Annotated in this window: 53 protein-coding genes, 1 tRNA gene and 1 pseudogene (2 of these 55 running past the window's edge); 34 read left to right on the forward strand and 21 right to left on the reverse strand. The window is 68.2% G+C overall.

The window, feature by feature from the left end; all coding sequences use genetic code 11:
* Positions 1–90 carry the 5' end (the start) of a MarR family transcriptional regulator gene (locus tag AB0L70_RS07640; protein WP_363681156.1) on the reverse strand. It extends 387 nt beyond the left edge of the window, so the window shows 90 of its 477 coding nt (coding positions 1–90); the start codon lies at positions 88–90; the stop codon falls past the left edge of the window.
* Positions 91–231: 141 nt separating this feature from the next.
* Here AB0L70_RS07640 and AB0L70_RS07645 point away from each other — a divergent pair, with 141 nt between their 5' ends.
* The 3 genes from AB0L70_RS07645 to AB0L70_RS07655 all read left to right on the forward strand — a co-directional run bounded on the left by AB0L70_RS07645 (position 232) and on the right by AB0L70_RS07655 (position 3,519).
* Positions 232–1,857 carry a long-chain fatty acid--CoA ligase gene (locus tag AB0L70_RS07645; RefSeq protein WP_363681158.1) on the forward strand — a complete coding sequence of 542 codons (1,626 nt, stop codon included), beginning with the start codon at positions 232–234 and terminating at the stop codon, positions 1,855–1,857.
* 394 nt (positions 1,858–2,251) lie between these two features.
* Positions 2,252–2,419 carry a hypothetical protein gene (locus AB0L70_RS07650; protein ID WP_363681160.1) on the forward strand — a complete coding sequence of 56 codons (168 nt, stop codon included), beginning with the start codon at positions 2,252–2,254 and terminating at the stop codon, positions 2,417–2,419.
* A 542-nt stretch (positions 2,420–2,961) separates the two neighbouring features.
* The gene (locus tag AB0L70_RS07655; RefSeq protein ID WP_363681162.1) at positions 2,962–3,519 is read left to right on the forward strand and encodes a hypothetical protein; all 558 of its coding nucleotides are present in this window, start codon (positions 2,962–2,964) and stop codon (positions 3,517–3,519) included.
* 67 nt (positions 3,520–3,586) lie between these two features.
* On the opposite strand, the gene AB0L70_RS07660 is transcribed toward AB0L70_RS07655, so the two are convergent.
* Positions 3,587–4,549 (reverse strand): hypothetical protein, encoded by a 963-nt coding sequence (locus AB0L70_RS07660; protein WP_363681164.1) that lies wholly within the window; start codon positions 4,547–4,549, stop codon positions 3,587–3,589.
* Positions 4,550–4,661: 112 nt separating this feature from the next.
* Here AB0L70_RS07660 and AB0L70_RS07665 point away from each other — a divergent pair, with 112 nt between their 5' ends.
* From AB0L70_RS07665 to AB0L70_RS07700, 8 genes and pseudogenes are all read left to right on the forward strand, one after another.
* Complete coding sequence (locus AB0L70_RS07665; protein ID WP_363681166.1) at positions 4,662–7,541, forward strand: DNA polymerase III subunit gamma and tau; 2,880 nt, start codon at positions 4,662–4,664, stop codon at positions 7,539–7,541.
* Positions 7,542–7,829: 288 nt separating this feature from the next.
* Positions 7,830–8,111 (forward strand): annotated as a pseudogene (locus tag AB0L70_RS07670) (YbaB/EbfC family nucleoid-associated protein); the annotation flags it as partial.
* Positions 8,112–8,403: 292 nt separating this feature from the next.
* Positions 8,404–9,003: a recombination mediator RecR gene (gene recR, locus AB0L70_RS07675; RefSeq protein WP_363681168.1), complete on the forward strand. Its 600-nt coding sequence runs from the start codon at positions 8,404–8,406 to the stop codon at positions 9,001–9,003.
* Positions 8,996–9,640 (forward strand): DUF5063 domain-containing protein, encoded by a 645-nt coding sequence (locus tag AB0L70_RS07680; RefSeq protein ID WP_363681170.1) that lies wholly within the window; start codon positions 8,996–8,998, stop codon positions 9,638–9,640. Before recR ends, AB0L70_RS07680 begins: the two co-directional genes overlap by 8 nt.
* 88 nt (positions 9,641–9,728) lie before the next feature.
* Positions 9,729–10,289 (forward strand): hypothetical protein, encoded by a 561-nt coding sequence (locus AB0L70_RS07685; RefSeq protein ID WP_363681172.1) that lies wholly within the window; start codon positions 9,729–9,731, stop codon positions 10,287–10,289.
* 19 nt (positions 10,290–10,308) lie between these two features.
* On the forward strand, positions 10,309–10,959 hold the full coding sequence (locus tag AB0L70_RS07690; RefSeq protein ID WP_363681174.1) for a hypothetical protein: 651 nt from the start codon (positions 10,309–10,311) through the stop codon (positions 10,957–10,959).
* A 21-nt stretch (positions 10,960–10,980) separates the two neighbouring features.
* On the forward strand, positions 10,981–12,603 hold the full coding sequence (locus AB0L70_RS07695) for a serine/threonine-protein kinase (RefSeq protein WP_363681176.1): 1,623 nt from the start codon (positions 10,981–10,983) through the stop codon (positions 12,601–12,603).
* A 10-nt stretch (positions 12,604–12,613) separates the two neighbouring features.
* Complete coding sequence (locus AB0L70_RS07700; RefSeq protein WP_363681178.1) at positions 12,614–13,087, forward strand: GNAT family N-acetyltransferase; 474 nt, start codon at positions 12,614–12,616, stop codon at positions 13,085–13,087.
* Here AB0L70_RS07700 and AB0L70_RS07705 read toward each other — a convergent pair.
* Positions 13,084–13,308: a hypothetical protein gene (locus AB0L70_RS07705; protein ID WP_363681180.1), complete on the reverse strand. Its 225-nt coding sequence runs from the start codon at positions 13,306–13,308 to the stop codon at positions 13,084–13,086. The two genes, AB0L70_RS07700 and AB0L70_RS07705, sit on opposite strands and share 4 nt — an antisense overlap.
* Before the next feature lie 472 nt (positions 13,309–13,780).
* On the reverse strand, positions 13,781–14,983 hold the full coding sequence (gene dinB, locus AB0L70_RS07710) for a DNA polymerase IV (RefSeq protein ID WP_363681182.1): 1,203 nt from the start codon (positions 14,981–14,983) through the stop codon (positions 13,781–13,783).
* An 80-nt stretch (positions 14,984–15,063) separates the two neighbouring features.
* Between dinB and AB0L70_RS07715 the strand changes: the two genes are divergently transcribed.
* Positions 15,064–16,275 (forward strand): MFS transporter, encoded by a 1,212-nt coding sequence (locus AB0L70_RS07715; RefSeq protein ID WP_363681184.1) that lies wholly within the window; start codon positions 15,064–15,066, stop codon positions 16,273–16,275.
* Here AB0L70_RS07715 and AB0L70_RS07720 read toward each other — a convergent pair.
* Complete coding sequence (locus AB0L70_RS07720; RefSeq protein ID WP_363681186.1) at positions 16,158–16,751, reverse strand: dihydrofolate reductase family protein; 594 nt, start codon at positions 16,749–16,751, stop codon at positions 16,158–16,160. The genes AB0L70_RS07715 and AB0L70_RS07720 overlap by 118 nt on opposite strands.
* 54 nt (positions 16,752–16,805) lie before the next feature.
* Entirely contained in the window at positions 16,806–17,132 is a 327-nt protein-coding gene (locus AB0L70_RS07725; protein ID WP_363681188.1) for a metalloregulator ArsR/SmtB family transcription factor, read from the reverse strand.
* A gap of 242 nt (positions 17,133–17,374) precedes the next feature.
* Between AB0L70_RS07725 and AB0L70_RS07730 the strand changes: the two genes are divergently transcribed.
* Together AB0L70_RS07730 and AB0L70_RS07735 are read left to right on the forward strand one after the other, a co-directional pair.
* Positions 17,375–18,643 carry an aspartate kinase gene (locus tag AB0L70_RS07730; protein ID WP_363681190.1) on the forward strand — a complete coding sequence of 423 codons (1,269 nt, stop codon included), beginning with the start codon at positions 17,375–17,377 and terminating at the stop codon, positions 18,641–18,643.
* Positions 18,640–19,746, forward strand: a complete 1,107-nt coding sequence (locus AB0L70_RS07735; RefSeq protein WP_363681193.1) for an aspartate-semialdehyde dehydrogenase — start codon at positions 18,640–18,642, stop codon at positions 19,744–19,746. The genes AB0L70_RS07730 and AB0L70_RS07735 overlap by 4 nt, the downstream gene beginning before the upstream one ends.
* 112 nt (positions 19,747–19,858) lie before the next feature.
* Here the strand turns inward: AB0L70_RS07735 and AB0L70_RS07740 are convergent, their stop codons facing one another.
* Positions 19,859–20,848: a helix-turn-helix domain-containing protein gene (locus AB0L70_RS07740; protein ID WP_363681195.1), complete on the reverse strand. Its 990-nt coding sequence runs from the start codon at positions 20,846–20,848 to the stop codon at positions 19,859–19,861.
* Between the two features lie 1,211 nt (positions 20,849–22,059).
* Here AB0L70_RS07740 and AB0L70_RS07745 point away from each other — a divergent pair.
* The 16 genes from AB0L70_RS07745 to AB0L70_RS07820 all read left to right on the forward strand — a co-directional run bounded on the left by AB0L70_RS07745 (position 22,060) and on the right by AB0L70_RS07820 (position 40,183).
* A complete protein-coding gene (locus tag AB0L70_RS07745; RefSeq protein WP_363681197.1) occupies positions 22,060–22,926 on the forward strand; it encodes an ABC transporter permease in 867 nt (288 codons plus the stop codon).
* Positions 22,913–23,731: an ABC transporter ATP-binding protein gene (locus AB0L70_RS07750; protein WP_363681199.1), complete on the forward strand. Its 819-nt coding sequence runs from the start codon at positions 22,913–22,915 to the stop codon at positions 23,729–23,731. Before AB0L70_RS07745 ends, AB0L70_RS07750 begins: the two co-directional genes overlap by 14 nt.
* Positions 23,732–23,733: 2 nt before the next feature.
* Complete coding sequence (locus AB0L70_RS07755) at positions 23,734–24,834, forward strand: glycosyltransferase (protein WP_363681201.1); 1,101 nt, start codon at positions 23,734–23,736, stop codon at positions 24,832–24,834.
* 19 nt (positions 24,835–24,853) lie between these two features.
* On the forward strand, positions 24,854–26,176 hold the full coding sequence (locus tag AB0L70_RS07760; RefSeq protein WP_363681203.1) for a glycosyltransferase: 1,323 nt from the start codon (positions 24,854–24,856) through the stop codon (positions 26,174–26,176).
* Positions 26,173–26,946 (forward strand): hypothetical protein, encoded by a 774-nt coding sequence (locus AB0L70_RS07765; protein WP_363681205.1) that lies wholly within the window; start codon positions 26,173–26,175, stop codon positions 26,944–26,946. The genes AB0L70_RS07760 and AB0L70_RS07765 overlap by 4 nt, the downstream gene beginning before the upstream one ends.
* 4 nt (positions 26,947–26,950) lie before the next feature.
* Positions 26,951–28,138 (forward strand): hypothetical protein, encoded by a 1,188-nt coding sequence (locus AB0L70_RS07770; RefSeq protein WP_363681207.1) that lies wholly within the window; start codon positions 26,951–26,953, stop codon positions 28,136–28,138.
* Positions 28,111–28,746 carry an acyltransferase gene (locus AB0L70_RS07775; RefSeq protein ID WP_363681209.1) on the forward strand — a complete coding sequence of 212 codons (636 nt, stop codon included), beginning with the start codon at positions 28,111–28,113 and terminating at the stop codon, positions 28,744–28,746. The genes AB0L70_RS07770 and AB0L70_RS07775 overlap by 28 nt, the downstream gene beginning before the upstream one ends.
* Entirely contained in the window at positions 28,743–29,834 is a 1,092-nt protein-coding gene (locus tag AB0L70_RS07780) for a DegT/DnrJ/EryC1/StrS family aminotransferase (RefSeq protein ID WP_363681805.1), read from the forward strand. Before AB0L70_RS07775 ends, AB0L70_RS07780 begins: the two co-directional genes overlap by 4 nt.
* Position 29,835: 1 nt before the next feature.
* On the forward strand, positions 29,836–30,837 hold the full coding sequence (locus AB0L70_RS07785) for a Gfo/Idh/MocA family oxidoreductase (protein ID WP_363681211.1): 1,002 nt from the start codon (positions 29,836–29,838) through the stop codon (positions 30,835–30,837).
* Between the two features lie 2 nt (positions 30,838–30,839).
* Positions 30,840–31,904, forward strand: a complete 1,065-nt coding sequence (gene wecB / locus AB0L70_RS07790; protein ID WP_363681213.1) for a UDP-N-acetylglucosamine 2-epimerase (non-hydrolyzing) — start codon at positions 30,840–30,842, stop codon at positions 31,902–31,904.
* Positions 31,905–31,908: 4 nt separating this feature from the next.
* Positions 31,909–33,120, forward strand: coding sequence for an acyltransferase (locus tag AB0L70_RS07795; protein WP_363681215.1), 1,212 nt, complete (start codon positions 31,909–31,911; stop codon positions 33,118–33,120).
* A 25-nt stretch (positions 33,121–33,145) separates the two neighbouring features.
* Positions 33,146–34,447, forward strand: coding sequence for a nucleotide sugar dehydrogenase (locus AB0L70_RS07800; protein ID WP_363681217.1), 1,302 nt, complete (start codon positions 33,146–33,148; stop codon positions 34,445–34,447).
* On the forward strand, positions 34,444–37,062 hold the full coding sequence (locus AB0L70_RS07805) for a glycosyltransferase (RefSeq protein ID WP_363681219.1): 2,619 nt from the start codon (positions 34,444–34,446) through the stop codon (positions 37,060–37,062). Before AB0L70_RS07800 ends, AB0L70_RS07805 begins: the two co-directional genes overlap by 4 nt.
* A gap of 12 nt (positions 37,063–37,074) precedes the next feature.
* On the forward strand, positions 37,075–38,214 hold the full coding sequence (locus tag AB0L70_RS07810) for a glycosyltransferase (protein WP_363681221.1): 1,140 nt from the start codon (positions 37,075–37,077) through the stop codon (positions 38,212–38,214).
* 76 nt (positions 38,215–38,290) lie between these two features.
* Entirely contained in the window at positions 38,291–39,229 is a 939-nt protein-coding gene (locus tag AB0L70_RS07815) for a hypothetical protein (protein ID WP_363681223.1), read from the forward strand.
* Between the two features lie 21 nt (positions 39,230–39,250).
* A complete protein-coding gene (locus AB0L70_RS07820; RefSeq protein ID WP_363681225.1) occupies positions 39,251–40,183 on the forward strand; it encodes a hypothetical protein in 933 nt (310 codons plus the stop codon).
* Here AB0L70_RS07820 and AB0L70_RS07825 read toward each other — a convergent pair whose 3' ends face one another.
* The gene (locus AB0L70_RS07825; protein ID WP_363681228.1) at positions 40,184–41,059 is read right to left on the reverse strand and encodes a hypothetical protein; all 876 of its coding nucleotides are present in this window, start codon (positions 41,057–41,059) and stop codon (positions 40,184–40,186) included. It abuts the gene before it with no gap.
* Positions 41,056–42,042 (reverse strand): SPFH domain-containing protein, encoded by a 987-nt coding sequence (locus tag AB0L70_RS07830; protein ID WP_363681230.1) that lies wholly within the window; start codon positions 42,040–42,042, stop codon positions 41,056–41,058. Before AB0L70_RS07830 ends, AB0L70_RS07825 begins: the two co-directional genes overlap by 4 nt.
* A 78-nt stretch (positions 42,043–42,120) precedes the next feature.
* Here AB0L70_RS07830 and AB0L70_RS07835 point away from each other — a divergent pair, with 78 nt between their 5' ends.
* The gene (locus tag AB0L70_RS07835; protein ID WP_363681232.1) at positions 42,121–42,804 is read left to right on the forward strand and encodes an NUDIX domain-containing protein; all 684 of its coding nucleotides are present in this window, start codon (positions 42,121–42,123) and stop codon (positions 42,802–42,804) included.
* Here the strand turns inward: AB0L70_RS07835 and AB0L70_RS07840 are convergent.
* A complete protein-coding gene (locus tag AB0L70_RS07840; protein ID WP_363681234.1) occupies positions 42,801–43,694 on the reverse strand; it encodes a carbohydrate kinase family protein in 894 nt (297 codons plus the stop codon). The genes AB0L70_RS07835 and AB0L70_RS07840 overlap by 4 nt on opposite strands.
* 29 nt (positions 43,695–43,723) lie before the next feature.
* Here AB0L70_RS07840 and AB0L70_RS07845 point away from each other — a divergent pair, with 29 nt between their 5' ends.
* Complete coding sequence (locus tag AB0L70_RS07845; protein WP_363681236.1) at positions 43,724–44,815, forward strand: hypothetical protein; 1,092 nt, start codon at positions 43,724–43,726, stop codon at positions 44,813–44,815.
* Between the two features lie 213 nt (positions 44,816–45,028).
* On the opposite strand, the gene AB0L70_RS07850 is transcribed toward AB0L70_RS07845, so the two are convergent.
* The 7 genes from AB0L70_RS07850 to lipB form a co-directional block, all read right to left on the reverse strand.
* Entirely contained in the window at positions 45,029–47,818 is a 2,790-nt protein-coding gene (locus AB0L70_RS07850) for an AAA family ATPase (RefSeq protein WP_363681238.1), read from the reverse strand.
* A 2-nt stretch (positions 47,819–47,820) separates the two neighbouring features.
* Positions 47,821–48,450, reverse strand: coding sequence for a 3-oxoacid CoA-transferase subunit B (locus AB0L70_RS07855; protein ID WP_363681240.1), 630 nt, complete (start codon positions 48,448–48,450; stop codon positions 47,821–47,823).
* Positions 48,451–48,453: 3 nt separating this feature from the next.
* Positions 48,454–49,209, reverse strand: coding sequence for a CoA transferase subunit A (locus AB0L70_RS07860; protein ID WP_363681242.1), 756 nt, complete (start codon positions 49,207–49,209; stop codon positions 48,454–48,456).
* Positions 49,210–49,306: 97 nt separating this feature from the next.
* Positions 49,307–50,230 carry a hypothetical protein gene (locus AB0L70_RS07865; RefSeq protein ID WP_363681244.1) on the reverse strand — a complete coding sequence of 308 codons (924 nt, stop codon included), beginning with the start codon at positions 50,228–50,230 and terminating at the stop codon, positions 49,307–49,309.
* 79 nt (positions 50,231–50,309) lie between these two features.
* Positions 50,310–51,008, reverse strand: coding sequence for a carbohydrate-binding family 9-like protein (locus AB0L70_RS07870; RefSeq protein ID WP_363681246.1), 699 nt, complete (start codon positions 51,006–51,008; stop codon positions 50,310–50,312).
* Positions 51,001–51,399, reverse strand: a complete 399-nt coding sequence (locus tag AB0L70_RS07875; RefSeq protein ID WP_363681248.1) for a hypothetical protein — start codon at positions 51,397–51,399, stop codon at positions 51,001–51,003. Before AB0L70_RS07875 ends, AB0L70_RS07870 begins: the two co-directional genes overlap by 8 nt.
* Positions 51,400–51,408: 9 nt before the next feature.
* Complete coding sequence (gene lipB, locus AB0L70_RS07880) at positions 51,409–52,038, reverse strand: lipoyl(octanoyl) transferase LipB (protein WP_363681250.1); 630 nt, start codon at positions 52,036–52,038, stop codon at positions 51,409–51,411.
* A 24-nt stretch (positions 52,039–52,062) separates the two neighbouring features.
* On the opposite strand from lipB, the gene AB0L70_RS07885 reads away from it, so the two are divergent.
* Positions 52,063–52,419 (forward strand): YciI family protein, encoded by a 357-nt coding sequence (locus AB0L70_RS07885; RefSeq protein ID WP_363681252.1) that lies wholly within the window; start codon positions 52,063–52,065, stop codon positions 52,417–52,419.
* A gap of 47 nt (positions 52,420–52,466) precedes the next feature.
* On the opposite strand, the gene AB0L70_RS07890 is transcribed toward AB0L70_RS07885, so the two are convergent.
* Positions 52,467–52,543, reverse strand: a tRNA-Pro gene (locus AB0L70_RS07890).
* 9 nt (positions 52,544–52,552) lie between these two features.
* Positions 52,553–53,512 (reverse strand): metallophosphoesterase, encoded by a 960-nt coding sequence (locus AB0L70_RS07895; RefSeq protein ID WP_363681254.1) that lies wholly within the window; start codon positions 53,510–53,512, stop codon positions 52,553–52,555.
* 26 nt (positions 53,513–53,538) lie between these two features.
* On the opposite strand from AB0L70_RS07895, the gene AB0L70_RS07900 reads away from it, so the two are divergent.
* Entirely contained in the window at positions 53,539–54,006 is a 468-nt protein-coding gene (locus AB0L70_RS07900) for a GatB/YqeY domain-containing protein (RefSeq protein ID WP_363681256.1), read from the forward strand.
* A gap of 52 nt (positions 54,007–54,058) precedes the next feature.
* Here the strand turns inward: AB0L70_RS07900 and AB0L70_RS07905 are convergent, their stop codons facing one another.
* Both AB0L70_RS07905 and lon read right to left on the reverse strand, forming a co-directional pair.
* A complete protein-coding gene (locus tag AB0L70_RS07905) occupies positions 54,059–56,461 on the reverse strand; it encodes a penicillin-binding protein (RefSeq protein WP_363681258.1) in 2,403 nt (800 codons plus the stop codon).
* A 133-nt stretch (positions 56,462–56,594) separates the two neighbouring features.
* Positions 56,595–57,671: the 3' end of an endopeptidase La gene (lon, locus tag AB0L70_RS07910; protein WP_363681260.1), read on the reverse strand. It continues 1,275 nt past the right edge of the window; the window shows 1,077 of its 2,352 coding nt (coding positions 1,276–2,352); the start codon falls outside the window, past its right edge — the gene reads right to left on this strand; it ends in the stop codon at positions 56,595–56,597.

Consider the following 57,671-nt stretch of genomic DNA (forward strand, 5'->3'; position numbering starts at 1 on the left):
TCCCAGCGGGCGCAGCTCGGCGGCGAGCAGCCGGTTGCCCTCGCGCTGGATCGCCAGCACGAGATATCGCAGCTCCTCGACAACCTTCATGACCGATACATTACACGACACGTATGTCATGTCATCTGTTTTCGACAGATTCACCGAAGCCGATCGAGTGCGGGAAGAGTGCCGGAGAAAGTCCGGCTGAGGTCGTAGTCAAGGTGACGCCGCGACTGGCACAGTGTTGGCATGAAGGGTCTGATGCAGAACTACCAGCTGTCCCTGGACACGATCTTCCGCCGGGCCGAGCAGTTCTATCCGGACAAGACCGTCTACACCGGCGGTCCGGCGCCGACGAAGATGACGTACGCCGAGTGGGCTGCGCGGACCAGACGCCTGGGCGGCGTGCTGGACACGCTCGGGATCAGCCCGGACGGTCGGGTTGGGACCTTCGCCTGGAACTCAGGCCGTCACCTCGAGCTGTATTTCGGTGCCCCATGCACCGGCCGGGTTCTGCACACCCTCAACATCAGGCTGTTCCCCGACCAGGTCGTCTATATCGCGAACCACGCCGAAGACGAGGTCGTGTTCGTCGACAAATCGCTACTCAAGCTGTTCCTGCCGCTGCTTGAGCGGCTGCCGTTGGTCCAGCATGTCGTCGTGATGGACGACCTGCCCGCGGGAGCGCCGGCCGCGGAGGTGCCGGACGATCCCAGGTTCCACGACTACGAGGAGTTGCTGGCCGCCGCGGAGCCGGTCGAGTTCCACGTCGAGGATGAGAACCAGGCCGCCGCGATGTGCTACACGAGCGGTACGACGGGGAATCCCAAGGGCGTCGTGTATTCGCATCGATCCACCTGGCTGCACTCGATCGGCGTACTGACGAACGCGGGGATCGGGCTGGACGAGACGGACACCGTGATGCCGGTCGTGCCGATGTTCCACGCGAACGCGTGGGGTCTGGCGCACGCGGCGCCGATGGCCGGCGCCTCGCTGGTGTTCCCCGGGCCGGACATGACTCCGCAAGGGATCCTCAAACTGCTGCAGGAGCAGGACGTCACGCTGAGCGCCGGAGTGCCGACGATCTGGCAGGGCTTGCTGCCGTTGCTGGACGGAGTTGACCTGCCCAAGCTTCGACGGATCCCGTGCGGGGGTTCCGCCGTACCGCTCGCGTTGTCGGAGGCGTTCCGGGAGAAGCTCGGCCGGCCGATTCTGCAGGCTTGGGGGATGACCGAGACCAGTCCGGTCGCAACCGCGTCGCACGTCGCGATGCGGGATCAGGATCTCCCCGAGGAGGAGAAGGCCCACCATCGTGCTCGCGCCGGGTTGCCGCTGCCCGGCGTCGAGGTGCGCATCGTCGAGCCCGGCTCGATCACACCCCTGCCGTGGGACGACGAAGCCACTGGCGAGCTCCAGGTGCGGGGGCCGTGGATCGCGGCTGAGTACTACCGGCCTGACGACCGGGTCCAGCTCAACACCGAGGACGGCTGGATGAAGACCGGCGACGTCGCCGCCATCGACCAGTACGGGTCGGTGCGCATCGTTGACCGCACCAAAGATCTGGTCAAGTCCGGCGGCGAATGGATCAGCTCGGTCGAGCTCGAGAACCTCTTGATGGCACACCCGGCCGTCAGGGAGGCCGCGGTCATCGGCGTACCGCACCCGAAGTGGGACGAGCGTCCGCTGGCCTGCATCGTCATCCAGGAAGGCACGGAGGTCACTGGCGACGAGATCCTCGAGTACCTTAGGCCACTCGTTGCCAAGTGGTGGCTCCCAGATGCGGTCGAGTTCATCGAGGAGGTCCCTAAGACCTCCGTCGGCAAGTTCTCGAAGAAGGATCTGCGCACCCGCTTCGCCAACTACCACCTGGAGTAGGCGCGCCCCGCGGACTACGGTCGGGATGTTGCCTTCGGCATCCGTCGGCTGGACAAGGTCCACCTCGAAGTGGTCGTGGAGGTCGGCGAGGGGGGCACGTCGTCGAACTCGCTCGACCACGGTTGTCCGGTTCGCGCGGCGAGTCCGGCCAGTACTCGCCCGGTCGACCGTCCGCCAAAGCGGCCCGTGTCGGCGACGGGCCCGCACTGGCCGCTTCCTGTCCTTCGACGAAGTGCTGGGCTCCGAGCCGCGATCGGGTCGTGCGAAAGGTGGGGGGAGCGTCACGCCACAATTGCTGTGAGCTATGCCGATGGTGACCCTACGCGTCGAGTATCGTCAATCGCAATGTTCCATCCCGACGACCACAAGTCTTTGCGAAAGGAAACGATCTGCAATGGCAAAGTTGACCCCGGAAGAGATCGCGAAGCTCCAGCAAATGAACAATCGGGAACACGCGAGGAGCGGGGGTAAACCGAACCCGCCCAAGGTGGAAGAGAACAAGAAGTGGGCGAGGGCGGGGACCACGGGGCATAAGGCGCCGAAGATCGAGAAGAAGAGGTAAGGCGAGTCGAAATGACCGCCGGGGCCTGCGTTCCGCAACACGCTTCCCTGCCACCAGTCCACTCGTGACCAAGTCTTCCTCCCGGCAGGAGCTGCTGGCGCGCATCCGCGCCGCCAACTTGTCGTGCTGACGGCGGGGCGACGGCGCCTTCGCTGGCCACCGGTTGCCGGCTTAAGGATTCCGTGAGTAAGTGTGGCGGGGTCAGTGATGTGATGCGGGCACCGTGTTCGTTTTGGCGCGGCTTGCCAGATTCGGCATTTGAAGTTCGCGGTGCTCGCCGAATAAGCGGTGCTCGCCGAATAACGTGGGTGACTAAGTCCTTGTGGGTCTAGTTCTAGGGCCTTCTGTCCCCGCCCATCGACTCACATCTGTGGTTGTCACGATCTCCGGGTCCCGGATCGGGTCGCGTTCGACAAACTCGACGCGAGGATCCCTTTCGGCGGCTCGAACGCCAAGCACGCGCATGAGTATTACTCGCGGAATCTCATACAGCCTGCCGATTGGCCTGGCATTTCCTTGCGGCGGAGACCTATCGTCCCAGGGTGACGAGCCGACAGGAGGTTCTGAAGCGTGTGGTCGGGGTGATCGCCGGCGCCGCTCGGGCTCGTCCGGTGCGGGTTGCCGTCGATGGACCGGACGCGGCCGGCAAGACGACCCTGGCTGATGAACTGGCCGTCGCGTTGGCCGGCGTCCGTCCGACGATGCGGGCCAGCGTCGACGACTACATCCGGGATCAGCGCCCGCACTCTCCCGGAGTCCCCGCAACGGGGTACTTCGACGACAACTTCGACCTGCCTGCACTGATCGACGGACTGCTGATCCCGCTCGGGCCGCGAGGCGATCGCAACTATCGAAGTGCGGACGGCGCCGCCGGGACAGCGCCGTACGACGTTGTGCTGGTTGTCGATGGAGTGTTTCTGCTGCAGTCGGCGCTGCGCCCGTACTGGGATGTCGGCATCCTCCTGCACGTCGATGAGGACGAGATGCTTCGGCGCGGCGTGCTCCGCGACGGCGACCCGGTGTGGCGGGGCGGACGCCGCCCGGAGACAGTTCGAGAGGCAGTTCGTCCCCGGATGGCGCGCGTACCAGGACCAGCATGATCTGGCCGCAGCCGCGACCATCGTCATCGATCACGACGATCCGGCTCACCCTCACCCTCTGATCCGGCTACTCCCCGAATAGTGGCGGTGCGTCGTACGGGGCCCAACGGAAGTCGACCGGATCAGCAAAGGTCCCAGGCACCTTCCCGAGGCTTTGGATTGCTGTAGCGGATCCGTTGGCGTGCCCAACGGCGTACAGGTATCCGAGCTTCGTGTCCTTGTCGATGCCGAGCACCAGCGTGCCGGACTGGCCGCAGGGACTGCCTATCAAGTTCTCGAACACCTGCCAGGTGGAGGTGCGCACCGTCTTTACCGCTAGCCGCGTCGGTGCGGTCACCGGGATGCGTACCGTCTGGAGTGCGCCGGCGCGCGTCGTCAACAACAAGGTGTCGTACGTCGACGTCCGGCTCAGCAACGTCATCGTCTTGATCGCACCGAACCCCGGATAGGCGGCGGCGCGGTACGTCGAGTTGGTGATGGTCCAGCGGTAGAGCGTGCCGTCGTCACGCAGGCCGTAGAGGCGATCCGTTGCGTTCGCCGACTCGGAGCTGACTCGTCGCGAAGTGGTGAGAGTGACGAACGGACCCCAGCCGCCGCCGATGCGGTCGACGATGACTTCCCACGGTCGGGTCGCGCCGTTCTCGATCGGATAGGTGATGCGGTAGAGCACGGAGCCGATGACCACGTGACCGGTCATCACCTGGTAGCCCTGGGCCGGGCGTACCTCGAACTGTGTACTGAGTCTGACCTGGTTAGGTTCGAAAATCCTGAGCGCCCGGTTCAGGTCGTGGGCTCGGGTCGCCGGCGACGTGCCAACGAACTCCTGCGATCGATGGTCCCCGGTGGAGCGCACGGCTCCGGCGTCGATGCGGCACGCGGCCGAAGCCGCTGCGGTCGTGGTGGTTGTCGCCGTACTGGTGCTTGCCGGTACGGCGGTGAGGAGTAGCGCTGCCGCGGTTGCCGCCAGGGCGAGGTTCCGCCGTGTGGTGCCGCGCCACCCGTCGTAGCGTCCGATTTCCTGTCCTTTCATCGGCCACCCCCGGTTGTGCGATTGTGATCGTTGGACGCGGGGAGTTGCGCCGAAGTTGGGGCCGCCGTGCGCGCGCGAGGAATTGTCCGGCGGCAGCGCTAGGGTTGCGGTCGTGGAAGCACCCCTTGCGTTGTACCGCCGGTATCGCCCGGAGACCTTTTCCGAGGTGATCGGGCAGGACCATGTCACGGCGCCGCTGCGGAACGCGCTGAGCAACAACCGGGTGAACCATGCCTATCTGTTCTCCGGTCCGCGCGGGTGTGGGAAGACCACCAGTGCGCGGATCCTGGCCCGCGCGATCAACTGCGAGAAGGGCCCGATCGCCGAGCCGTGCGGGGTGTGCAAGTCGTGCACAGACCTGGCCCGCGGCGGTCCCGGCAGCATCGACGTGATCGAGATCGACGCCGCGTCGCACGGTGGTGTGGACGACGCGCGGGATCTGCGCGAGCGGGCGTTCTTCGCGCCGGTCGAGAGCCGCTACAAGATCTACATCATCGACGAGGCGCACATGGTGACCACGCAGGGCTTCAATGCCCTGCTGAAGCTGGTCGAGGAACCGCCTCCGCACCTCAAGTTCATTTTCGCCACCACCGAGCCCGACAAGGTGATCGGGACGATCCGGTCCCGGACCCACCACTACCCGTTCCGCCTGGTGCCGCCGAAGGTGCTCGGCGATTACATGGCTTCGCTCTGCGAGTCCGAGGGCGTGTCGATCGAGTCGGCCGCGCTGCCGCTGGTGGTGCGCGCGGGTGCTGGGTCGGTGCGTGACTCGTTGAGTGTGCTCGACCAGTTGATCGGTGGGGCCGGGCCGGCTGGGGTGACGTACGAGCTGGCGGTTGCGCTGCTCGGGTTCACGCCGGACTCGCTGCTCGACGCTTGTGTGGATGGGTTTGCCGCCCATGACAGTGCGGCCGTGTTCGAGACGATCGAGAAGGTCATCGAGACAGGGCAGGATCCGAAGCGGTTCGCCGAGGACTTGCTGCGGCGACTGCGTGATCTTGTCGTGCTGTCCGCCGTACCGAATGCTGTTGCGTCCGGTTTGATTGAGGCCGCTGAGGATCAGGGCGAGCGGCTGCAGACGCAGGCCGCTGGGATCGGTCCGGCGGAGCTCACCCGGGCGGCCGACATCGTTGCCGCTGGGTTGCTGGAGATGCGGGGGGCTACGGCTCCTCGGCTTCAGTTGGAGCTGATCTGCGCGAAGGTTTTGTTGCCTGGTGCGGACGATTCGACCAATGGGATTCAGGCACGGCTGGATCGGATGGAGCGGCGGCTGACGATCGGCGTGCCTGCTGCCGGTGCGTCGGATGCTGCGCCGTCGGGTCCTCCTGCGGGGGACTTCGCGGGGACGGGTCAGGACGCAGCCAGCAGCCGAGCCGCAGCTCGAGTAGCTGCCGGGGGTACGCCGACTCGCGCCGACGCGCAGGCTGCCGTCGGGGATGGAGCCTCTGGCGATGCGGCAGGGAGCGATGCCGGTGGGAGCGACACTGCAAGCGAGGCTGCTGGAGGTGCCGTTCGTGCTGATGGCCCGCCCGCAGGTGGTGCGGCGACAGATGGGGGCACGGCGAGCCATGCATCGGCACCTGCGGAAGTAGGACCCGGGCGTGGATCCGCTGATGGGGCTTCTGGTGGCGGGTCCGCTGCGGCGGCTGGTACTGGGCGTACTGGAGCCTGGGGTGATGACTCCACACCGGCCGCGCCGTCCGTACCGTCTGTGAGTGATCCTGTGGGAGAGGCTGCGGCTGGGGTTCCCGCTTCGGGGGGCGTCGGTGGGTCTGTGGGGCTCGCTGACATTCGGCGGTTGTGGCCCGAGGTGCTCGAGGCGGTGAAGAGCAAGCGGCGGTTCGCATGGATCATGCTGAGTCAGAACGCGCAGGTCATCGCCATCGACGACCAGACGCTCACGCTCGGCCTGGTGAACGCCGGCGCACGCGAAAGCTTTGCCCGCTCCGGCAGCGAAGACATCCTCCGCCAGGCCATGATCGACACCATCGGACTGAACCGCCGCATCGAGGCCGTAGTAGACCCATCAACAGACCCAGGCGGAGGCGGACAGCCCGCCGGCCGGCCGAGCGGCCCCCCATCCGGTGGCTCCAGCGGCTCACACGGCGGCGCCCCTGCGGGCCCCCCGAGTGCAGGTCCGAGCGGTGCATCAGGCAGTCCCGAGCCCAGCGGTTCCAGCAGTTCGCAAGCCGCAGCCCTGGGCGGGGTACCAGGCGGCCCGCGAGCCGACGGCGCGGGTGGTGTGTCAGTTGGAGGTCCCGGTGGTGCGCCGGCCGAGCTATCGGGTGGTTCGCCTGCCGGAGGCGCCGGCGGGCAGCCGGCTGGTGGTTCCGGAGCCGGAAACGCATCTGGTGGGTCGCAAGGTGATGCGGCCGGAGCCGGCGGGCCGGGTGCGAGTGTCGACGGTTCGGGTGCGACTGGTGCGGGCGTGAGCGGGTCGGGCGTGAGTGGGGCCGGCGTGAGTGCGGCGGGTGGTGCCCAGGGTCGAACTGGTAGTTGGGGGTCTGAGGGCGGATCCGGGGCGGGCGGAGGTGCTCGTGGGGTCGCGGGCGAAACCTCGAGTTCAGCGGTGAACGCGGTTCAGGCCGGCCAGTGGGGTGATGGCGCGGGTACGGCGGTCGCCGTACAGGAGCCGCCGCCGGATCCGGAGTACGACGTACCGCCTGAGGATCCGTGGGAGGACGGGCCGGGGGCGCGGCAGGCGCCCGGTGGGGGTCAGGCCCAGGCGCTTGGTCGGGGTGAGGGGCAGGCTGCCGCGGGTGGGCGGGAGCAGGCTGCTAGTAAGCGGCGGGCGGCGGAGGCTGCTGTTGCCGCCGAGCAGGCGCGGAAGGCAGCTGCTGCACCGTCGAGGCCGGCAACACCGCTGACGCCAGAGGAAGAAGCCGACGCGATCGGCGAGGACGACATGGTCCTGGAAGAGAACTCGCAGTCCCAAACAGACCTCCTCCGAGAGACCCTGGGCGCCCAAATCATCACCGAAGAACCCAACTGACACCTTCACGGGTTGGAAGCGCTCGGCTGTTGGTGGGCGAGGCCCGGCTCCTGCTGTCCACAGGGCTGGGGAGTGGGGTGTGGGTGGTTGCGGTGGGTGTGCACAGGGTTCACAGGGTGTGGATGGGGGATTTCCACAGGGGTGTGGACAAGTTGGGGAGAATGGTCGGTTTCTGGGGGAGCGTGGGGTTGTCGGGGGGACCGGCTAGTGTTGAGGCTCGGGCTAGACGTGGAGCGGCTGGACGAGGAGATCGCGGTGTTCGACGGTGGCGGTGCTGGGGGCTTCGACATGTCCAACCTGCTTGCGCAGGCACAGGAGATGCAGAGCCAGTTGATGGCGGCTCAAGCCGATCTCGAGAGCCAGGAGATCGAGGGCTCGGCCGGCGGTGGGCTCGTGACGGCGCTTGTGTCCGGCACGGGTGAGTTGCTGAGCCTGAACATCAAGCCAGAAGCTGTTGACCCGAGTGACACCGAGACGCTCGCCGATCTGATCGTCGCCGCTGTGCGGGACGCGTCGGAGAACGCGAAGCAGGCCGCGACCGCCGCGATGGGTCCGCTGGCCGGCGGGCTGCCTGGGTTCGGCGGTCCTGACGTTCCTGACTTCGGTGGATCCGGTGCTCCGGCCGGCTTCGCCCTCCCCGGTACGACGACCCCCGCGGTCGGCACCGGCGACGCGCCAACACCCACGCAAGAGCAGAAGCCAGGCGAGCCCACCCGCCCAGCCGACGACAACCCCACCAACAGCAGCACCACGCACGACGCCAGCAGCAGCACGCGTGCGGACGATGGGAGTGCGGCTGGTGGGGTTGGGTTTGTTAATCCGGGTAGTGGGGCCGGGTTGTCCGGTCAGAACCCGGGCTGACGTGTACGAGGGGGCCGTTCAAGACCTGATCGACGAGCTCGGCCGGTTGCCCGGTGTCGGTCCGAAGTCCGCTCAGCGGATCGCGTTCCACCTGCTCGCGGCGGACGAGACCGACGTACGACGGCTCGCGCATGTGCTCGTGCAGGTCAAGGAGCGGGTCAAGTTCTGCGAGATCTGCGCCAACGTCTCTGAGGAGACGCAGTGCCGGATCTGCCGTGACCCGCGCCGGGATCTGAGCCTGATCTGCGTGGTCGAAGAGGCCAAGGACGTGGTCGCGATCGAGCGGACCCGCGAGTTCCGCGGCCGGTATCACGTGCTCGGCGGGGCGATTTCGCCGATCGAGGGGATCGGGCCGGACGAGCTGCGGATCAAGGAACTGCTTCAGCGCCTGGCCGGCGGTGAGGTGAACGAGATCATTCTGGCCACCGACCCGAACCTCGAGGGTGAGGCGACTGCGACGTACCTGAGCCGCTTGCTGCGGCCCATGGGCTTGCGCGTGACCCGATTGGCTAGTGGACTTCCTGTAGGCGGTGACCTCGAGTATGCCGACGAGGTCACACTCGGACGGGCGTTTGAAGGGCGACGATCCATCGATGACTGAACCAACCGATATTGCAGAGCGCGCATTGGCGACGGACTCCGAAGACCTCACCGAGTTCGCCGAACAGATCGCCGACCAGGTCCGCAGCTTCCTGATCTCGGTGCGCGACATCGCGGCGCAGCCAGATGAGGACGGGGTCGACGAGGGTCTCGCTTCGCTGCCGTACCTGCTGCTCGAGGTGAGCCAGCTGCTGCTGGCCGGCGGCCGGCTCGGCGCGTTCGAGGACTTCGTCCCGGAGGAGCGCTTCGAGAGCGACGCCGGACCGGACCCGGATCTCGACACGATGCGGGACCGGCTCGCGATCCTGTTCGAGGGCCTCGATGAGTACGCCGAGGTCTTCGACCCGTACGCCGCACCGCCGGAGATCACCGTCAATCGGTTGTCCGACGACCTCACCGCGATCGCGACCGACCTCGTGCACGGACTCGCGCACTACGAGGAAGGCCGCGTTGTCGAGGCGCTGTGGTGGTGGCAGTTCTCTTACGTGTCCACCTGGGGTGCCGCGGCGAGCGCCGTACTGCGGGCGATCCAGTCGCTGATCGCTCACGACCGGCTGGAGCCGGCCCACGACCCCGAAACCGAGGCCACCGATCGCGAACTCGTCGAGGTAGCCGAGGAAGCAGTCCAGCGCCGCTGAAGTTATCCACAGGCCAACTCCGACCGGCCCCACGCGGGGGTCCTCAGCGACTACGTTGAGGACTCGTTCCCGGTCAGGAGGGCCTGCGGTGCAAGAACAACTACAGCAACAACAACTACAGCAGCAGCAACTGGATGTCGGCGCGACGTTCACCACCACCCGCACCCGCCCAGCCGTCCTGGCGGGGATCACGACCTTCTTCTTCCTGTGGATGGTGGCGACGGACAACTTCGCGTATGGCGATACGTGGACAGCCGAACGGACCGCCGAACTGTTCGTGAACCTGATCGAACTGCTGCTCCTGCTCGCAGCCGTCCGGCCCTGGATTCTCGTTCTGCGACGGCCGACCGAGCTGCGGCTGACCCCGGCTGCGTTGGCCATCAGGCGCGGTGGTCGTGAGCTGAGCATCCCGTGGGGGCTGGTGAATGAGATCCGGATGGGCGGCGGTCATCGGCGGCCGTGGGTAGTGGCTCAGGTGGATCCGTCGGTCGCCGGCATTCAGCTGCTGGGGTCTCGTCGACGGGATGGCAGCCACCGGATCTTTCCGATCGCGCACGGGCGTTCGGTGAAGAAGCGGAATGCGCAGATCGTGGCGGTTCGCGGCGCGATCATGGAGTTCGGGCGCCGGTGGATCGAGCACGACCTCTGATCCGCGATTGAATGTGCGGGTGTCTGTTTTCGAGGTGATTCAGCGGCTTCCGGACGTGCCCACCGTGAAGCGGGTGAGTCGTGCGCTGGCGGTGCTGGACCTGATCCTCAATGAGGACGAGGACATCCTGAACTTCTTCGCGTTCGATGCGCGGTGGTCGGAGACCGAAGAGACCGCGTTGATGCGGGACGGGTCGGGGAACGAGTACTCGATCGTGTTCTCGCCGGCGGGTGCGTTCGCGTACGGGTTCGATCACGAGTCGCCGATGTCGCCGTACGTGAACGGGATGCGGACCTGGCCGGGACTACTCGACGGTGTGCCGGAGGTCTTTCACGGAGCGCGGGACGAGCCGGCGTTCAGTGACGCCGTACCTCGGGCGACGGTGTGTTTCTGGCGTACGACGGATGACACGGCCTGGCGGTGTGGTCCGGTGCAGGACGTGGCCAAGGACGGCGCGGACTATCTGTTCGAGGTGATCGCGGACGGGCGGCCGGAGGCGTATCTCTCGTTCGCCGAGGACTACTACGAGGTCGCCCTCGACCTCGAGGCGGTTCGCCATGTTTACGCGCTGATGCCGTTGACCGAGTACGTCGTCACTTCACTCAATCGGCAGCGCCGTCTGACCGATCTGGCGGATGGGATCGCCGAGATCGGTTACCCGCGCTCCTGAAGCGCGTTAGCGTGACGCCCGATGACAGCATCGAATGGCGACAGCTCATCGCGTCGGGGTCACCCGCAGGATCCGGCGGTGATCGGGTCCTTCACGATCCAGGGCCGGCTCGGCCGTGGCGCGATGGGTGCTGTCTATCTGGCCCGCTCGCCCAGCGGCCGTCTGGTCGCGGTGAAGGTGGTTCGCGACGAACTGGCTGATGACTCGGCCTTCCGGGCCCGGTTCGCTCGGGAGATCGACGCTGCGCGGAGGGTCGGTGGGACGCATACGGCGGCGGTTGTCGATGCCGATCCGGATGCTGAGCGGCCCTGGTTGGCGACGGAGTACTTGCCGGGACCGACGCTGCAGAAGGCGGTTGAGACCTCGGGGCCGCTGGCCGCGGACGGGATGCGGGCGCTGACGCGTGGGCTGGCCGAGGCGTTGATAGCGATCCATGGGAGCGGAGTTGTCCATCGCGACCTGAAGCCGTCGAACATCGTGCTGACCGACGACGGTCCGCGGGTGATCGACTTCGGGATCGCTCGTGCGCTCGAAGAGGCGAGCCTGACGGCGACCGGGGTTGTGATCGGTACACCGGGATATCTGTCGCCGGAGCAGATCACGGGTGCGCCGGTTGGGCCGGCGAGCGATCTGTTCGCGCTGGGTGCGGTGCTGGTGTTCGCGGCCTCTGGTCGTGGTCCGTTCGCGTCCGGTAGTCCGGCGTCGTTGATGCATCGGATCATCAATGAGCAGCCGCAGCTTCCGGCGTTGCCGGAGGTGCTCGAGGACGTCGTACGCCGTTGTCTGGCAAGGGATCCCGGTCATCGCCCGACTCCGGCGGAGGTTCTGCGGTTGCTTGAGTCGCCGGCCGGTGCCGCTCTGCCGGCGGAGACGGTCGCGCTCATTCCGCCGACGAAGGTCCTCCCCAGCGAGCCACCGGCGCCCGAGCCGCAACCGCTCCCACCACCGGTAGGCCAGCCATATCCCGACCAGCCGCACTGGGTCCCTGTACTGCCGCAGCCGCAGTCCCAACCCCAGCCGCAGTCCCAACCCCAGCCGCAGTCGCAGCCCCACCTGCAGTCCCAGTCCCAACCCCAACTCCAGCCGCAGTCCCAGTTGCAGCCGCAGCCCCACCTGCAGTCCCAGTCCCCTCAGTCGCAGCCGACCGGGGCTATGTTTCGGACCTCGCGGATGCGGCCCGCGGTGCTGGCTGTGGTTTCGACGGTCTTGTTCTTCGGGATCTATCCGAACGATCCCGGGTTCCGGTACCTGCATCCGTCCATCACGTTTTTCCTCGGCGTCTTAGACCTATTTGTCCTCGGCTACGCCGTCCGGTGCTGGGTTCTCACGCTCCGCCGGCAGGTCGAGCTGCACCTGTCTCCGCATGGGCTGACGATCGTGCGCGGCGCGAAGCAGGCGACGGTGCCCTGGTCCGGGGTGACGCGGCTTCGGGTCGGCGGCCATCGGAAGCGGCCGTGGCTGATCGCGTGGCTGGAGCCGCCGTACCAGTTCGTGCTGCCGGTCCCGGTCCGGCCGCATCACGGCGGCCTGAAGATCTACCCGATCGCCCACGGCGCCACCGCCAACAGCCGCACCCGCCAGGTCGACGAACTCCGGGCAGCCCTCAACTGGTACGCCGGTTACCTGCACGACAACTCGTACTAGCGTTGCCATCGTGAACGTGCGACCCGCCACCGAAGCCGATCGCGAGGCCATCGGCGAACTCCTGCTCGTGTCCTGGGGCAGCCACATCGCGGTCGCCCACGGCACGGCGTACGACGCGACGACGCTTCCGGCTCTGATTGCGGAGCAGGACGACCGGATCGTCGGGCTGCTCACGTACACGATCGAGGACGACGCGTTGGAGGTCGTCACGCTCGATGCGCTGGAACGGCGGTCTGGCGTCGGGAGTGCATTGATGTCGGCAGCGGTTGACGTGGCTCGGCGGGCGGGGGTTCGCAGGCTTTGGTTGATTACTACGAACGACAACCTGGATGCGCTGCGGTTCTATCAGCGGCGTGGGTTGCGGATTGTCGGGGTTACGCCCGGCGGGGTGGACGCGAGCCGAGAGCTCAAACCGTCCATCCCGCCGACCGGTGCCTACGGCATCCCCCTCCACGACGAACTCACCCTCGAACTCACGCTCTAACGAGCGAGTACGCAGTTTGCGGTGACGGTGACTCGCAAGGTCTGGAGGCTGGTGTTGCGGAACCTGACTGACCAGGACCTGTCGCCCTGGGGGCCGTTGCTCCAGACCTGCAGGCTGGCCGGGTCGATCATTCCGTAGCCGCCACCCAGGACCACCTTGCCCTCCGGGCAGACCGCCAAGACCTGGATGAACGCCCCTTTGACGATGTCGTTCGTCGCCACCACCTGCTGGTACCCCGACACTCCGGGAGCCCCCGTGGCTCCCACAGCACCAACCGGCCCGACCGGACCAACAGGACCGACTGCGCCAGCAGGACCCACTGCACCAACAGGACCCACCGGCCCCACCGGACCAACAGCACCCACCGGACCAACGGGACCGCTAGGACCAGCCGGCCCACGAATCGCCCAGCTCAACGCATCCTCACCCGACGTACACGAACCGCCCGCCGCAACCACCCGGATCGTCCCCTTGCCGATCCCCAGCAACCCCCGGCTCACACAAGCGTGAACCTGTTCGTCCCCCACCGTAGAAACCGCCAAAGCGGTGCCCCCAGCAACGACCGACAGCACGGTCGCCCCGACGGCAATCCGCCGTCCTACCCGCCCAACTGATCCCATCTCGAACCCCTCCCAGAAATATGCGTCGAGCACATCCTGCGAGCACTCCTTCAGAGATTCTTCAGACCAGCTTCTAGTCCGGAAGCATCGGTACCGTCAGCCCCTGATCCCGGCCGAGCAGGATCCCGCGCGTGATCGCGTTCGTCCCGAACTTGTCCTTGACCTGGTCCATCGCACTGTCCAGCTCGTCGTTCGACGCCTTGTCGAACGGCAGCGCCAGTTGTAGTGCTGCCTCGTTCTCCAGGTTGCCGACCGAGATCCCGATCATCGTGATGCCCTGCGAGGTGATCAGCGGTCGCGCCGCGGTCAGCAACGCTCGCGCGGTGAGCAGGATCGCCCGCGTCTGGTCAGTTGCCTGAGGCAACGTATGTGATCGGGTCGCCCGGCTGAAGTCGTCGAACCGCAGCCGCAGCGTGACCGTCCGCCCGGATCGTCCCGCTGTCCGCATCCGCCGCGTGACCCGATCGACCAGCCCGGCCATTACGGCGTCCAGCGTGGCCGGCGACTTCGGCGAACGACCGAGTGCCCGCTGCGACCCGATCGATCGCCGGCGTCGCCCGACCTCGATCGGCCGGGGATCGCGGTTGTGCGCGAGCGCATGCAGATGCCGCCCGGACGCGCGCCCCAGCATCGCGACCAGCGCGGCCTCGGGCAGCATCGCGACATCGCCGACCTTGGTGAGCCCGCGGTTCCGCAGCTTCTCCGCGGTCACCTCACCCACACCCCAGAGCCGCTCGACCGCCAACGGATGAAGGAACTCCAGCTCCCGGTCCGGCGCGACCTCGAGCAGACCATCCGGCTTCGCGACCCCGCTCGCGACCTTCGCCAGGAACTTCGTCCGCGCGATCCCGACCGTGATCGGCAGCCCGACCCTCGACAGCACCTCTGCCCGCAGTCGTTGCGCGATCTCCAACGGCGTACCGCGAATCTTCCGCAGTCCGCCGACGTCGAGAAACGCCTCGTCGATCGACAACCCCTCGACCAGCGGCGTGGTGTCCTCGAACACCTTGAACACCGCCTTGCTGGCCTCCGAGTACGCCGACATCCGCGGGTCGACCACGATCGCGCCAGGGCAGCGGCGGAGCGCCTGCCCACCGTTCATCGCCGTACGGACGCCGTACGCCTTGGCCTCGTAGCTGCAAGCCAGGACGACGCCGGCGCCGACGATCACCGGGCGCCCGCGCAGGCGTGGGTCATCCCGCTGCTCGACCGACGCGTAGAACGCGTCCAGGTCGGCATGCAGGATATTCGCCGCGCCAATGTCCGACACGAACATATGTTCGCATAGGCCGCCGACAACAAGATAGGGAGAAATGCCGACGCGGCCGATGGGTTTGTCAGGACAGAATGCTGCCTATGGACCTGACGTCGTACCGCGATCTCTGGAAGACCCACGGCGTCATGGCGCTGCTGGCCTCAGCCCTGATCGCGCGGCTGCCGGTGATGGCGACGATGGTGCCGCTGTCGTTCCTCGCCAAGGATGCCGCCGGCAACTTCGGTTGGGCCGGTGTCGTCGCGGGTGCCTACTCCGTCGGTACGGCGATCGCGAGCGTGGTGTGGTCGCGGTTGGCGGACCGGCGTGGGGCGCGGCGGGTCCTGATCAGCACCGGGATGGCGTGGGGTGTGCTGATGGCGGTTGTCGCCGCACTGCCGGACAGCTGGTACCGGGTGCTGCCAGTGGCGGCGGCGCTGGCCGGTGTGTTCGTCGCACCGGTCACGTCGGCACTGCGGGCCAGCTGGCCGCGGCTGGTACAGGGTCCGCGGCTGCGGGCCATCTACGCGCTGGATGCGACCGCGCAGGAGCTGTTGTTCGTTGTCGGCCCGATGCTCGGTGCACTGGCGGTCAGCTTCGCCAGTCCACGAGCCGGTCTGCTGGCCTGTGCCGCGACGGCGGCCGCAGCGATCTGGTGGTTCGGTCTGAAGCAGCAGCCGGGGACCATGCACGACGAGGCCGACGGCGTCCGGCCGACCGTACGCGAGTTGCTGATCCACCGGCACCGGCTGCCGTTGCTGTTCGCTTTCGCCTGCATGGTCATGGGTTTCGCGTCGATGTCGCTCGGCATCGTCGCATTCGCCGACGAGCACGGCAACCGGCTGATCGCCGGTCTGATCGAGACCGTGGCCGCACTCGGCAGCCTGACCGGCGGCCTGGTCGGCGGTGCACTGCCCGGGAAACGCGAGTCCCATGTCTGGCGACGGATGCTCACGATGACGCTCCTGGTCGTCGGCTGCGTCTTCGCCACGTCGTCGGTCATCGCCCTGTCGGTGATGATGTTCGCGGCCGGCGCCCTGATCGCGCCGACGATCGGCGTGATCTACGAACGCCTGAGCGTGCTGACCCCGGCCTCGGCCCGCACGGAGATCTTCGGCTGGATGCTCAGCGGCGGCATGATCGGGTCAGCGGCCGGCTCCGCGATCGCTGGGGCCCTGGTCGAGGCGTACGGCGTCCGCTACGCGTGGGTCCTGATGGCCGGGCTCGCACTTCTCGGCACCCTGTCCGTGCTGCGCGTGCCACCCCACCGACCGGCCGACGTCAGCGACTTGGAAGGTGCCGCGGTCGGCGCGTAGTGCACGCGGTAGCTGGCCTCCAGTACGCCGCCATCGCGCGCACACATCGAGATCAGCCGGAGCGTACGGCGATCCAGCAGCAGACCACGCCCGCCAGCCACTGGGTGGATGAGCAGCGACACCTCATCGAGCAGCCGCCACCGCAACAGTGAACGGACCAGGGCGAGGCTGCCGACCACATGCAGGTCGTCACCCGGTACTTCCTTCAAAGCCGTCAGTACCCGGCGGGTGTCGCCCTGCAGCACCTCGGTGTGCGGGCGCGCGACCACTGGCCGGGATGCGATCACCAGTTTGCGGACGTGGTCCAGGCGCGGGACAGAACCGGCGTACTGGTCGAACGTCTTCCGTCCGAGCAGCACTGTCTCCGTTCCGGTCAGCAGCTCGTCGAGTGCCAGATCGGCGTCGGGAAGCCATTGCTCAGGCCGGTCCACGATGCCGTCTTCGGTCATGCTCAGGCGGGCGACGATGTTGCGCATCCGAAACTCCTCTGGGTGTCCTACCAACCCAGATGCACCGAATCGGCCGAAGGTTCAGGTGGGATTGCGGCGGCCGCGATGGATCTCGGTCTCGAGGGCGTCGAGGCGGTTGCTCCAGAACTTGCGGTAGCGGTCGAGCCAGGTGTCGATCTCGCGCAGCGGCCCGGGATCGACGGCGTACAGGCGGCGGGTGCCGTCGATGGTGACGGTGGCGAAGCCGTTGTCGCGCAGCACCCGCAGGTGCTGGGAGACGGCCGGCTGGCTGATGCCGAACTCGGCGCCGATCGAGGCGGCGATGCTGCCGGCCGGCAACTCGCCGTCGGCCAGCAGTTCCAGGATCCGGCGCCGGACCGGATCGCCGAGGATGTCGAACGCATGCACGCTCGCAGTATTTCAGTGATGACTTATATGAACAAGGGCCTCGTCCGGCCGGACGCCTTCCGGTCCGTCCCCACCCCGGCCGTGGAACCTTCCGGCCGCGTCCGGATCGGCCGGACGGGTCGACCAGGTCCTGGTCAGGCGGTAGGCAACGAGCAGGTCACGGCTAGAATGACCCCGAATCAACTACGCCTGGTGCAACGCCGCACGGCGTACCGCAACCAGTGGTTTGAGGAGACACAGCTGTGGGACGCGTCGTACACAAGTACGGCGGTTCTTCGGTCGCCGACGCCGATTGCATCAAGCGCGTGGCCCAACGGATCGTCGCGACGAAGAAGGCCGGGAACGACGTGGTGGTGGTCATCTCCGCCATGGGTGATACCACCGACGAATTGATGGACCTGGCCCAGCAGGTCTCCCCACTACCCCCGCCGCGTGAACTGGACATGCTGCTCACCTCGGGTGAGCGGATCTCCGCGGCGCTACTGGCGATGGCGATCGCCAACCTGGGCTACGAGGCACGCAGCTTCACCGGCTCGCAGGCCGGCGTGATCACCACCTCCCGGCACGGCAACGCGCGGATCATCGACATCACGCCGGGCCGGATCGAGGAGGCGCTGGGCCAGGGCCACATCGCGATCGTGGCCGGGTTCCAGGGCGTCGCCCAGGACACCAAGGACATCACCACGATGGGCCGCGGCGCCTCCGACACGACCGCGGTCGCACTGGCCGCGGCGCTGGAGGCGGACTACTGCGAGATCTACACCGACGTGGACGGCATCTTCACCGCGGACCCGCGGATCGTGTCGGCCGCCAAGCAGATCCCGAAGATCTCCTACGAGGAGATGCTCGAGATGGCCGCCTGTGGCGCCAAGGTGCTGCACCTGCGTTGCGTCGAGTACGCGCGGCGCTACAACGTCCCCGTCCACGTGCGTTCCTCCTTCTCGCAGAAGGAAGGCACCTGGGTCGTCGATGCGAAGGAACTGGATCAAATGGAACAGGCGATCATCTCCGGCGTGGTCCAGGACCGCAACGAGGCCAAGATCACGGTGGTCGGCGTCCCCGACAAGCCCGGTGAGGCGGCCCGGATCTTCGAGACGGTCGCCGGCGCCGAGACCAACATCGACATGATCGTGCAGAACGTGTCGGCCGTGGCGACCAACCGCACCGACATCTCTTTCACGCTCCCGCGCGCCGACGGCGCCCGGGCGATGTCCGCGCTGGCGCGGATGAAGGACGAAGTGGGCTACGAGCAGTTGCTCTATGACGACCAGATCGGCAAGGTGTCGGTGGTCGGTGTCGGAATGCGCTCACACCCGGGCGTATCCGCGAAATTCTTCTCCGCGCTCGCTGACGCAGGCGTGAACATCGAGATGATCTCCACCTCGGAGATCCGGATCTCGGTGGTCGTGGACGAGAACCTGGTGGACGCTGCCGTGACCGCGGCGCACACCGCATTCGACCTGGACGACGAGCACACCCAGGCTGTCGTGTACGGAGGAACGGGACGGTGACCCCTGTGAGCGCTGTGGAGAACACGATCGAGGACCGGACGGGTCTGCCCTCGCTGGCGGTGGTCGGTGCGACCGGCGCTGTCGGCTCGGTGATGCTGACCCTGCTCTCGACCCGGGAGAACGTCTGGGGAGAGATCCGCCTGATCGCATCCGAGCGCTCTGCGGGTAAACGCCTGAAGGTCCGCGGCGAGGAGGTCGAGGTCGTCGCGATCAGCGAAGAGGCCTTCGACGGCATCGACGTGGCGATGTTCGACGTACCCGATGCGGTGTCGGCGCACTGGGCGCCGATCGCGGCCGCCAAGGGCGCCGTGGTGGTGGACAACTCCGGCGCGTTCCGGATGGACCCGGACGTCCCGCTGGTGGTGCCCGAGGTGAACGCCGAGGCGGCCCGGAACCGGCCGAAGGGCATCATCTCCAACCCCAACTGCACGACGCTGTCGATGATCGTGGCGATGGGCGCACTGCACCACCGCTACGAGCTCGAGCAGCTCGTGGTGGCGTCGTACCAGGCCGCTTCCGGGGCCGGGCAGGAAGGGATCGACACGCTGTACGACCAGCTGGCGAAGGTGGCCGGCAATCGCGAGCTCGGCACCACGCCGGGTGACGTACGGCGGGTGATCGGCAACGGCCTCGGCCCGTTCCAGGCCCCGCTGGCGCTGAACGTCGTACCGTGGGCCGGCTCGCTCAAGGACGACGGCTGGTCGTCCGAGGAGCTGAAGGTCCGCAACGAGTCCCGCAAGATCCTCGGGCTGCCGAACCTCAAGGTCTCCGCGACCTGTGTGCGCGTCCCGGTCGTCACCACGCACTCGTTGTCGGTGCACGCGCGGTTCGTCCAGGAGGTCGACGCTGACGGCGCCCGGGAGGTACTGCGGGATGCGCCGGGCGTGCTGCTGTTCGACAACCCGGCCGAGGGTGAGTTCCCGACGCCGGCCGATGTCGTCGGCACCGACCCGACCTGGGTCGGCCGGATCCGCAAGTCCCTCGACGACCCGAACGCCCTCGAGCTGTTCGTCTGCGGCGACAACCTCCGCAAGGGCGCGGCCCTCAACACCGCGCAGATCGCCGAGGTCGTGGCCAAGGAGTTCACGCCCGCCGCTTCCTGAAACCAAAAGCAAACAACCCCGCCCCCGAGCTAAGCGAGGGGGCGGGGTTGTTTTGGAGCCGCAACCGGTGGGCTCGGTCGCCCCACGACGACAAGCAACCAGTGGACCTCGGTCAGAGCCAGTTCTCGCGGGCTGCGTGGAGGGCCAGCTGGAAGCGGGTGCTGGCGCCGGTGCGGTTCATCAGGCGCTCCAGGTAGCGGAAGAAGGTCCGGCGGCTGATGCCCAGCGTGCGGGCGATGGTGTCGTCGGCGGCACCGGTCGCCAGCAGCGCGAGCAGCCGGCGTTCGATCGGCTCGAGCCGATCGTCCTCAGCGCCGACCGAGGCGTGCAGCGGCAGCGCGTTGCGCCAGCAGAGCTCGAACATGCCGATCAGCGCGGTGAGCAGACTGCTCGGCCGGATGATCAGCAGCGACCGGTTCACGTCGGTGTCGCGCACCGACATCGACACGTACGCGATCGAGCCGTCGATGATGGTCAGCTTCGCGGGTACGTCGGGCAGCACCCGGGCCTGCTCGCCGGCCTCCACACACGGGAGGATGTTCTCGGTCAGGTACCCGGGCACCTCGACCGACTCGGGGGAGTAGACGACCCGGTACGCGACCCCGCGGCGGAGGTGGTCGATCTCCTCCTGGTTCGGGCCGCCGATGTAGTACGGCGGGGAGTCGATGGCCAGGATCTCCCGCTGCGCGCCGCCCTTGATCTGGTGGATCCGCTCGACGATCGCGCTGCCGGTGACCACCTCGAGCAGGTGCGTGGTCGACTCGTTGTTCACGGTCCGGCGGAACTCGTCGTACGCGTTCAGGACCTCGATCCGGGCCTGCTTCAGCTCGGACTCGCGGCGCAGTGTCATCGCCTCCAGGCCGGCGTCCGGGGGCACCGGCAGGAACCGGGAATGGTCCGAACCGGATCGCCGCGCCAGGCCCGCCTGGACCAGGCCACCGAGGATCGTGTCGATACTGGCCGCCCGGTCGGGAACCACCTCGTCCAGTTCGGTGATCGACGTCGGACCGGTCCGCAGCAGGTGCTGGTAGACCCTGATCTCGTCGTCGCTGAGCCCGAGCACCTTGAGATAATCAGCACGCTCCGTGTCCGTTGTGCTCACAACTCCACCCTCCCTTCCGAGTGCCGTCACCGACCGCTACCTTTCGATCCAGGGTAGAACGCCCGACGCAGCACTGTTCGCACTGTCCGTGTCGACCCGTTCGCGCCCAGCGATATTTGTTGTCCTGTCAGCATTATTGTGCCGTGTCACCATCTGGCCACCATTTTCGCGCAGTTGTGAGCGACAATTGAGGTCCAGCAGCCTGGCGACGGACCACCTGAGCGCCGCCAGGCTGCTGTTCCAATTCTGGCCCGAGTTGGCTGCCACGTCAGGCGAGCCCGTTTCGGTTGGGTCTCGATCCCGGCGCATCGGTGCCCTCGCACTCCCGTGCCATCACCGGCTGTGCTGGTGGGTGTACAAACTGTGCATCTCCATCGTGAGGCCGATGAGGAGGAGAGTCCGATGCGACCGGTTCCGCCGTGCGCCACCGCTCGTTTCGGTACTGCCGTCCCCACCGCCGCTGCCCGGGCATCTTTGCAGGGATCCCAAGCAGCGCAGCCTTCCCCCGGCCTCCGGCCCGTCCCCATGCCTGCTGCGCGCACCTGCCGGCGATCGCAGCACGTCTGGGGACGAGCCTACGAAGGTGCGATGACCGCCGCCCTGGTCATCGTGCCGCCCGATCCGGCGCGCGCCCGGCCTGCCACCGCCCGCGGCGGCCGCGCACCCGGATCACGAGTGAGGCCCCGGGAGATGCCGAGCGGAGCTCCGTGGATGGTGAGGCTGTCCATGGGGAGCGCGGACGACGCGTCCGCTGCCCGGCACGCCCCGGCCAGGACGCATCTTCTGGGGTCTCACCGGTAACAGCAGTACTCACCGCCCACCACCGTTACGCCCGCGGTGGGCCACGTCACGCCGCTGCCGCGAACTTTGCCGCCGGACGGCTCGTCTTACCGTCGAATTAACGTGCGCTGTAAGGCGTTTTGGCCGTCGATGGCTGTCAAATGTATATTCCGGATAACGATCGGCGAAAGACTGCCTCAAGTAAAAGGCTGGCGCGGTGGTGAAGCTGGCGCAGTCGGGTGCGAGGGTTGGTAGCCGTCTGTACGTCGTTGCTCACTATGGAGGACCACTGTGTCGTCGGCATTGACGCCGATCCGCTACTCTGCTTCCCGGTCTGCGTGGCCCGCCGTCGTACCGGGCGGCAGCTGTCGGCACCCAGGTGATCGGCCAACCCGTGGACACGACTTCCGGCAGAGAGAGGCGTCGCCTGAATGAACGCGACTAGCGTCGACGAGGAGTTCAACCCGTCGGTGCATGTGTACGAACCACACAAGGTCGGCCTGCCGGCGCTGCGTCCTTATTTCAAGGCACTGTGGCAGCGCCGGGAGTTCGCAGCCGAGATGTCCCGGACGAACATCCGGGCGGCCAACACCAACACCTTCTTCGGACAGGTGTGGCTGGTCCTCAACCCGCTGCTGCTGGCCCTGGTGTACTACCTGCTGACCGACATCATCGCCGGAGGTAGCGCGAAGGTCGGGGCAGCGGAGCGGTTCGCGCACATGTGCGGCGGCCTGTTCGCCTTCTACTACTTCTCCGGCGCGATGACCGCCGGGGCGGCCAGTGTGGTCGGCGGCGGCAAGCTGCTGATGAACCAGTCGTTCCCGCGGATGCTGCTGCCGCTGTCGGCGGTGCGGACGGCGTTCTTCCGCTTCCTGCCGACCCTGGTCGTGTACTTCGCGATCCACCTGGTGATGCGGCAGCCGCTGCACTGGGCGATGCTGCTGGCCCCGGCGTTCCTGATCATGCTGACGGTCTTCGCGGCCGGCATGGGCATGATCTTCGCCGCCCTGCAGGTGTACTTCCGCGACACCACCAGCTTCCTGCCGTACTTCGTCCGGATCTGGCTCTACATGTCCCCGGTGCTCTGGTTCGCCGAGCAGGCGCCGCCGAAGTTCAAGGGCTTCATCCAGTACAACCCGCTGTACTCGCTGCTCGGTGGCTGGACCGATCTCCTGGTCAAGGGCCACATCCCGGTTGCCAAGATGTGGCTGGGCGCCGGGTTCTGGGCCGTCCTCGCCTTCGTGGTCGGTTCCTTGTTCTTCATGTCGAGGGAGCGTGAGTTCGTTGTCCGTCTCTGAGACCGAGAAGAAGCCGATGCAGAAGACCACGTCGGACGTTCCGGCCGTCAAGGTGCAGGACGTATCCATCACCTACCGGACCACGTTCGAGCGGGTGCCGACCTTCAAGAGCGCGCTGGTCCGGTTCGGCCGCGGCGAGCGCGCGGTCCGCGAGGTCAAGGCCGTCCAGAACGTCTCCTTCGACGTCAACCACGGCACCACGATCGGCATCATCGGCGCGAACGGCGCCGGCAAGTCGACGCTGATGCGCGCGGTGGCCGGCATCCTGCCGCCGACCTCCGGCCGGATCGAGGTGCACGGCCGCGTCTCCACGCTGCTGTCGCTGGGTGTCGGCTTCAACGCCGCACTGTCCGGCCGGGAGAACGTCGTCCTCGGTGGACTCGCGGCCGGTCTGAGCCGCAAGGAGATCCAGGCCCGGTACGAGGAGATCGCCGAGTTCGCCGAGCTCGGTGACTTCATGGAGATGCCGATGCGGACGTACTCGTCCGGCATGTTCAGCCGGCTGGCGTTCTCCGTCGCCGTCCACATGGACCCGGACATCCTGCTGATCGACGAGGCGCTGTCCGCCGGTGACGCGTCGTTCAAGAGCAAGGCCGCGGCCAAGATGTCCGAGCTGGTCACGAACAGCCGGACCATGTTCCTGGTCAGCCACGCGATGAGCAGTGTCCGCGAGATGTGCAACGACTGCATCTGGCTCCACAAGGGCAAGCTGATGATGCGTGGCCAGCCGGACGAGGTGATCCAGGCCTACACGAAGTTCCTGCAGGTCGGCGAAGCGGAATCCGTCTCTCTCGAGGACCTCTGACCATGCCCAATCCCGGGTCACGCAGTGCGGCACCGGACGTGGGGATCATCACGACCGGCCACGACGTGGCCGACGCGCGCCTGCACAAGATCACCGCGGCCCTGCAGCACCGAGCCCTGAGCGTCGAGCTCTGGGGCCTCGGTGAGCCGGACGGCGGACCGGCCGGCGCCGTCATCCACGCCGGTCCGCGCGGCAACCTGGTCCAGCGGCTGGCGCGGACCGCGGTGCTGCCCTGGCGGACCAAGGCCAAGGTCGTGATGACGGTCGATCCGGACATGATCCCGATCACCCGCCTCGTCACCACCCTGCGGCGGCGCAAGATGGTCGCCGACATCCACGAGGACTACACCCGGTTGCTGGCCGACCGCGCCTGGGCCAAGGGCCCGGCCGGTCTGCCGGCCCGGCTGATCGTGCGGGCCAGTTCCAAGCTGGCCGCCGGCGCCGACCTCACCGTCGTCGCCGACTCGCACCTCGCCCCGCATGTGGCGAAACAGCGGCTGGTCGTGCAGAACTTCCCCTACATCCCGTTCCTCGCCCCGGCCCCGCCGTCCGGGACGCCGCGGGCGGTGTACGTCGGGGATCTGCGCGCCAGCCGTGGTCTGTTCGACATGGTCGAGACCGTCGCCGCGGCGCCGGACTGGTCTCTCGATCTGATCGGCCCGGTCGCACCGTCGGACCGGGACCGGCTGGAGGCCCGGATCGCGCAGTCCGACCTGGCCGGCCGGGTCCGCCTGCACGGGCGCCAGCCACCGGCCGACGCATGGCGGATCACCCAGGGTGCCTGGGCGAGCCTGGCCATGCTGCAGCCGACACCGGCGTTCGTGGAAGCGATGCCGTCGAAGATCTACGAGTACCTCGCCAGCGGATTTCCGGTCCTGTCCACCCGGCTGCCCCGGCAGTCCAAGGTGATCGAGGAGTCCGGTGGCGGAGTCCTGGTGGACTCGGTGACGGAGGCCTCCGAGACCCTGCGGCGCTGGTCCGCGGATCCCGGCGAACTGGAGAAACTGCGCGACCACGCGCTTCAGTGGGCGGCCGATCATCTGCCCGCGACCACGCCGTACGACGAACTGGCCGACGCGATTCTCAATCTCTTACGAGCCTGAACCTGCTGGAAGGAAGGGCATGACCGACCGCCCACACATGCTGTACGTCGCCTGGGGCTACCCGCCCTGTCGAGGCGGCGGCGTCTACCGGGCCCTGGCTACGGCCAACCGGTTCGCCGCGCTCGGCTGGAAGGTGACCGTGCTGACGGCCGACCGCGACACGTTCCACCGGTTCACCGGTGCGGACCTGACCCTGGAGGAACGGATCGACCCGGCCATCGAGGTCGTCCGGGTCCCGTTCGAATGGCCCATCCTCGAAGCCGACCTGCGCAAGTGGTCCAAGGCCCGGGCGTCCAACCCGAAGCTGTGGAGCAAGTGGCGCACGAAGCAGGACCAGATCCCGTTCCCGGAGACCGGGTACGGGCCGTGGCGCTCGGTCATCGAGAAGGCCGCGGAGAAGATCCACAACGAGCACAAGGTCGACCTCACGGTCGCCACCGCGAACCCGCACGTCGCGTTCACCGCGGCGTACCACCTGCACAAGAAGTCCGGCGTCCCGTACGTGATGGACTACCGCGACGCGTGGCTGCTGGACGTGTTCACCGGTGACCGGCTGCACGAGCCGAACAGCCGGGCCGCGAAGTGGGAGAAGAAGCTGGTCGAGTCCGCTCGCGAGGTCTGGTTCGTGAACGACCCGATCAAGGAGTGGCACGAGAAGCTCTACCCGGCGCAGGCGGCCAAGATGCATACGGTCGCCAACGGGTTCGACCCCGACCTGGTGCCGGACACGCACGACCGTGGTCCGGTGACGGACCGGCCGCTGGTCTTCGGGTACGTCGGGACCGTGTCGCCGAAGGTGCCGCTGGCCGAGTTCGTCGAGGGCTGGAAGCTCGCCAAGGACGAGTCCGAGGAGATGGCCGGCGCGAAGGCGAAGATCCACGGCTACCTCGGGTACTACGCGCAGCCGCGGGCGGACATGCTCGGGACGATCAACAACGCGTCCGAGGCCGGCGTCAGCTACGAGGGCCCGGTCGGCAAGGCGGAGATCGCCAAGGCGTACGACGAGTTCGACGTGCAGCTGCTGATGCTGGGCAAGGGCCGGTACGTGACGAGCGGCAAGGTGTTCGAGTACCTGGCGACCGGGTTGCCGGTCGTGTCGGTGCACGACCCGGAGAACGCGGCGTCCGACGTACTGCGCGGTCATCCGTTGTGGTTCCCGGTCTCCGAGGTCACGCCGGAGGCGATCGCCGCGGCACTGACCGAGGCGGCGCACGCGGCGCGGACCGCGGACGAGGGAATCCGGGCGAAGGCGCGCGAGTTCGGTGCGTCGTACCGGCGTGATCTGCAGCTGGATCCGCGGATCGAGTCGCTGGCTGCGTCCGTGCAGGGGGTGGCGGTGTGAAGAGCGTCGTATTGCTGAGCACGCGCCGGTTGCCGGTCGCGTACTTCGACACCGTGCGTGAGGACCTGGGTGACCCGAACGTCATCCTCGACGTCGTTGGTTGGGTCGCTCCCGCTGGTCCCGTCGCCGACAAGGTCAAGAGCTTCACCCTCATCGGCCCTGGTCGCATGCCGGTCGCACCTGCTCCCGAGCCGGTGCCTGACCCCACAGACGAAGCCCCCGACGCGGTCATCGCACCCGAGGCAGTTGCCGAGCCGGAGGCGGTGGTTGGTGAGGCCGAGGTTGCACCTGCTGCGGCTGAGGTGCCTGCGGCTGCGGCGGAGGAGGTTGCTGCCACAACCGCCGCTCCCGCCGATGGAAAGAACGCTGGTGCTTCTACCAGTTCTCCCACCACTCCGCCTGCTGCGGCGAAGCCGCGGCCTACTGGGGTTCGGCGGGTTAAGAAGGCGGTGGCTTGGCGGGCTCGGCGGGCTCGGAAGGTTGCCGGGCGGATGTTGCCTACGGCAATTAAGACGTCGGCGCCGGTGAAGTTCCTGCGTGGCAACCGGGCCAGCAAGGATCTGGGCAAGACCTACTGGGACCGGGTGCTGAGTCGTCGCGATGTGATGGCGACGATCGAGCAGGCCGATGTCGTGGTGGCGCTGGACGCCGGCGCGATCTGGGCCGGCTGGAACCTGGGACAGCGCCGGGCGAGCACCCCGGTGGTGCTGGGTATTCCGGCCGCCCGCCGGGAGCTGGACCAGTTGAAGGCCCCGGCAGGTAATGGGTGATTCGATGACGGTGTCGCGTTCGATCCGCGAGCACCTGCCGGCGCCGTTCGCCCGGACCGCGGGTGCGGTCCGGCGGCGCCTGCGCGGCTTGCGGTACTCGTACGCGCAGCTGCCGGCGTTCCCGCCGGCAGCCACGACCCCGGTCCGGATGCTGGTCGGCCCGACCAACTCCGCCGGTCAGGGCTACGCCTGGGCGCAGGCCGCCCGGACGATCCCGGAGGTCAGTGCCGTCTCGTTCGCCTTGCACCGCAAGGGTCAGTTCCACTCCACCGACGACTACGGTGTACCGCTCGCGTGGTTCGGTCAGCCCCGCTGGCAGCGCGCGCAGGAGCAGCACGTGCTGTCGTCGTACACCCATGTCATGGTCGAGTCGCTGCGGCCGATCTTCGGCGCCCGCGGCTACCCGGACGCCGAGGCCGACATCGCCACGATGCTCGAGCAGGGCATCAACGTTTCCCTGTTGTTCCACGGGTCCGACATCCGCCTGCCCAGCCGGCACGCGAAGCGCGAGCGCTGGTCGCCGTTCACCCCGGGTGACGACCTCACCGAGCGCCTGGAGAAGCAGGCCCGCCGGCACGCCGAGCTGGTCGAGAGCCTCGGGCTCCCGGTGTTCGTGTCCACGGTCGACCTGCTCGACGACGCACCGACGGCGCAGTGGCTGCCGGTCGCGATCGACCCGGCGCCGTGGCAGCAGGCCGCCCGGCCGCTGTTCAGCGGGGAACGTCCCGTGGTGGCGCACGCTCCGTCGAACGCGGCCCTCAAGGGCACCGCGGACATCGAACCGGTCCTGACCACTCTGCACGAGCGCGGACTGATCGAGTACCGGCGCATCACCGGCGTACCGAATCACCAGATGGCGAAGGTGATCGGCGACGCCGACATCGTTGTCGATCAGCTCCGGATCGGCCTGTACGGCGTGGCGGCCGCCGAAGCACTGGCCGCGGGGCGGATCGTCGTTTCGTACGTCGGTGACGCGGTGCGCCAGCGGGTGCGTAGTCTGACGGAGCGAGAGGTGCCGATCGTGGAGGCGGATCCCGACACCCTGGGTGACGTCGTCACCGGCCTGATCGCCGATCGTGACGCCGCCGCCGAGCGGGCGGCCGCCGGTCCCGCCTTCGTGGCGGAGCTGCACGACGGACGACGCTCGGCCGAAGTACTCACCAGTTGGCTCATTTCGAAGGAGACCTTGTGACGTCCCGCATCGCGCCGACCGCCGACGTCGACGACAGCGCCCAGATCGGCGCCGGTTCGTCGATCTGGCACCTGGCCCAGATCCGCGAGAACGCGGTCCTCGGCGAGAACTGCATCGTCGGCCGGGGTGCCTACGTCGGGACCGGGGTCCGGATGGGCAACAACTGCAAGATCCAGAACAACGCCCTGGTCTACGAGCCCGCGTCGCTCGAGGACGGGGTGTTCATCGGTCCGGCCGTGGTGCTGACCAACGACTACTTCCCGCGCGCGGTGAACCCGGACGGCTCGCTGAAGAGCGGGCACGACTGGGAGCCGGTCGGCGTCACGATGAAGGAAGGCTGCTCGCTGGGTGCGCGCAGCGTCTGCGTGGCACCGGTCACCATCGGTCGCTGGGCCACCGTCGCCGCGGGTGCGGTGGTGACCAAGGACGTGCCAGACTTCGCGCTGGTCGCCGGGGTTCCGGCCCGCCGGATCAAGTGGGTGGGCAAGGCCGGGGTTCCGCTGCTCGACGTCGGGAACGGCGAGTGGAAATGCCCGAACACGGGCGAGATGTACATCGAAACCGACGGGCGGCTGCGGCCGGCCGAAGACAGCATGGAGGAGAACTGATGGTGCAGCCGATTCCGGCCGCGAAGCCGATCATCGGGAAGGAGGAGCGCGAGGCCGTCGACCGTGTGATGCAGTCCGGCATGCTGGCCCAGGGCCCCGAGGTGGCGGCGTTCGAGCAGGAGTTCGGCGCAGCGCTGGTCTCCGGCCGGGCGTGCGTCGCGACCAACTCCGGTACGTCGGGCCTGCACCTCGGCCTGCTGGCCGCGGGAGTCGGTCCGGGTGACGAGGTCATCGTCCCGTCCTTCACCTTCGCCGCGACCGCGAACAGCGTCGCGCTGACCGGTGCGACCCCGGTGTTCGTCGACATCGAGCCGACGTACTTCTGCCTGGACCCGGCCGCGGTCGAGGCCGCGATCACCGAGAAGACCAAGGCCGTCATGCCGGTGCACCTGTTCGGTCACCCGGCCAACATCACCGCGCTGCAGGCGATCGCCGACAAGCACGGCATCCAGATCTACGAGGACGCCGCGCAGGCCCACGGCGCCACCTGGAACGGCGCCCCGGTCGGTAGCTTCGGCGAGTTCGCGATGTTCAGCCTCTACCCGACCAAGAACATGACGTCCGGTGAGGGCGGCATGAACTCGGTCGCGAACGCCGACCTCGAGCGCCGGATGCGGCTGTTCCGCAACCAGGGCATGCTCAAGCAGTACGAGAACGAGGTCGTCGGCCTGAACAACCGGATGACCGACCTGCACGCCGCCATCGGCCGCGTGCAGCTGACCAAGGTCGGCGGCTGGACCAAGCAGCGGCAGGAGAACGCGGCCTTCCTGGACGCGAACCTGGCCGGTGTCGGCGTCCCGGCGGTGGCCGACGAGGCGACCCACGTGTACCACCAGTACACGATCCGGGTGACCGAGGACCGCGACGGCTTCGCCAACGCGCTGCGGACCGAGTACGGCGTCGGCTGCGGCGTCTACTACCCGATCCCGAACCACCGGCTCCCGTCGTTCCAGCGTGAGCTCGACCTGCCGGAGACCGAGAAGGCCGCGGCCGAGGTGCTCTCGCTGCCGGTCCACCCCTCGCTGTCCGAGGACGACCTGAACCGGATCGTGGCCGCGGTCAACACCGTGGCGAAGGCTGGTGCGTGAGATGGCGAACCTGCGAGCCGGCCTGATCGGCCTGGGCATGATGGGGCGTCACCACGCCCGTGTACTCGGCTCCCTCGACGGCGTCGACCTGGTCGCCGTCGCCGACCCGGGTGGCGACAAGTTCGGCGTGGCCGGCGGTCGTCCGGTGCACGAGAGCATCGAGCAGCTGATCGCCGAGAAGCTTGACTACTGCATGGTCGCGGTCCCGACCCAGTACCACGCGGAGATCGCGAAGGCGCTGGCCGAGGCCGGCGTGCACGCGATGATCGAGAAGCCGCTGGCCGGTTCCTCGGCCGAGGCGACCGAGATCGCCAAGGCGTTCGAGGCGGCCGGTCTGGTCGGCGCGGTCGGTCACATCGAGCGGTACAACCCGGCGCTGCAGGCGCTGCGGGTGCGTCTCGAGGCGGGCGAGCTGGGCGACATCTACCAGATCACCACCCGTCGCCAGGGCCCGTTCCCGGCCCGGATCGCCGACGTCGGCGTGGTGCTGGACCTGGCCACCCACGACATCGACCTGACCGCCTGGGTGACGCAGTCGCCGTTCGTCACGGTGGCCGCGCAGAGCGCGCACAAGAGCGGCCGGCAGTACGAGGACCTGATCGCGGTGACCGGCAAGCTGGCCGACGGCACCGTGACCAGCCACCTGGTCAACTGGCTGTCCCCGATGAAGGAGCGGCTCACCGTCGTCACCGGTGAGAAGGGCGCGTTCATCGCCGACACCCTGCTGGCCGACCTGTCCTTCCACGCCAACGGCACGGTTGCCACCGCCTGGGACGACGTCGCGCACTTCCGCGGTGTCAGCGAGGGTGACATGATCCGCTACGCGATCAGCAAGCCGGAGCCGCTCCGCACCGAGCACGAGGCGTTCCGCGACGCCGTTCTCGGGAAGGACACCGACATCGTCACGCTGCAGCAGGGTCTGCGGACCGTTGCGGTCGCAGAAGCCGTGATCCAGTCGGCCGCCGAGGACCGCACCATCCAGATCGCCGGGGAGTCTGCGTAGTCATGAAGGTCCTGAGCGTCGTCGGAGCACGCCCGCAGTTCGTCAAGCTGGCACCGGTGGCGGAGGCGTTCGCCGCCGCCAAAGAGCAACATGGACACCAGCACGTGATCGTGCACACCGGGCAGCACTACGACAAGAACATGTCCGACGTGTTCTTCGCCGACCTCCGGATCCCGGATCCCGACGTCCACCTGGGCGTCGGATCCGGGAGCCACGGCGTCCAGACCGGTGCGATGCTGGCCGCGATGGACGCCGTACTGGACGAGCACAAGCCGGACTGGGTGCTTGTGTACGGCGACACCAACTCGACGCTGGCCGGAACGCTGTCGGCGGTGAAGATGCACCTGCCGGTGGCGCACCTGGAGGCCGGGCTGCGGTCGTTCAACCGGCGGATGCCGGAGGAGCACAACCGCGTCCTGACCGACCACGCGGCGGACCTGCTGCTGGCCCCGACCCAGGTGGCGATGGACCACCTGGCCAACGAGGGCCTGACGGACAAGTCCCGGCTGGTCGGCGACGTCATGACCGACGTGTGCTTCCGGGTCCGCGACGCGGTCAAGGACAAGCCGCTCGACCTGCCGTTCAAGCAGGGCGAGTACCTGGTCGCGACGATTCACCGGCCCGACAACACCGACGACCCGGAGCACCTCGCCGGAATCATCGAGGGCCTGGCGAACGCCGGGCGTCCGGTGGTCCTGCTGGCGCACCCGCGACTGGTCGCGAAGTGCGCGCAGCACGGGATCAAGCTGGAGCGTCCGGACGGTTCGCTGCACGTCCGTGAGCCGCTGGCCTACCCGGAGATGGTCGCGGCCGTGCTCGGCTCGGCCGGTGTGGTCACCGACTCCGGTGGTCTGCAGAAGGAAGCCTTCCTGCTCGGCCGGGTGTGCACCACGCTGCGCACCGAGACCGAGTGGGTCGAGACGCTCGACAACGGCTGGAACGTCCTCACCTCGGACGTCAGTAAGCTGCCCGAGCTGGCCGCCCGGCCGGCTCCCGCGGGGGACCGCCCGATGCCCTATGGCGATGGCCAGGCCGCCGGCCGTGTCGTCGCCGCCTTAGCGGAGTAACCACATGACAAAGGCCGCCGAAGAGGACCAGCAGCAACCGCCGACCCAGGAAGCCCCTGGGCCGGTTGACGTGGCGTCCCCGCCACCCGGCGCGCCTGTCAGTGCCTTCCCCGGGGAGTCCGGCCCACCGCCGACCCACCCGCGGGCACGGTTGCCGCGGGTGGAGTCGCTCACCGGTCTGCGCTGGTGGGCGGCGTTCTTCGTGTTCTGCCACCACATGACCAACCTGGCGCCGCTGCCGATCTTCGACTTCCTGAAGTACGGCACCTCCGGCGTCACGTTCTTCTTCGTGCTGTCCGGTTTCGTGCTGACCTGGTCGGCCCAGCCGGGCACGAAGATCCGCACCTTCTACCGGCGCCGGTTCGCCCGGATCTTCCCGCTGTACTTCCTCACCCTGGTCGCGGCGTTCTTCGTCTTCTACCGGGTCGACCCGCCGGCCGGGATGTCCTGGATCAAGCCGATCTCGGTCAGCGTCCTGGTGCTGTCGGCGTTCCTGCTGCACGGCTGGTCGAACAACCCGACCATCCTGTACGGCGGTAACCCGGCGGGCTGGACGCTCTCGGTGGAAGCGTTCTTCTACGCGTACTTCCCGTTCGTCTGGCGCGCCACCCAGCGGCTGAAGGTGGCCGGCGGCCTGATCATCTGTGTCGCGGTGATCGTGCTCGGCGGGGCGTACCGGCTGGCGTTGTTCCATTACAAGGACGTCGTACCGGTGCTGCCACAACCGGTGCTGCACTCGGTCGCGTTCCTGTTCGGCATCGGCCTGGCGATCTCGCTGCGGTCGGGCTGGAAGCCGCGCATCCCGGTGTGGTTCGCGTTCCTGGTCACCGGCGGCGGCCTGTACGTGCTCTGGTACTCGGGCTCGCACCCGACCCAGTTCCCCGGCGCGATCACCATGGGCCTGTGTCAGAAGGAAATCCTGACCCTGCTGTACGGCTTCCTGATCTTCGCCACCGCCGCCCGCGACACCCGCGGTGGCCGGTCACTGCTGCGCAGCAAGCCCATGGTGGCGCTGGGCCAGTGGTCCTACGCCTTCTACCTGGTGCACGCCACCATCCTGTACGCGATCAAGGAACACCACGGTGTGGCCGGGCCGATCGGCTGGTCCAACCTGACGTGGTACGCCGGTGTCCTGGTCATCTCGATCATCGCCTCGTGGCTGCTCTACAAGTTCGTCGAGCACCCGCTGGAACGGAAGCTCCGAGGCCCCCGATGAAGAATCACTACCTAGTGGAGTTCCTGTGCGTGTCAGTGTTGTTGCCTTAGGCAAGATCGGACTGCCGTTGGCGGTCCAGTTCGCGGCCAAGGGTCATCAGGTGGTCGGCGTCGACATCAACGAGAAGTTCGTCGAGTTGGTCAACGCCGGTCAGGAGCCGTTCCCGGGTGAGGCGCACCTGCAGGAACTGCTGTCCGAGACCGTGGCCGACGGCCGCCTGCGGGCGACCACGGACTACGCGGACGCCATCCCCGGCAGCGACGCGGTCGTCGTGGTCGTGCCGCTGTTCGTGGACGAGCAGACCGGTGAGCCCGAGTTCGGCTGGATGGAGAACGCGACCCGTTCGCTGGCCGAGCACCTGAGCCCCGGGACCCTGGTCAGCTACGAGACCACCCTGCCGGTCGGTACCACCCGGAACCGGTGGAAGCCGATGATCGAGGAGATCTCCGGCCTGACCGAGGGCACCGACTTCCACCTGGTGTTCTCGCCCGAGCGTGTCCTCACCGGCCGGGTGTTCGCGGACCTGCGCAAGTACCCGAAGCTGGTCGGCGGCCTGTCCGAGGAGGGCGCCAAGCGCGCCACCGCGTTCTACGAGGCCGTGCTCGACTTCGACGACCGCCCGGACCTGCAGCGCGGCAACGGCGTGTGGGACCTGGGCTCCGCGGAGGCGGCCGAGCTGGCGAAGCTGGCCGAGACCACCTACCGCGACGTCAACATCGGCCTGGCGAACCAGTTCGCCCGGTTCGCCGGCGAGAACGGCATCGACGTCCACCAGGTCATCGAGGCCTCGAACTCGCAGCCGTACAGCCACATCCACCGTCCGGGGATCGCCGTCGGCGGCCACTGCATCCCGGTCTACCCGCGCCTGTACCTGTGGACCGACCCGGAGGCCACCGTCGTCCGCGCCGCCCGCGAGGCGAACCTGGGCATGCCGGAGTACACCGTCGGCCTGCTCGAGGGTGCGTACGGCGACCTGACCGGAGCCAAGGTGGTCGTGCTCGGCGCGGCGTACCGTGGTGGGGTCAAGGAAACCGCGTTCTCCGGGGTCTTCCCGGCCGTGGAGGCGCTGAAGGCCCGCGGTGCGGAGGTGTCCGTGCACGACCCGCTGTACACCGACGAGGAGCTCCAGCAGCTCGGCTTCGCGCCGTACGCGCTGGGGGCGCCGGTGGACGCGGCCGTGCTGCAGGCCGACCACGCCGAGTACGCGCAGCTGACGCCGGCCGAGCTGCCGGGTGTGAAGGTGCTGGTCGACGGTCGTGACCGCACCGACGCAGCGCGCTGGGCGGGCGTCCGCCGGATCGTGATCGGAAGGTCGGTCAGCCAGTGACAAATGCCGACCTTCGGGTCGTGATGATGGTCGCCAACGACGTCACCAACGACAGTAGGGTCCGCAAAGAGGCCGCAGCACTGGCCGAGACCGGAGCAGAGGTAACTGTGCTCGGGGTCTCGGCCAGCGGCCTGCCGTCGAGGGAGATGCTCGACGGCGCGCTGATCGTCCGGGTGGCGGTGCCGTTCGCTCTGCGTGAGGAGCGCAAACGCAGCCGGAAGGCGCGGCGCGACTGGCGGCCGCCGTTGGTGGGGTACAAGTACCGCTCGACCTATGTGGCCCGCAGTCAGCGGGTCCAGGCCGAGCTCAAGGAACTGAAGGCCGACTCGGGGCACGCGATCGCGCGGGCCAAGGCCGGCAAGGGAAATCCGCTCAAGTTCAAGCTCGGCGTGGCCACCCGGCTGCTCCGCCGCTCCCGCTGGCAGGCCGCCAAGAAGGCGACCTGGGTGCGCAAGGGCGTCGGCAACAAGGCCGATACCCCGTTCAAGTTCGGGTGGCGTGCGTACGACGGCGTCATCCACCGGATGGGGTGGCCGGCACCGTGGCGCAAGCTGCACCCCGAGGCGCTGGACCTGGAGATCGCCTTCGGTGATCTGATCGACCGGCTCGAGCCCGATGTCGTGCACGCGCACGACATGCACGTGATCGGGGTCGCCACCCGCGCCGCCGGCCGGGCGAAGCTGCGCGGCCGCAACCTCAAGGTCGTGTACGACGCGCACGAGTACGTGGCGGGCCTGTCCCGGTACGGCGCTCGCACGCGGCGCTCGATCTCGGCGTGGGCCAACCACGAGGCCGAGTACATCGCCGAAGCAGACCGGGTGATCACCGTCAGCCCGGCCATCGCGACGCGACTGCAGCGCGAGCACAAGCTGGATCACGAGCCGATCGTGATCATGAACACGCCGAATCCGGCGGACGTGTCGGTCGAGGTGTCCGACATCCGCAGCCAGATCGGTTTGGGGTCCGAAGTACCGCTGCTCGTCTACAGCGGTGGTGTCACCCGGGCCCGGGGTATCCAGACTGCGGTCCAGGCGCTGGTCGACCTGCCGGACGTGCACCTGGCCGTTGTGTGCGTGCCTGGCGTTGCGACCGACGCCGTACGCGAACTGCAGGCGCAGGCCGTGGCGCTCGAGGTGCAGGACCGGTTGCACTGCCTGGACCCGGTGAAGCCGGACGAGGTCGTCGCGTTCCTGCGGACAGCGGACGTCGGGCTGATCCCGATCCTGCGCTACCCGAGTCACGAGATGTCGCTGCCGAACAAGCTGTTCGAGTACGCCTTCGCGGGCGTGCCGGTGGTGGTCAGCGACATGCCGAGCATGAAGGAGTTCGTCGACCGGACCGGGATCGGCGAGGTGTTCGCCGCGGCGGACGCGCACGACCTCGCGGCCAAGGTCCGCACGGTCCTCGGCGACCTCGACACCTACCGCGAGCGGGTGGCTGACCCCAGCTACCAGCAGGAGGTGTCCTGGTCCGGGCAGGCGGAGAAGCTCCGGGCCCTGTACGGCGAACTCTCCGGCCGGCAGCTCGCGGTCGTGCAGCCTGGCGGCCGCGCGATCAAGGACCACCGCCGGCTCCTGCTCGGTCCGGTCAACAGCGCCGGTCAGGCGTGGTTGTGGGCGACCGCGCTCGAGCGGGAAGTGCCGGACATCAAGGCGGAGTCGCTGACCACGGGCAGTGGTGCGTTCGACTTCCGCGTGCACCGCACCGGGACGTACCGGCAGTACCGGTCCGACCTGCGTTGGCAGCTGGAGCTGACGGCGTACGCGTTGCGCGAGGTCACCCACGTGCTGTTCGAGGCCGGCCGGCCGATGTTCGGGCAGCAGCGCGGGCAGATGTGGACGAACGACGTACCGATGCTGGATCAGGCCGGGATCAAGCACGGCCTGGTGTTCCACGGGTCGGAGATCCGGGATCCGGCACTGCACCGGGCCAACTACCGGTGGTCGCCGTTCCGCAACCCGGACGACGAGCTGACGTCGCGACTGCAGTCGGCGAACGACCTGATGCGCCGGCACCTGGAGGGGTACGAAGGCCCGATCTTCGTCACCACTCCGGACCTGCTGGAGTTCGTCGAGAACGGTATCTGGCTGCCGCTGACCGTGGACGTCGGCGAGTTCGGGTCGACCCAGCCGGTGCTCGAGCGGGAGGTGCCGGTGGTGCTGCACGCACCGTCCGCCTCGGCGTTGAAGGGTTCGGCGTACGTCGATCCTGTGCTGACGGACCTGGATGCGCGGGGCCTGATCAAGTACCAGCGGGTCCAGGGTGTTCCGCATGCCGAGCTCGCCGAGATGGTGAAGAGCGCCGACATCGTGGTCGACCAGCTGCTGCTCGGTTCGTACGGCGTCTTCGCCTGCGAGGCGATGGCGGCAGGCCGGGTCACCGTCGGGCATATCGCGGACCCGGTCCGCGACCTGCTGCCGACCGACCTGCCGATCGCGGAGGCGACGCCGGACGACCTGTCCGAGGTGATCGAGCGGCTGGTCGCCGAGCGCGACACCGCGCGCAAGATCGCCGACGCGGGGCCGGAGTACGTGCGGGACCTGCATGACGGACGGAAGTCTGTCGAGGTATTGCTGCCGTTCATGAACAACGAACTCGTGGTGGGCGGCGAGTAAGTGCGGATTCTGATGATCGCGCAGTCCCCGATCGCCGGGGACTCGCGGATCTTGCGGGAGGCAACGGCTCTGGCCGCGTCCGGTCACACGCTGCATGTGATCGGCCGCGATGTCCCGGACAGATTCGAGATTGGTCCGGGCATCACGGTCGAGTCGGTCTCCCGCTCGGCCGGACTGCGGTCGGGTAACGGTGGGCTCGCGGTCGGGCACGGGCGGAACGGGCCCAAGGTGCTCGTTCAGCGGTTCGGCCGGTGGTTGCTGCTGCCGGAGCACCGGAACCGGACCGAGAAGCAGTGGCGGATCGCGGCCGCTCCCCGGGTCGCCGCCGCCGGCCCGTTCGAGGTTGTGCACGCGCATGACTTCAACACGTTGGAGCTCGCCGCCGAGTACGCCGAGAAGTGGTCGGCGGAGCTGGTCTACGACACGCACGAGCTGTGGTTCGACCGGGCCTTGCCGGGTCGGCCGACGCCACTGTGGCGGGCGCGTGGGCGGCGGTTCGAGGTTTCGCTCGCGTCGAAGGCGCGGTTCGTCATCACGGTGTCGGACGGGATCGCGGAGCGGTTGCGGTCGCGCGGGTTGCCGGACGTTCGCGTCGTACGCAACACGTTCCCGCGGGCTGACGACGTACCGGCTGCGCCGGATCATCCGGAGGGTCTGCTGTACGCCGGTCGCGTCGGCGCCGGCCGGGATCTGCCGACGGTGGTCGCGGCCGCACGTCAGTTGGCGCCGTTCCGGACGGTGTTGATGGGGTCGGTGGATCCCAACTATCGCTTGGATCTGGGACCGGTCGAGACGGTCGCGGAGCGCTCGATCGACGAGGTCGACGACACGCTGCGCTCGTACGGCATCTCGCTCGTCACGCTCACCAACACCTGTGAGAACCATCGGCTGGCGCTGCCCAACAAGCTCTTCCACGCCGTCCGGGCCGGCGTCCCGGTGGTGGCGGCCGATCTTCCGGAGATGCGTGCTGTTGTCACGCAGTACAAGCTCGGCACTCTCTACGAGCCGGGCAACTCGGCATCTCTCACAGCAGCAGTCCAAGCCCTGATCGAGAGCTATGCCACGTACACCGACGGAGTACGAGCCGCAGCCGCAGACCTCAACTGGGAAAAGGATTCCGCCACCCTGGTGGCTGCTTACTCAGAGCTGTGAAACTTTCTGTGCCCGCCCGGTATCTAGGTGAGTAGAGCGTCCCGCGACGCCGAAGGGGACGCGGAGGGCAGGGGACATGAAGCGACGCATCGTGGCTTGGGTCGGGGGCGCCGCTTTGTCGGCGGCCGCGCTCACGCCTACCGCGGCCCAGGGCGCGGTCACTCCGGGAACGACCGCGCAGAGCGCTGCCGCGGTCTGTGAAGTCTGGCAGGGATCGGTGACCGCGACGGGACAGCACACGTCGTCGCAGCTGACCGCGACCACACCGCCGACGGTCGTCGACAAGCAGACCGCGGAGGCGGTGTTCGGGCCCGGGCAGGTCCGGCTGAGTGCCCGCACCACGCAGGAGCCGGACATCGCCGGCTTCGACCGCTACGGGTACGTCGTGATCGGCGACGCGCTCTACTGGAGCAACTACACGGTCGACCCCGGCACCGGCCAGATCGATCCCACCAACCCGCCCTTCCTGCGGCGGATCGGTGGCGGCTGGGCGTCGTTCAGGACGCTCGAGACCACGACGTACGAGACGTTTACCGGCCCCGTCGGCCGGTCGGCGGCCTACGCGCTGCGGAATGACGGGACGCTGTTCCGTTGGACGATCGTCAACGGCACCTGGCGGGCAGCCGGTTCGTATCCGGGGTTCTCGTCGGTCAAGTCGATGACGCTGATCAGCAAGACTCCGACGTACGACACGTTCCTCGCGAACAGCCGCGGTGGGGTGCTGTACACGATCCGGATCCCGTCCTCGTCGCCGCTGAAGCCGGTCGTCAAGCAGGTGCGGACCCGCACCTGGCAGGGCTTCGAGGAGCTGTCCGCGATGGCGTGCGGGAAGAACGGCACGCTCCTGCTGGGCATCGACAGGGACACGAAGACGGGCTACCTGTACGCCGTCGGCCACGCGAACGGCCTGTCCACCGTCATCCAGTCCCGGGGTACCGTCCCCGGTACCTTCGACGACCCGGTGTACTTCCGCTGGGTGCCTATTGCTGTCTACGACGTCGCCAATGGCGAGTGATCCCTCTGAAAGGACATCTGGATGTTCCGTAAGACCATCGGTCTGATGAGTGTCGCGGGTCTGGTGCTGACGCTTCCGACCGCCCAAGCGGCGCAGACAGCGCTGGCTACGCCGACCGCGCCCACCAGCCTCGCGGCGGCCTGCGCACTCGGGGTCGGCTCGTTCAACCAGCAGTGGGGTCAGAACAGCGAGGTCATCACCGCCACCACACCGCCGACCGAAGGCCCGATCCTGTCCACGCCGAACATCTACAAACCGCCGTTCGGTCTCGGCAGCACGCCCACCACGTTCACCACCACTCCGATGACCGGCGGGCGGACGGCCCGGGTCGGGAAGATCGTGATCGGTGGATATCTCTACGACAGTTCGGCCATCGTCCGTTCCGACGGTTCGCTGATGGCGGGCTCGGCCGTCCTGAAGAAGTACGGCGGCGGCTGGGGCGGGCGCTTCCTCGTCCAGGCGCGGTACAAGGCCTCGGCGGCGAGCAAGCCGACCCGGACGACGCTGTACCAGCAGGAGGCGAGCGGCAAACTCGGGCGCTGGACCGATGTGGGTGCGGGCTTCCGGAACACCGGCTATGTCACCGGCCTCAGCACGATGAAGGCGTTCGCGCTGATCGCCACGACGGCGACGTACGACATGTTCCTGGTGAACAACCGGGCCGGCGGGCTGTACACGTTGAAGATCCCGACCACCAGCCCACTGAAGCCGGTCGCGACGCCGGTGCGTACGTCGAGCTGGCAGATCTTCGAGAAGATGATCGCGGCCCCCTGTGGAACCGGCTCGATCGTGCTCGCGATGGATCGCGACAACGGCACCTACTACATCTACTCCGTCAGCCACGCGAACGGCACCAAGACCGCAATCAAGAACCTCGGCAAGGTAAAACTCAACTGGGGCGACTTCGACCAGTTCCGCTTCGCCCCCGCCTACGACCCCCTGAACGGCGGCTGATCACACCACGAGTTGGAGTGTGACTGGGGCTACGCCGATTTCTAGGCGTTGGCCCCAGGTTACGGTCAGGGTGTCGGATTCCATTCCGTCGCCGAAGACGACGAGGTCGGACTCGGCCGTGATCGTCAACGTGTCCGGGGCTTTGAGTAAACCTTCGGTATTGTCGGTCCCGGTCGCCGGTGACGGCCAGGCCTCGCGGACGAACCAGCACAACGCCGGATCGGTCGGCGCCGGCAGGGCCAGCGGACTGCGCCGTTCCTGCCACGCCGACCGGCACCAGCCGGTCGAACCGGTGCCGGTTCCGACCAGGACGCCGGACGACGACTGACGCTCGGCCAGGCTCTCCGGCGAGCTCAGCCGGTACCGTGCGGACTGGTGTGAGTGGTGCCCGACGTACACCTCGTTCAACGCGATCAGCTGCTGCCCGTCATCGGTGCTCGCGGCAACCATCGTCCGCGCCGTCACGTTCGGCACGGCCAGCAGGTCGGCGATCGCGGCCGGTTCGTGCGGCACGAGTACGCCGGGATTGCGCGCCGGCTCGGGGTTGATCCCGATCACCGGCTGGCCGTCCAGGTACTTGGCCACGTTGGCGACCAGCCCGTCCTGACCGACCGCGATCACCACGTCCTCCGGGCCGAACCCGAACCGGTCCAGGTCGTTGCGCTCAGCAACAGCTCGGCGCCAGTCCAGCGGGATCGCGGCGCTGACTGTCGCGAGGGCGTCCTGCTGGGCCTGGTGCCGAGCGTCGAGCTCGGCCAGGTCCCGGCCGCGGCTGGTCAGGAAGAACCCGGCCTGCTGCCGGGTCCCGTGCCGGGCGACCAGCTCGGTGAGCTCGGTCGCCCGGTGCACGATCACCGCCCTGGGTGGCAGGCTCATGCGGTCAGCCTGGCCAGCAGCGGAGTGAGCAGATCGGGGGTCAGGTTCAGCGTGCCGATCTCCGGCAGCGCACCTTCCTTGATCGCCATCGCCAGGATGGTCCCCTGGTCGAGCTCGGCGTACGCATCGAGCATCGCCTTCTCGGCCGCGGCCGCCGCCGCACCGATCACCCGCTTGGCATCGGCTTCCGACTCGCTGAGCGCCCGCTGGCGACCGGCCGCGGCTGCGGTCTCGATCTGACCGGCGGCTGCGGCTTCGGTCGCGCGCATGCGCTCGTTCTGGCCGCGTTGGTTGACCAGTTGCTCCTCGCGGCGGGCGAGCTCGATCTGGTTCTGGAGTTCGTTCTCCGCGATCGAGCGCTCCCGCTCGACCGCCATCGCGCGACGTTCGTACGTCGCCTTGTCCGCGGCCTGCTGCACCATCTCGCGGGTGGGAGTCTGCAGCGCCTTCTCGACATCCCGCTCGGCCCGTACGGCGACCACGCGGACATCCTCGACTCCGATGCCGAGACCGGTCAGCCGCTGATCCTCACGCAGCCCGGTCCCGACCGTCTGCCGCAACGAGGTCATGCCCTCGGAGAGTGCCTCGGTCAAGGTCATCCGGGCCAGCAGGTCCAGGGCGGTCTGCTGGGCAAGCTCGGTCAGCAATCCGCCGAGCTGCTCCAGCGGAGTGGATCGCCAGAGCCCGGTGTCCGGGTCGATCCCGAAGTCGAGCCGGCTCGCGGCCAGCGCCGGGTCAGTGACTCGGTACGTCACGCTCGCCTGCACGGCGACGTCCTGGAAGTCCTGGGTGCGGCCGTGGAACAACAGCGGCTGCTCGCGGTCGTCGATCGGGATCTCGCTCAGCGACGAGTTCAGCGCGCGGAACCAGAACGCCTGGCCGGCGCCGTCGTGCGCGACCTTCCCGTTGCGCAGATGCCGGACGTGGGTGGTCGGATTGGCCCGCAGGTGGCTGATGAAGCGGAAGCGGGTGATGTCTGCCATCGATCATTCTCCTTTGTCGTCACTCTGACGATAAGCCCGTATGTGACTTCTCGTCAAGGTGACGATTACACTCGGCCCATGGACTTCGAGCCGCTCGGCCTGGCCACCGACCTGGTCATCCTGACCGTCCGCGACGGCGGCCTGCACGTGCTCCTGATCAGTCGCGGCATCCCGCCGTACCAAGGCCGGTGGGCGCTGCCGGGTGGGTTCGTCCGACCCGACGAGGACCTGGAGTCGACCGCCCGGCGCGAACTCGCGGAGGAGACCGGCCTCTCCTCGGAGCGCATCCACCTCGAGCAAGTGGCGACGTACGGCGCTCCCGAGCGCGACCCACGTGGTCGGGTCGTCAGCGTCGCCTACCTGGCGCTGGTCCCCGATCTCCCCGCCCCGGTCGCCGGGTCCGACGCGGCATCAGCGAGCTGGGTCGAGGCGATGGAGCTCCTGGCCGATCCGGACCGGCTGGCGTTCGACCATCACCAGATCCTCACGGACGCGGTCGAGCGGGCTCGGGCCAAGCTCGAGTACTCGCCGCTGGCCACGGCCTTCTGCCCGCCCGAGTTCACCATCTCCGAACTGCGCGGCGTCTACGAAGCCGTCTGGGGCACCCCGTTGGACCCGCGCAACTTCCACCGCAAGGTCACCAAGACCGCAGACTTCGTCGCGCCGGTCGGCACCACCACAACCCGGGACGGCGGTCGCCCGGCCCAGCTCTTCCACCGCGGCACCGCCACCACGCTTCATCCACCGATGACTCGCGGCTAGATGTATTGCCGGGTCCAGAGCGCCAGTTCTTCGGCGGTGATGAGGTTGGCGTGGGTGCCGGGCGTGGTGCAGGCCCAGGCGCCGGCGACCGTGCCGGCCAGCGCGGCGTCATGCCAGGAGACGCCGTCCAGGAAGCGGGCCAGGAACGCGGCCACGTAAGCGTCGCCGGCTCCGTTGGTGTCGACCACCCGGCGATCCGGGAGATGGATCGCGGGGAGGTGCCGGGTGGGCTGGTCGCGGACGTGTAGGTAGCTGCCGTTCGCGCCGGACATCGCGACCACGACCTCGGCACGGCCGTTGGCGAAGATCCAGTCGACCGCGTCCTCCGCGAGCGCACCGGTGGAGACGAAGACGATGTCGGCCGCGGTCGCGAAGTCCTTGTGGTAGTCGTTCCGGCCGTCCCAGTCGTGCAGGTCGGTCGAGACCGTGCACCCGGCCGCGATCGCGTCGCCCAGCGCGTACCGGGCGAAGTCCATGATCGAGACATGGACGTGCCGGGCATGTACGACGTTCGTCCGCCAGAGGTCCGGGTCGACCCGCAGTCCGGCCGGGTGCCGCCGGTCGTACAGGGAGAGGCGCTGGCCGTCCGGCGCGACCAGGTTTACCGATCGACGGGTTCCGGCGGGATGCAGAGCGACGTGGAGGGGGAGCCGGAGCTCGGCGTACGTACGGCGGATGCGGTCGCCCTCGACGTCGTCACCGATCACATCGACCAGGCCGGCCTGCAGCCCGAGCAGGTGGCAGCCGAGCGTGACGCCGTGCCCCGTGTGTCCGAGGTACGACTCGATCGGCTCGACACCGATCGTCTCCGCTTCCTTCAACGGCAGGCTCGGCACCCGCACGATCGTGTCGATCCCGACTCCGCCAATCACCAGCACATCCAGCTCCACCTGTCCCGTATACCCGACTTTCGACAGGGATGACAGATGTCTTCCGGGAGCTGAACGCACTCTTACGCGAGAGGAGAGTCGACTCATGCTCACCCGACGCCTCCTGCTCGTCTCCACCGGCGCGACCCTGCTCACTCCGTTCGCAACCCCAGGTGCCCAGGCCACCACTCGCCGTACCCCTGTGTCCCTCCGATTTCCGCGGCCGACCGGGCCGTTTCCGGTCGGTACGACGGAGTTGCACCTGGTCGATCCGGACCGCGACGACCCGTACGTGCCGGAGCTGGGGCCGGCGGCCGGTGGTGGTGTTCTCACCCGGCTTCGGCGTACCGCGTGGGCTCGCCTCGATCAGTGTCGCCGAGCTCGCCGGCCGCGGATATGTCGTGGTCACCGTCGACCACACGTACGAGGTCGCCGGCGTCGAGTTCCCCGGCGGCCGGCTCGAGGTGCAGACCCTGCCGGAGGGCTCGTACGCGTTGATGGCTCGGGCCGCGCGCCTCGCCGACCTCCGGTTCGTCCTCGACGCCGTCACCAAGCTGGCCCACGGTCAGAACCCGGACGCCGAGCACCGCCACCTGCCGGCCGGTCTCGGCGAGATCCTCGACCTGCGCCGGGTCGGCGCCTACGGTCACTCGGCCGGCGGTCTCAGCTCGATCGACCTGCTGGACGTCGATCGCCGGGTCCGCGCCGCGATCAACCTCGACGGTCCGCTCGGCTACGGGTACGACGATCCCGCCGACGCTCCGACCGTGGCGCACGGGACCGATCGCCCGTTCCTGCTGATGGGGTCCGCCAAGAGCGGCCCCTTCGGCCCGATGACCCACCGGGACGAACCGTCCTGGGGTCTGTTCTGGGACCACTCGACAGGCTGGAAACGCGACCTCAACCTCCCGAACGGCCGCCACTACAGCTTCATCGACCACCAGGCGCTGGTGCCGTGGTTCCAGCGGTTCTTCACCGTCCCACCCGAGCTCATCGAGACCGCCGTCGGTACGGCGAACCCGGCCAAGGTGCTGTTCGCGCTCCGCACCTACCTCCCGGCCTTCTTCGACCAGCATCTCCGCGACCGTCCCAACCATGCCCTCTGGCGCCGGGCCCTCCCCGAGACCAAGATCATCGACTGACACCGGGGCGCCGCCGCTCAGGGAGTACTCCTTCGACTCTGCGTACGGGCCGTCGGTCGGGAACATGCCCGGCCGACGGGCCAGCGCCTGCGGGTTGCGGCGTACCCATCCGACGTAATCCACGCTGCGGCCTCCTCGAACTCGATCGAGTTCGAGCCTCGCCGCGAGGGCCGGTCCGGCACATCTGCCGAACGCCCTATCTCCCGGTCCGAACTACTGCTCCAGCAGTCCGTTCCGGTGCGCCACGGCGGCGGCCTCGGTGCGGGTGGCGGCGCCGAGTTTGGTGAGCAGCCGGGACAGGTGGATGCCGACCGTGCGCGGCGAGATGAACAGCTCGGCGGCGATCTCACGGTTCGACTTCCCGGCCGCAACGACCCGCAGTACGTCGTACTCCCGGTGTGTCAGCCCGAACGGCAACGCGTGCGCCGCCGGCTCGTCCTCCAACCGGGCCCGCCGGGCGAGCTTGGTCAAGTGGTCGAGCAATGGCGGTGCGCCGATGTCCGTCGCCAGCTCGATCGCCTCGCGCAGCCGGAGCCTGGCGCCACCGCGGTTGCTGTCCGCCAGCGCGACCTCGGCCGCCCGGGTCAGCGTCCGGGCGAGCTTCCAGCGTGCGCCGAGTCCGCGCCAGTAGTCGCCGGCCGCGTCCCAATCGGCGAGCTTGCCGGGCCCGAGCTCGGCGTCGAGAAGCAGCCGGTGTCCGTCGTCGTACGCGAGCGGGTCGACGGTCAGCCGGGTCAGCGCGCGGTGTCGCTGGGCTACCTGTTCGATCACCTGCTGATCGCGGGGATGGGCGGCCCGCCACGCCCGCAGCATCCGCGCCGCGTCCACCACCGCATCCAGCGGGACCAGATCATCGCGACCGATGGCAAGGAACTCGCCGAGGTGACGATCGGCGGTGCGGTAGTCGGCCTCCGCGGTGGCCAGTCCGATCGAGAGCTGCAGCCAGTCCACCCGGAACAGGACCTCGAGGTCGTCGCCGATGAGTCCTTCCACTCGGTCCAGGTCGGTCCGGACCGCGTCGAGGTCCCCGCGGCCGAGCATGATGTGGGCGCGATTCAGCCGGAGGTAGGCGTCGTACACGGTCGGCAGCTCTGGGTCGTGCTGGTCCTCGATCAGTTCGAGGGCGGCGTCCCAGCGGCCGAGCGCGAACAACCGGGTACTGGCGGAGCTGGCCAGGATCGCTCCCCGGGCCCGGCGCATGCCGACCTGCTCTGCGATGTGCACGGCATCCATCAGCTGGTGAACTTGAGCGCTGAACGGCGCGTGACCCCAGCTGATCGCGGCCTCCCACAGCATCGCCGTGAGCGCGGTGTAGTGATCGCCGCAGTGGGTGGCGAGCCCGCGGGCCCGCTGCAACAGCTCTCGGCCCAGCGCGGCGTCGTGGTTGGGCGCCCGGCCCTCCAGCAGTCCGCGGATCGCCAGGGCCATCGCCCGAACTGAATCGTCGCCGACCACCGCGGCGAGCTCCGCTGCCTCGACGGCGGTAGGCAGGGCCTCCGCGCCTCCGCCGGTCATCGAGAGGGTGCTCGCCGTCGTGCAAAGGATGCGGGCGCGGATGTGCGGTTCGGTCGCGAGCTTCAGTGCCCGCCGGAGGTCATCCAGACCACTGAGATCGGTCTGGATCTTCAGCCGGGTACGCCGTTCGAGCAGCCGGGCGACGCGATCGGGTTCGTCGGCAGGATCGAGCAGCGCGAGCGCCTCGGTGCAGGCGTCGATACCGGTGCCCGACTCGGCCGCGAACTGGGCCGAGGCCGCGACCTGCTCGAGCACCGTGACCCGGTCGGTGCCGATCACGCCGGCCGGATCCTCGACCCGGTCCCACAGGTACAGGACCCGGGTCAGCAGCCGGACTTCCTCGGCGTACCCGACGTTCGACCGCGCCTCCCGGGCGGCGGCGTACGCCGTCCGGAGTGCCTCGTCGGGTACGTCGGCGGCGTACCAGTGATCGGCCAGCTCGGCGGCGGGTCGGGCGTGGGTGGACAGGTTCGGTTCGTCGGTCAACGCGCGGGCGAAGGCGGCGTGGAGGCGGGTGCGTTCGCCGGGCAACAGATCGGCGTACACGGCTTCGCGGATGAGGGCGTGCCGGAAGGCGTAGCCGTCCTCGGTCACGATCAATTGGTCGCGGTCGACCAGCAAACGCAGGGCGTCGACGGCGAAGGGGTGTACGGCGGCGAGCAGGCCATCGCTGACCGGAGCGCCGGAGACGGACGCGGTGGCGAGCAGTTGCCGGGCCGGTTCCGGCAGCCCGGCGATCCGGCTGAGCAGCAGCCCGCGCAGGGTGGCGGTCCCGGTGTCCTCGGTCTGGGCCAGTGCCTCGACGAAGAGCGGATTGCCGCCGCTGCGGGCGTGGATCCGCTTGGCCGCGGTCGAGTTCTGGTGGCCGGTGATCGCGGTCAGCTGGCGGCCGACCGCGCCCTGGTCGAGCGGGCCGAGATCGAGGGAGATGACCTCGTTCCGCCGCCCGAGCTCGGCGAGTAGCCGATGCACCGGATGACCGACGTCGACCTCACCGGTCCGGACGGTACCGATCACCAGCACCGAGCCGGTCTCGAGATTGCGGGCCAGGTAGACGAACAGCTCACGCGTGGCCGGGTCGGCCCAGTGCAGGTCCTCGATCACCAGCACGACCGGCCGGTCGGCCGCGATCCGTTCGAAGACGCTCAGCACCTCGCCGAACAGCCGGCCGCGACCCTCCGCGCCGGTCCCGGCGCTCGGCGGGAACAGCTCCGTCTCGCCGAGCATCCGGCGCAACTGCTTGCCGACAGCAATGAACGGGACGAACGCCGCACTCTCACCACCGGTCTCCAGACATCCACCGGTCAGTACGACGGCCTCGTCCGGCAACCCCGTGGTGAACTCGGTGAGCAGCCGGGTCTTGCCGATCCCGGCCTCACCCGACAGCAACACCGTGACCGCGCGCCCGCTGCGCGTCTCGTCGTACGCGGACTGCAGCTTGGCGAGCTCGTCCGACCGCCCGGCCAGAACCGGGCTGACGGTCCGCACGACTACTGCTTGATCGGTGCGCCGGTCTTGGACTGGAGGTCGTCGAAGGTGACGCCGTCGGCGAGCTCGACCAGCTTCAGCCCGTCCTCGGTGACATCCAGTACGGCGAGATCGGTGATGATCCGGTTGACCACGCCCCGGCCGGTGTACGGCAGGTCGCACTCCTCGAGGATCTTGTGCGAACCGTCCTTGGCGACGTGCTCCATCAGCACGATCACCTTCTTGGCGCCGTGGACCAGGTCCATCGCGCCGCCCATGCCCTTGACCATCTTGCCGGGGATCATCCAGTTGGACAGATCGCCCTTGGCCGACACCTGCATGGCACCGAGGATGGCCGCGTCGATCGCGCCGCCCCGGATCATCCCGAACGACAGCGCGGAGTCGAAGAACGAGGCGCCCGGCAACGTGGTGACGGTCTCCTTGCCGGCATTGATCAGGTCCGGGTCCTCTTCGCCCTCGACCGGGTACGGGCCGACGCCGAGGATCCCGTTCTCGCTCTGGAGTACGACGGTGACGCCGTCGGGGATGTAGTTCGGGACCAGGGTCGGCAGGCCGATACCGAGGTTCACGTACTCGCCGTCGGCCAGCTCGGCGGCCGCCCGGGCGGCCATCTGCTCACGGGTGAGTGGCATGGCTCAGGCCCCCTTCTGGACGGTGCGCTTCTCGATGCGCTTCTCGATGTCCTTGCCGACAGCAACGACACGCTGGACGTAAACACCCGGCAGGTGGATCTCGTCCGGGTTCAGCTCACCAGGCTGAACCAGTTCCTCCACCGAGGCGATCGTGACCCGGCCGGCCATCGCGGCCAGCGGGTTGAAGTTGCGGGCGCTCCGGTCGAACACCAGGTTCCCCTGGGTGTCGCCCTTGAGCGCGTGCACCAGCCCGAAGTCCGTGGTGATCGACTCCTCGAGCACGTACGTCGTGCCGTTGATCTCCCGGGTCTCCTTCGCCGCCGAGGCCTTCGCGACCGAGCCGTCTGTGTTGTACAGCTGCGGCAGACCACCGTCGGCGACCTGCGTGCCGACGCCGGCCAGCGTGTAGAAGGCCGCGATCCCGCAGCCGCCGGCCCGGAGCTTCTCGGCCAGTGTGCCCTGCGGGGTCAGCTCGACCTCCAGCTCACCGCTGAGGAACTGACGGGCGAACTCTTTGTTCTCCCCGACGTACGACGAGGTCATCTTGGCGATCCGCTTGTCCGCGAGCAGGATGCCGAGGCCCCAGTCGTCGACGCCGCAGTTGTTCGACACCACGCTGAGCCCGGTCACCCCCTTGTCGTGCAGGGCGCTGATCAGCTCCATCGGATTGCCGCACAGCCCGAAGCCGCCGACCGCGAGGCTCGCGCCGTCGCCGATGTCGTCGACCGCAGCCTGCGGTGACTCGTACGTCTTGTCCATCAGCTGCTCCGTTGCAGTCAGGGTGCCGGTAGCCCCGACTCTAACCAGCCGGGTGCAACTCCCGCGATGTGTCCGCGACCACAACTGTCACGAACTGTCACGCAGAGGCTTCGGAGCTGATCAGCAGGTTCAGTTCGTGCAGCGCCTCGTAGCGGGCGTCCTCCAGCTCGTCCGAGTCCTTGGACAGCACCCGGGCCAGGTGCTCCCTGGCCGTCAGGAGGTCGCCACAGCACCGGGCGACCCGGGCCAGGCCGATGTGCGCGGCGGCAGCGGTCTCGGCCAGGTCCGCGTGTTCAGCCAGCGCCAGCGCCCAGCTGAAGTCCTCGCCGGCCGCATCCAGGTCGCCGCGGCGGCGGTAGAGCTCGCCGCGCTGGCAGAAGAGCAGTCCGGACTCGTCGTCGGCCCGTAGCTTCTCGGCGAGCTCCAGGGCCTCGCTGATGACGTCGACGGGGTCGTCGACGATGTCTCGGAGAGCTGTCAGGGCCAGGAACATCCCCCAGCGGTCGTCGAGCATCCGGAAGCGTCCCAGCGCCGTACGCAAGGCCTGAGCGGCGTCACCGGGAGTAGCCGACGTCAGGCCGGGGTAGCCGCGGCACAGCTCGACCGCCGCCCGGGTCCAGGCGTCACCGTCCTCGTTCCGCTCCAGGACCTGCTCGACCACCGCAGCGGACTCGAACGGCCCGAAGAGCAGCGACCACAGCAGGACTGTGACGGAGTACCGGAACGGGCCGGTGGTGGCGAGGACGATCTGCTGGGCGAGCTCCAGTTGTTCCTGCTCGGCGGATCCGGCTCCGTGCAGCACCGCGAGCAGGTACTCCTCGTCCATCCCGACCGGCACGGTCCGGCCGAGCATGCTCAGCACTCGTTCCGCGGCAGCCGCAGCCTCGTCCTGCAGGCCGTTGGACCACCAGTAGCTCGAGTACTCGGCGACGAGTCGCACCGCGGCCCGGGGATCGCTCTCGCAGGCGCGCTCGATCGCGCTCACCACCTGCTCGCCGTAGCTGTCGCCCCCTGAGTCCACGTACCTCATTGTCACTCGGGGGTGTTAACGCCCGGTCACCGGGTCAGAAAACGGTCGCCGGGTCAGAAACGTCGCCGGGTCAGAAACGCAGTACGCCCCAGCGGTCCGGCAGGTGCATGTCCTCGACGCCCTGCGGCGACCAGACCCAGAACTCGAGTTCCGTCCCCTGCACGTACGCGCCGTCGACGACCTGGTGCGGCCACTGGCACCGCATCAGGTTCATCCGCCATTCGTCCCCCGGCTTCGGCGGGGTCGCGCGGCCCTCGTTGTAGGACTCCAGGTCGGCCCACGGTACGGCGAGTTCGACCGACCAGCTCTTGTCCGTATCGGACGGGTCGTTCACCGTGCCGTCGACGTGGATCGCGGTCCGCAGCCCGGGCAGGTTCGTCGGGTCGATCGGTACGCCGCCGTCGACGTACGGCTTGGGCAGCGTCAGCTCCCAGATCGTGCCGAGCGGGTTGATCTCGAACTCGTAGTAGTTCAGGCCGTCGCCGTCCGGGTCGAGGAACAGCTCGAAGTTGTTCTGGTGGAAGAGCTTGCTGTTCTTCTCGGTCATCGTCGACCAGACGTGCGGCTCCTCGAGCAGGCCGCCGACGTACAGGTACTCGTCGTCGTACATCAGCTTCGACCGGGTCTGGAACCGCGGCGGCGGGCCGTCGTGGATCGGGACGAAGTCGGTGGTCCAGGGCGCGACCGCCCAGGCGGGGTCGGTCAGGGTGCCGTCGAGGTTCGGCGCGGTCGGGGTCCGCGGGCACTCGTAGACGGGCAGGTCAGGCATCAGCACGCTCCAGCAGTCGGGCGACGAGATTGGCGAGCAGGAAGGTGATGGCGGTCAGAACCGGTACGACGGCCAGGGTCCAGGGCGACGAGAGCTGTCCGGTCAGGAACGCGAGTACGACGACCAGCATGAACGCGACCCCGAGGAACGCGATCAGCCGGGGGTGCGGCATCGCCAGCCGGCTCAACGCGAGCCCGCCGAGCACCATCGTCACGACCACGATCACCAGCAGCAGCGGGAACCCGAGCGGACCGCAGTTCGAGGTGTCGCGGAACCGCTCGCAGCTCCGCTCACTCAGCCACACCCCGGCGACGGACACGAACCCGCACAGCAGCCCCACCACCCCAAGGATCAGCAGGGGTGGCAACGGGGGAGCATCGTCGCGGCTCATTGCGGCAGGTTATCGGGCTCCCAGGGACTGCGCGACGGCATCGCGCACGTCGGCCTCGGTCGGAGCCGGTACGCCGCGCTCCGCCGCCAGCTCGGCCAGCGACACCATCGTGACATCGTGGAGGCCGCAGCTCGTGAACGTGTGAAAGACGGTCATGTCCGGGTCGACGTTCACCGAGAAGCCGTGACTGGTGACGCCGCGCCGGATCCGCATCCCGATCGAGCAGAGCTTGCGACCGTCCTCGGTCCACACCCCGACGAGGCTGCTCGCCCCCTTCGGCGTATCTCGTCGTACCAGCGGAAACCCGAGTGACCCGAGCGCGTCGATCAGCCCGTTCTCCACCCACCGGACGATGTCCACCGGGCCCCGCTGCTTCAGATCGACCACCAGATACCCGACCAGCTGCCCGGGCCCGTGGTACGTCGCGAACCCACCCCGATCGACCGCCACGGCAGGAATGCCGGCTGTCTCCGCCGGCAGATCATCGAGCACTGTCCGCGGGCCGTAGGTGATCACCGGCGGATGGCTCAACAGGAACAGCCGGTCCTCCGCCGTACCGTCCACCCGCTCCTCGACCCACCCCCGCATCTCCTTGGCCGCGACCTCGTAATCCACTTCGCCCAGATCCACACGCCGCATGCCATTCAGCGTACGTTTCGGGGTATGCGCTTCGATCGCTACACCGTGATCCTGCTGACGCTGAGACCGGACGCCCCGCTGCTGACCGACGCCGAAGCGGCCGAACTCCAGGACCGGCACCTGGCCCACGGCGCCGACCTCCAGGACCGTGGCCTGATCCTTGCCCGCGGCCCCCTCACCGACCAGGACGACGAGAGCCTGCGCGGCTTCTCCATCTGGTCGGTCGACCAGGCCACCGCCCGCTCCCATGCCCAAGCCGATCCGGCGGTCCGGGCCGGCCGCCTCGCCGCCCAGGTGATGACGTGGATGATGCCGGCCGGGAACCTGCAGTTCACCAAGGTCCGGCCGCCCAGATCACTGGCCGAGGCGAGCGAGGACTGACAACGGGAACGCAAAAGGGCGGTGACTGGAGTCACCGCCCTGCTACGTGGTCGGGCTGACAGGATTTGAACCTGCGACCTCTTCGTCCCGAACGAAGCGCGCTACCAAGCTGCGCCACAGCCCGAAGTCGCCGTTAGCTTACATGGGCCGACTGCTCCGGCGAAATCGGGTTATTCCGGGGCACGAGGGTGAGCAACGTCGCCTCCGGACGGCACGCGAAACGCACCGGTGCGTACGGCGAAGTGCCGAGGCCGGCCGACACATGCAGCGCGGCCTGGCGGCCGTCGTATCCCCACGTGGACAGGCCCTTCACCCGCGAGGTGTCCAGGTCGCAGTTGGTCACCAACGCCCCATAGATCGGAACCGCCAGTTGGCCGCCGTGCGTGTGCCCGGCCAGCACGAGCGGGTAGCCGTCTCCGACGAACCCGTTCAGCACCCGCTGGTACGGCGCATGGGTCACGCCGATGGACAGGTCCGCCGTCGGGTCCACCTCGCCCGCGACCTCGTCGTACCGATCGCGCTTGATGTGCGGGTCGTCCGTGCCGGCGAAGTCCAGCCGCAGGCCGTTCACCTTGAGCGTTGCCTTCGCGTTGTTCAGGTCGGTCCAGCCGGCGCCGCTGAACGCGCGCCGCATCTCCTCGAACGGGAGGTCCGGCCCGTGCGGCTTGTGCCGCTGCTTGTGCGCGGGCAGCAGGTACTTCCCCGGGTTCTTGAAATGCGGCTTCCAGTAGTCGTTGGAGCCGAACACGAAGACCCCGGGCAGGTCGAGCAGATCGCCGTACGCACGGAGCAGTGGACGGACCGAATCCTCGTGGGAGAGGTTGTCGCCGGTGTTCACGATCAGGTCGGGCTGGAGCGCGGCCAGGTCGTTGACCCAGTTGATCTTGCGCTCCTGGGTCGGCATCAGGTGCAGGTCCGACAGGTGCAGCACCCGGAGCGGCGCGGAACCCTGGGGGAGCACCGGGACCGTCACTCTGCGGAGCGTGAACCAGCGCACCTCGATCCCGGCCGCGTACGCGACGCAGGCGGCACCCACGGCACCGACGACCGCCGTGGTCTTCAGGGTGGTGGTGACAAGCCCGCGCAAACTCATTCCTCCAGCCTGCCACAATCATGGTCATGTCCAACTCCGGAATGAAGCAGCGCCTGCACGACGACATGACCGCGGCCCTGAAGGCCCGCGACGAGATCCGTAAGTCGACCCTGCGGATGGCGCTGACCGCGGTCACCAAGGCGGAGGTGGCCGGTAAGGAGGCCCGCGAGCTGAGCGACGCGGAGATCCTCGACGTGCTCGGCTCGGAGGCGAAGAAGCGCCGTGAGTCGGTCACCGCCTACCGCGACGCCGGCCGCGCCGAGCTCGCCGACAAGGAACAGGCCGAGGCGGACATCCTGGCCGAGTACCTCCCCGAGCAGCTGAGCCAGGAGGAGATCGTCGCCCTGGTCACCGAGACCATCGCCGCCACCGGCGCCGCCGAGCTCGGCCCGCGCGGCATCGGCAAGGTGATGGGCGCCCTCCAGCCCAAGGTCAAGGGCAAGGCCGACGGCGGTGTCGTCTCCACCGAGGTGAAGCGCCAACTCGGAGCCTGACAACTCGTTGCAACAGAAAGGGGCCTCGATCGATCGAGGCCCCTTTTGACTGTCAGCAGTTGGGGTACTTCGGGTTCCACGGTGGACAACCCCGTGGAGGTTTGGTGCCGCCGGGCGGTTTGGTGGTGTTCGGCGGCGGCTTCGGAGCGTTCGTCTTCGTGGGCTGGTTCGGCTGGTTGGTCTTGCTGCCGTTGGAGACGTAGATCGTCACCAGCGAGCCCTCCGCGGCGCCGTCGCGCTGCCGTGGGTCGGTGTAGGCGACGGTGCCGGCGTTCTCCTCCGAGTTCACCGTGCCGGAGGCGATCGCGACGTCGAAGCCGGCCTGCCGGAGCTTGTTCGCGGCGTCGTCGGGGTTCATGCCGTTGACGAACGGGAGGTTCTTCACGTCGCCGCGCTGGGTCTTGTCCGACGGCGCGACGAAGTGCGTGGTCGGGTAACCCTGCAGTGCGGCCTGCATCGCGGTCTCCCAGATCGGGCCGGCGGTGCCGGAACCGGTCGGGTCGTTGATGCCGTGCCCGTTCAGCGTCTGGCCCTGCAGTTCCTTGTACGGCGGGGAGGCGTCAGCCACCGTGGCGGCCGCGGCGAGCTTCGACGAGTAACCGGCATACCAGACCGCCTTGGCCTCGTTGATGGTTCCGGTCTTACCGGCCAGGTCGCTCTTGCCGAACTTCAGCTTGCCGCCGGTGCCGTTCGGCTCCATCACCTGGTGCAGGACCGCGTTCACGCCGTCGGCGACCGCCGGATCCAGGACCTGCTTGCAGTCCGCACCGGGAGCCTGGATCGACTTCCCGGCCGCGTTCTTGATCGAGGTGACCAGCCACGGCGTGCAGTACATGCCGCGCGCGGCGAACGCGGCGTACGCGTTCGACAGTTGCAGCGGCGAGATCAGGTCGATGCCCAGAGTCATCGAGGGCACCTGCTCGAGCGGTTCACCCGACTGGGCCTGGTACATCCCGAGGGCACCGGCGATCTTGGCGATCGGGCAGAGGCCGGTCCGCTGCGAGAGCTGCAGGAAGTAGGTGTTGGTCGACTTCTGCGCCGCCTGGATCATCGTCGGGTCCGGGACGTTCTTGGTCGAGTTCTGCGGGTCGTACTTGCCGAGGATCTTGTACGGGCCGCTGCAGGTGCTGAAGGTCTTGCCACCCAGCGAGATCGGGCTCGGTGAGTTGATCTTGTAGTTGAGCGGGATGCCCTTCTGGATCGCGGCCGCGATCGTGAACGCCTTCATCGTCGAGCCGTTCTGGAAACCGCCGTACCCACCCGCGTAGCTCTTCGGGACGTTGTAGTTGTACGACGTCTGGCCGCGCTTGTTGCCGTACTCCCGGCTCTGGGCCATCGCCTTCACCAGTCCGGTCCCCGGCTCCACGATCGTGATCGCGGCGATGGCCTGGTCGGTCGGGTTCGAGTGGCTGTTGATCGAGTTCTGCGCGGCCTTCTGGATCTTCGGGTCCAGCGAGGTCCGGATGGTCAGACCGGCGGTCTTGAGGAAGTTGGCGCGCTCGACCGGGGTCTTGCCGAAGGCCGGGTTCTTCTCGAGCTCGGAGACGACGTACTCGCAGTAGAAGGGGTACGGGCCGTTCGCGCAGCCGAGTTTGTTCGGGCGGACCTTGTTCGGGTTGATCACCGGAGCCTTGAGCGCGGAGTTGGCCTGGCTGACCGAGATGACCTTCAGCTCGAGCATCCGCTTGATCACGACGTCGCGGCGGTCCTTCGCGCGCTTCATGTTGTTGGTCGGGTCGTAGCCGGTCGGGTTCTTCACCAGGCCGGCCAGCAGCGCGGCCTGCGGCAGGGTCAGCTGGGACGCGTTCACGGAGAAGTAGTGCTGCGCGGCGGACTGGATCCCCCAGGCGCCGTCGCCGAAGTTCGCGAGGTTCAGGTACTTCTCCAAGATCTCGTTCTTGGAGTACTCCTTCTCGACCGCGATCGCGTAGCGCAGCTCGGCGACCTTGCGCTGGTACGTGTCCGCGGTGGCGTCGGCGACCTCCTCGGGCGTCTTCGCCTTCTCGACCAGGCTGACCTTCACGTACTGCTGGGTGATGCTCGAGCCGCCCTGCTGGATCCCGCCCGAGGACTTGTTCTGCAGCAGCGCGCGCAGGGTGCCCTTGAGGTCCAGGGCGCCGTGCTCGTAGAACCGGTCGTCCTCGATCGCGACGATCGCCTTCTGCATGATCGGCGCGACCGCGGCGAGCTTGACCGGGACCCGGTTCTGCTCGGCCAGGGTCGCGATCAGCGTGCCGTCGGCGGCGAAGATCTGACTCTTCTGTTTCACCGGCACTTCGTCGAACTGCTGCGGCAGGTCCTGCAGGGTCTCCGATGTCTTCTCGGTGGTGAAGCCGGCGAGCCCGGCGAAGGGGATGGCGAGACCGGCGGCCAAGGCCCCCGACAACACGCTCACCCCCAGGAACATGACCACCGATTGGACGACTCCCCGGTCACCCTTCTCCCTGCTGCGCATGGTTATAGAGACTACGGGATCGCCTGTTTGGGTTACCGCCTCGAATGTGACCTTGACCACGGTCGCTGGACAAAGTTCATCCAAAAGGACGAGGGCCCGAGCAGCTGGCTCGGGCCCTCGGTCTTTTCAGCGATCAGGCGGCGTACTGGTGAGCGTCGACCTGCGCCGGTACGAGCGCCAGTTCGAGCACCTCACGGACGTCGCTCACCGGGTGAACGGTCAGCTCCTTGAGCACGGACTCCGGTACATCTTCCAGGTCCGGCTCGTTCCGCTTCGGGATCAGGATCGTGGTCAGCCCGGCCCGGTGGGCGGCGAGCAGCTTCTGCTTCACCCCACCGATCGGGAGCACCCGTCCGGTCAACGACACCTCACCGGTCATCGCGACCTCCGAGCGGACCGGCCGCCCGGACAGCAGCGACGCCAGCGCCGTCGTCATCGTCACACCCGCCGACGGTCCGTCCTTCGGAACCGCACCGGCCGGCACGTGGATGTGGGTGTTCCGTTCGGCCAGATCGCTGACCGGCAGACCCAGTTCCGCGCCGTGCGAGCGCAGGTACGACAGGGCGATCTGCGCCGACTCCTTCATCACGTCACCCAGCTGCCCGGTCAACGTGACTCCGGTCGGACCGGTCTCCTTGTCGGCCAGTGACGCCTCGATGAAGAGCACGTCACCACCCGCACCGGTGACCGCAAGCCCGGTCGCCACACCCGGAAGCGCCGTACGTTCGGCCGACTCCGGAGTGAACTTCGGCGAACCCAGGTACGCCTTCAGGTCACCGGACCCGATCCGCTGGGTGCCGACCTCCTCGCCCAGGGCGATCTTGGCCGTCACCTTCCGCAGCACCCGCGCGATCGACCGCTCCAGCTGTCGTACGCCGGCCTCCCGCGTGTACTCGCCCGCGAGCAGGCGCAGTGCCGTGTCCTCGAGGGTCACCTCGTCCGCCGTCAGGCCCGCCCGCTCCAGCTGACGCGGGAGCAGGTGGTCACGGGCGATGACAACCTTCTCGTCCTCGGTGTACCCGTCCAGCTGCACCAGTTCCATCCGGTCCAGCAGCGGCCCCGGAATCGAGTCCAGCACGTTCGCCGTGGCCAGGAAGACCACGTCGGACAGGTCAAGCTCGACCTCCAGGTAGTGGTCCCGGAAGGTGTGGTTCTGCGCGGGGTCGAGGACCTCGAGCAGCGCGGCCGTCGGGTCACCCCGGTAGTCCGC

Source organism: Kribbella sp. NPDC051952 (genome assembly GCF_040680855.1).
Classification (GTDB): Bacteria; Actinomycetota; Actinomycetes; order Propionibacteriales; family Kribbellaceae; genus Kribbella.

Bases quoted from the DNA above. Each gene is read 5' to 3' on its own strand.
- AB0L70_RS07645 (WP_363681158.1), top strand. From the start codon at position 232: ATGAAGGGTCTGATGCAGAACTACCAGCTGTCCCTGGACACGATCTTC.
- AB0L70_RS07650 (WP_363681160.1), top strand. From the start codon at position 2,252: ATGGCAAAGTTGACCCCGGAAGAGATCGCGAAGCTCCAGCAAATGAAC.
- AB0L70_RS07660 (WP_363681164.1), bottom strand. From the start codon at position 4,549: ATGAAAGGACAGGAAATCGGACGCTACGACGGGTGGCGCGGCACCACA.
- AB0L70_RS07680 (WP_363681170.1), top strand. From the start codon at position 8,996: ATGACTGAACCAACCGATATTGCAGAGCGCGCATTGGCGACGGACTCC.
- AB0L70_RS07695 (WP_363681176.1), top strand. From the start codon at position 10,981: ATGACAGCATCGAATGGCGACAGCTCATCGCGTCGGGGTCACCCGCAG.
- dinB (WP_363681182.1), bottom strand. From the start codon at position 14,983: ATGTTCGTGTCGGACATTGGCGCGGCGAATATCCTGCATGCCGACCTG.
- AB0L70_RS07715 (WP_363681184.1), top strand. From the start codon at position 15,064: ATGGACCTGACGTCGTACCGCGATCTCTGGAAGACCCACGGCGTCATG.
- AB0L70_RS07720 (WP_363681186.1), bottom strand. From the start codon at position 16,751: ATGCGCAACATCGTCGCCCGCCTGAGCATGACCGAAGACGGCATCGTG.
- AB0L70_RS07745 (WP_363681197.1), top strand. From the start codon at position 22,060: ATGAACGCGACTAGCGTCGACGAGGAGTTCAACCCGTCGGTGCATGTG.
- AB0L70_RS07755 (WP_363681201.1), top strand. From the start codon at position 23,734: ATGCCCAATCCCGGGTCACGCAGTGCGGCACCGGACGTGGGGATCATC.
- AB0L70_RS07760 (WP_363681203.1), top strand. From the start codon at position 24,854: ATGACCGACCGCCCACACATGCTGTACGTCGCCTGGGGCTACCCGCCC.
- AB0L70_RS07770 (WP_363681207.1), top strand. From the start codon at position 26,951: ATGACGGTGTCGCGTTCGATCCGCGAGCACCTGCCGGCGCCGTTCGCC.
- AB0L70_RS07785 (WP_363681211.1), top strand. From the start codon at position 29,836: ATGGCGAACCTGCGAGCCGGCCTGATCGGCCTGGGCATGATGGGGCGT.
- wecB (WP_363681213.1), top strand. From the start codon at position 30,840: ATGAAGGTCCTGAGCGTCGTCGGAGCACGCCCGCAGTTCGTCAAGCTG.
- AB0L70_RS07795 (WP_363681215.1), top strand. From the start codon at position 31,909: ATGACAAAGGCCGCCGAAGAGGACCAGCAGCAACCGCCGACCCAGGAA.
- AB0L70_RS07810 (WP_363681221.1), top strand. From the start codon at position 37,075: ATGATCGCGCAGTCCCCGATCGCCGGGGACTCGCGGATCTTGCGGGAG.
- AB0L70_RS07815 (WP_363681223.1), top strand. From the start codon at position 38,291: ATGAAGCGACGCATCGTGGCTTGGGTCGGGGGCGCCGCTTTGTCGGCG.
- AB0L70_RS07820 (WP_363681225.1), top strand. From the start codon at position 39,251: ATGTTCCGTAAGACCATCGGTCTGATGAGTGTCGCGGGTCTGGTGCTG.
- AB0L70_RS07825 (WP_363681228.1), bottom strand. From the start codon at position 41,059: ATGAGCCTGCCACCCAGGGCGGTGATCGTGCACCGGGCGACCGAGCTC.
- AB0L70_RS07830 (WP_363681230.1), bottom strand. From the start codon at position 42,042: ATGGCAGACATCACCCGCTTCCGCTTCATCAGCCACCTGCGGGCCAAT.
- AB0L70_RS07835 (WP_363681232.1), top strand. From the start codon at position 42,121: ATGGACTTCGAGCCGCTCGGCCTGGCCACCGACCTGGTCATCCTGACC.
- AB0L70_RS07845 (WP_363681236.1), top strand. From the start codon at position 43,724: ATGACAGATGTCTTCCGGGAGCTGAACGCACTCTTACGCGAGAGGAGA.
- AB0L70_RS07855 (WP_363681240.1), bottom strand. From the start codon at position 48,450: ATGCCACTCACCCGTGAGCAGATGGCCGCCCGGGCGGCCGCCGAGCTG.
- AB0L70_RS07860 (WP_363681242.1), bottom strand. From the start codon at position 49,209: ATGGACAAGACGTACGAGTCACCGCAGGCTGCGGTCGACGACATCGGC.
- AB0L70_RS07870 (WP_363681246.1), bottom strand. From the start codon at position 51,008: ATGCCTGACCTGCCCGTCTACGAGTGCCCGCGGACCCCGACCGCGCCG.
- AB0L70_RS07875 (WP_363681248.1), bottom strand. From the start codon at position 51,399: ATGAGCCGCGACGATGCTCCCCCGTTGCCACCCCTGCTGATCCTTGGG.
- lipB (WP_363681250.1), bottom strand. From the start codon at position 52,038: ATGCGGCGTGTGGATCTGGGCGAAGTGGATTACGAGGTCGCGGCCAAG.
- AB0L70_RS07885 (WP_363681252.1), top strand. From the start codon at position 52,063: ATGCGCTTCGATCGCTACACCGTGATCCTGCTGACGCTGAGACCGGAC.
- AB0L70_RS07895 (WP_363681254.1), bottom strand. From the start codon at position 53,512: ATGAGTTTGCGCGGGCTTGTCACCACCACCCTGAAGACCACGGCGGTC.
- AB0L70_RS07900 (WP_363681256.1), top strand. From the start codon at position 53,539: ATGTCCAACTCCGGAATGAAGCAGCGCCTGCACGACGACATGACCGCG.
- AB0L70_RS07905 (WP_363681258.1), bottom strand. From the start codon at position 56,461: ATGCGCAGCAGGGAGAAGGGTGACCGGGGAGTCGTCCAATCGGTGGTC.